Raw genomic sequence first — 57,671 nt, forward strand, 5'->3', positions numbered from 1 at the left:
CCGTGATGTCGGAGCGGGATATCCCCGAGCGTGTGAACCGGTAGACGCCCTTGGTGGTGATGATTTCCGTAACACCGACCCAGGTGTACCTGCTCCGCGTTCTCGTCGATACGTGCACGCCGCTCCGGTTCGCGAACTGCTGCTCGACAGCACTCTTGACGGAAGCGAGCGAGTGGCCGGCCCGGACGACCGGCGTGACCGATGGCACGGTTTCGACCTGTGGTAGTGAGGCGACCAGCGCCAGCGCCAGCGCCGTCTTCAATGCGATCACTACTCGATCGTCCATTGTGGTTGTCTCGGCGCGGTCACCATCATGTTGAGAAGAATGCAACGGCAGGCAACGTCCCCAGGTCGCACGCCCAATCCAAGATGAGTGGGCTTGATCCGGTTTGACGGACAGGTGAGATCAGGGGTTCGTCTCCGGAAGGGTGTCCAAGATGGAGAGCAAGGGGAAGAAGAAGAGTCCTCGCCGCCCGTTCACGCTGGAATTCAAGGCTGAAATCGTCGAGCTGTGCCAGCGCGGTGATCGCTCGATCGGCCAGGTGGCCACGAACTTCGATCTCACTGAGAACGCGGTGCGGGACTGGGTCCGCCAGGCCGAGGTCGACGCCGGAGCCCGTAAGGGGCTGACCAGCAGCGAACGGGAGGAGTTGGCCGCGTTGCGGCGGGAGAACCACCGGCTACGCGAGGACGTCGACATCCTCAAGCGGGCCACGGCCTTCTTCGCGAAGGAGACCCGGTGAGCGGGGCACCGTTCATCGAGGCGGAGAAGCAGGGCGGTCACAACGTCAAACGAGCGTGTGAACTGCTGGAAGTCTCCCGCGCCGAAGGCGAACAATGCGGACGCCGACGCGTCGCCCGGCTGATGCGCTGATCAACATCGCTACGCCGGCGCCGGCATTGCCTGGATGACGGCCACAAGCGATTCTCTGTCGAATCCGATGCGCACGCTGTCGCGATCCTGCCGGACGAAGGCGGGATGGGCTGTGTCCGGCAGCGCGCTCGCGGGGGCAGGCGTCGGGCGGAACCCTGCGTGGCGCAACCGGTCCAACCATCGCGCCGTTGGCTCGTGCCGTTCGTAGCGCTCCTCGTCGTCGGCGGTGCCGACGATGTCGGCCACCTCACGCCGGAAGAACAGCTTCATGGCGTTACGGTCGGCGGCCGAGACGTCCAGCGCGTCGATCAGCCGGAAGACGTGGTGAAAATGCTGCCAGGAGTTGCGGAACCGCTCGGGCAGAGGCACCCGGTGATGATCGGAGTCCGGCTCGCACAGCACTACGGCCTCCGGCTCCGCGTCTCGCAGCCTGGCGAAGAACGTGCTCCTTTCGTCGGCGCCGGACAAGGAGTCACGCAGGTGGTGCAGCGCGAACGCGGCGTTCATGACCAGCGGGCGAGGCGCTTCGCGCACCAGGTCCCAGTCATCGTCGGTCATGTGCTCCGCGAAGCGGGCGACGCCGTGGAAGTCCAGCGTGACGCCGGTTTCGCGGAGAGATCGTTCGGCTTGGTGGAGGCTTTCCACCGCGGGGTCCACCCCAATGACGGTCAGCCTTCCGGGCGCCATTCCGCGTTTCGCGAGCGCGGTCAGGAGCGTCGCCTCCTGGACGCCCGAACCGATGCCGATCGACAGCAGGGTGGCCGTGCGCCTCCCGGCGAGATGCTGGGCGAGGAGGGCGCCGCCGATACGACCGGCCAGATTCACCATCGGCAGGTGTTCGGCCACCAGATCGAACAATTCGATCTGCGGCCGTTCGAACCGGCGCAGGTAGAGGTTGTCGCGCCCGTCCTGATCGGTTCCGAGCCGACGGGCCAACGCGTCGTGGTAAAGCAAGTAGAGGAAGTCGTCGCCCGCGTTCTCCGGGTCGATCAGTCCGCGTAACTTGTCCAGCCAGCGCCGGGCGGTGTCGGCTCGGCCCGCATGCGTCTCTTCCACGGCCTGGCACAACATTTCGAATGCATGGGCATTCACGTCGATCCCCTATTCCTTTCATGAGGGCCGTCCGGCGGCGATTTCCTCCCGGAAAGAACGACACCGAATTCGGACGAGGATCCCTACGCAGAAAAGCTGATTTCTTTTCGCACGGCCATACTGAGACAGCGCCCTTGGGATCGACTTGTATGGCGCTTAAGAATCGGTGGTCGGCATCATCCCCCGTAGTCGCCCGCCGCGGGATCGAGTCCAGCCGACGCCTCGGGCGCCACCGCTGCGTCGTGGAGCGGACCGTCTCCTGGCCGGCCGGCTACCGCCCCCTACTTTTGCGGTGAGCGAGGACGCTACCCGTCGCCGCTATGTGCTGGACGTGCGCGGCCTGTTGCCGTCACTGGAGATCAAAAACGCCCCGACCGTGAGCGGCTCGGGACGTTTGGGCTGTTCGAGGGTGGTGGTCAGGGGCAGGGTCGAACCGCCGACCTTCGCTTTCAGGCGGACCAATCACCCTGCCCGGGTAGCGGAGAGCGTGGTCAGAGGGTGGTGGACGGTGGCCGAAGTGGGCCCGTGTATGGGGACGCTGCTGTCAGGACTGCTGTCACCTCAGCCATAGCTGGAAGATCCGAGAGATCGCCACCGTACGGATGATGTCGCCAGCGACGAGGAACTCAGGGCCGGAGCAGGATGGCGCGCCCCATTCCTCTGCGATATTGCCGGTAGGCATCCTCCGTCAGGTGGCGGGACAGGAACGAGCGCACGAACAAGACGGTCGCCACCAACGCGCCGATAGCGATCACCGCCACGCCGGCGATGTCGATCGCCCGCCCAACGGTCTCGATGACGGCCACGAGGTCCACGTTCGGGCTCCCGTAGTTCCGGCGATCTACGCCGACCGCGTCGGGTTCTTCCTACAAGTGGATCAGTTCGACACCGCGTACGAGCGTATGGTCGCCGCCGGAGTCGAGTTCGTGACCTCGCCCCGTACCGAGCCCTATGGGCGCGTCGCCGTGTTCCTGGACATCGCGGGCAACCGATGGGACCTGCTTGATCCAGCGTGACGCCCAGTTCAGCTCAAGGGGCGGGGGTGCGGCCCAGCCGGTCGGGCCTCGCCGGCGTAGATCGCTATGACCTGGTTGCGTGATCGCCTCGCCGCCCACCACGCGGCGGTCGGCACCGCCACCGTTGGGGCCGGGCGGTCGCTCCCCCATTTGTCAATACACCGGGGGTTCGAGCAGCGCACCCGCTCGGAGTCCTGTACGGACGGCCTGGGCCCCACGACCAACTGGTGAGCCGCGTTCATTTCGTCGCCGACCATCAGCGTCAAGGCGCAGGGGCTGCATGACACCCGTCACCGCACCGACTCAGGCTTTACCGTCCCCTGCTCGCCGTAACCGAGACCCGCACTCTGGCGGTCCTCGGTCAGGTCGAGGTCGACGGCAAGAGCACCAGGTGATCGTGTTCGCGCCACCGCTCCAGCCTCTGGATCCGAGCGGGGCGGCAACTGACGCGCTGCACCAGCGCGGACACGTCGCCGTCATGGTCGAAGGCGACGACGCGCACTACATCCTCACTGTGAAGCGCAACAAGCCGTCCTGAACAAGCAGCTCACGACGCTGCCCTACCCTGCCGCTCCGTGACCGTCACGAAGCATTGAGGAGATTGAGCACCATCTCGACCTCCTCACGCCAGCGCCCCAGCTCGCTGGGCGTGGGCGACAGCTCGTAGGCGTGATAGTGGCACGCCTGGCTCAGCCCCGACCACAGGGTGGCGCACTGCCGGGCCAACCCGGGACCGGCGTACGCCTCGAGGCAGAGCATCCGTTCCAGCATGGTGCATGTGTTGAGCTCGGGCCGTACGCGCTGGAAGTACTCCCGCAGACCCTGCTCCAGCGACAACCGCAAGAGCAATGCCGCAGGCCTTGGCCACACGCCTACCGTCCGGCTCAGCAGCTGATCGGCCGAACTCAGCAGCGCCTCCGCGTTCATGACGACCTCACCAGCTTGGCCAGCCGCGCCGTCTGGCCCACCAGCTCGTCGACATCGCCGATCGGGACCGCCTGGTGCGCGGCCTTGTTGCACAACACCACCAGATCCCCCGCCCAGTGGCCGTAGCGCAGGTTCAGCTCCCCCAGCACCTGACTCCACTTTGAGGCGTCCCCGTACAACGCGAGGGCGGCCAGCTCGGTCAGCTTGTGCGCGTCGCCGATCTGCCGCTCCACCAGCCCGTGATCCTGTCCGGCGGTCAGCAGCCGATGCCACGCCACCTCGAGGAACGCCGCCTCCAGCGCGGTACGGCACAGCCCGGGCAGCACCTGCCGGACCACATCGTCAGGCACCCTGCCCGACTTGGCCAGCGCCCGCGCGTCCCGCAGCGCCCGCGCCACAGGATCGTCGGACTCCTTCAGCTCCACCACGGACCGTTCCCTACGGACGACCTCGATGATGGTCGCCGGCAGTCGGAGATACTTCAGCGCCTGCGGCAGCCGCGTGTCATGGGTGAACACGACGACCTGCCGCGTCTCGCCGATCATCGCCAGCACTCGGGCCAGCCCATCGACCTTTGCCGGGTCCATGGACTGCACCGGATCGTCGATCACTAGAAAGCTGAACGGACTCTGCCGCGACGCCGCCCGCGGCAGGAACAACGCCAACGCCAAGGCTTGCAGCTCCCCCTGGCTCATCACGCCCAATGCGGGCGCCTCGATGTCGTCGACCGACACGTCCATCACCACCCGCCGCTGGGTGGCCGAACCGGCAAGCTGAATCGGGCCGAGTGTGACGTTGCTCTGCTGTCGCAGCAACTCCCAGATCATCTGGGAGGACTCACCCAGAGGCGCCATCCGCTCCGCCCGCAGCTCATCGTGGACGTCACGAAGCCACTTCCGCGCCGCCTTCACCTGTTTCAGCTCGGGTCTGGCAGCCTCCGCCCGCCGAGCTGTCACCAGCCACGCCGCGAGCGCCGCCGCGGTCTCCTTCCATCGCCCATCCAGATCGGCCAGGCGCTTGACCGCCTGCTCTTGCGCGTCCCGGCAGGCTGCCGCCAGTGCCGTGGCTGCCCGGGGCGCCTCCTGCGCCAGCACGACCGGATCGGCGAGCGTGCGGCAGGCCGTCCACGCCGCCCCCACCTCGGGCGGCACCCCTGCGGGCGGATTCTCGACCAGCTCCTGTACGGCTTGGGTCGCAACCCGCAACTCCCGACGCGCGTCATCGGCGGCGACGGCCTCCCCGCGGAGCCTGGCGACCTCGTCCCGAGCCTGACCGGCCCATATGTCATCCAGCTGCGCACCCCCACAAACAGGGCAAGCCTGGCCGCAGAAATGCGTCAACGCCCGCTCCAGCAGCTCGGCCCGCTGCCGCGCGTCCTCTGCCGACGTCCCGCGTACCTGCTCGGCCGCGGCAAGAGCCGCGCGCAGCCGCACCACCCGCTCCTCGACCGCGGCCACGTCCGGCCCAGACAGTTCCGCCTGGCGCCGCAGCCGGACCATCTCGGCGTCGTCGGCCGTGTGGTCACCCGCGACCAGCTCAGCCAGCCGGTCGAGGTCCGGCTTCCTGCTCTGCAGTACGGCTTCCGCCGCCTGAGCCCGAGGGTCACCGGTGTCCGCCAGTCCGGGCAGTTCGGCCTCGGCCTGCTTGATCACCTTTTCCAGGCCCGAAGCCCGGTCGCGCAAGTACTTGTCGGCGGTAGCCAGCAGTTCCAGGCCGAGGATCGTCGCGACCGCGTCGTACATCTCGCTCGGCCTGCCGCTGATCATCTGACCGAGCTCGGAGTAGGACAGGAACGGCCGGTACAGCGCCAGGTCCGGCCCCCATCCCAGCTCCGCCAGCGGCACCGGATCGCCGCCCGGGCGCTCCACCTCGGCGCGGGACTCGCCCACGTCGTCGCCGGTCCACTCACGTATCACGGTGCTCGGCTCGGTGTCGCCTTCTATGAGCAGCTCCACCGCCACCTGCGGGGTCGCGGACTCGTGCAGATTACGCCAGCTCCGCCGCCAGATGTCCGACCTCGAGCTCCAGCGGGCGTTGTCTCCGGTGAGCGCGATCTCCACGGCCTCGGCGAAGCTGGACTTGCCGCTGCCGTTCCGGCCCACCACCAGGGTCAGCCCTGGCCGGGGCACGAGCGGGAGCCGCGCGGTACGACCGATGCCACGGAAGCCGCTGACCGTCACCGACCGCAGATACGCCCGTCGGATTGGACGCCCCAGGCCCGTCTCGTCCTCGCCCAGCGCCTCCAGCAAGATCCGCTGCACGGCGGGGTCGAGCATGGAGCCGGCCAGCCGGGCCGCCACCAGGTCACGCAGGGTCTCGGACACGAAACCCCTCGAAGTTGGCTCTAGGGGATATCAAGGGGGCCGCTCTCGGTGTTACCGGACCCCGGCCTGCGCAGTCGTTTCCATTCGTCTGGGACCTCGATGTCTTCGTCATTCGCGGCGTCGACGGGCTCCCAAGGCCTTCAATCGCAAGACCATGGCGGCCTCGGATGGTTCAGAGGGTGATCGGCCCCAGACGGATTGCGAACTCCAGCGGCTCCCGAACGATGGAAGGCACCGGGCGCTCTCGCTCCAGATGAACCCGGCGACCGGGCCTCGAAGGGAGCGACGCGCTTCATTCGCCGGCCGGAACGACCATCCCGGGTTTCAACCGTGGTGGGCCGTACGGAGTCGCCCTACCGGCTACTGCTTGGTACAGGTCAGCACGATCATGCTGCCGACTTTGATCCTTCTGCCCGGCCGGTGCGACTGCTTGGTCACCGTCCAGTTCTCCGGCAGCAGCACGATCGTGTCGTTGGGGTCCTGCGAACCTAGCTTGATGTTCGTGAACTCGTCCCAGCCCTGGTCGACCAGCCACTGCTTGGCGACGGCCGCGTTCTGCCCCTTGAAGTCGGGGAGCTTGACGTACTTGGGCTTGGCCTTCTCCGGCTTGTGCAGCCGGGTGTCCTCGGGCTGGGCACGAACCGTCCCGGTGCCGGCCGAGGAGGGCTTTGCCGTGTTCGAAGAAGCAGCGCTGCCCACGGCGACGCCGCCGAGGCAGCCCGCGCCCAGGGCGAGAACCGCGATGAGAGCGACCGCCGCGCCGGAGAAGCCGCGGCGCACAGGCGGCATGGGGGGCTGGTGATTCATGAAAGTCCTTGAGGGATTCAAGCAGCCAAGGCCGCGTTCAGATAGGTGATGTCGCCGGTCGCCGCGTACAGGCGCCAGCTGAGCCCGCGGGGACGGGTCACCACGGTGACGTGCACTCCGGCGGCGGCGAGCCAGGAGGCCAGATGGGCGAAGTAGCCGTCCCCCGAGCCGATGACGACCCGCTCGAAGCGCAGGTCCACCCGGTCGGCGACGGCCATCTCGGCCAGCACGCTGTCGGCGCCATCCGGGCCGGAGCGGGTGAGGAACCGGGCCCCGCTGATCACGCGGCCCACCTCGACCAGCGAGCGCGGGTTGACCCCGACAACGAACTGGTCCATCGGGCCGACCGGCACGTGCTGCCGGTATTCGATCATCGTCCGCACGACCTCCGCCATCGTCGGCAGGGGTGACGCGGTCAGGTTCTCGATGTCCAGTAAGTGAATGGCCCGTCCTCGCCGCAGAGACCGCATCGGTCACTCTCCTCACTCGAGTACATGCCACCGGACAATAATGGTGGAACTTAGTGGAAGCAAGTGGAATTACTTGGCGAACCGTGGGACGCCTGTTAAGCTGCGGGATCGTGCACGACCCGTTGGACGCACTGGAAGAACGGATCGCCGAACTCCGCACTCAGATGCGTGAGGCGAAGGCGGCCGGCGACCAGGCGCGGCTCAAACTGCTCCGCGCTCAGTTGGCCGAGACCGAACGCGCCTGGAACGCGGCGCTGGAGCAGGCGCCCGCGCCTCCGCCCAGCCCGCCGCTTCTCCCGCTGCGCGAGCAGGTCCACCAAGCCCTGACCCTGCTGGGCGTGCCCACCCCCGGCAAGCTGATCGTGAACGTCAACGAGGCCCTCTTCGCCGGTCACCTCAGCAGTTCCCAGCTGACCAGCCTCCGCCGGGACGAGGAACGGTCCTTCCGCACCACGCCCTACTCGCGGCCCTATTACCTGTGCGCCGCGCTGACCGCCGACCTGCTCGCCCCGGCACGCGGCCTGCTGGCCGTCAGCACCTGGCCGCTGGACGCGCGGATCGTCGGCCCGCTCAGCTCCCGCACCGACTTCCTCACCTCGGCTGTCCGTATCGCCGAGCACATCGCCCGCCTCGAGAGGCCCGGCGGAAGCGCTCACCGCCTGCTCACCCGGATGGCGCAGAACATCCCCGGCGCGGTCGACGGTTTCGACCAGGCTGTCCCAGCACGTGTCATCGCCGCCGCCGAAGCCGAACTCGCTGTCCACCGGGAAGCCGACCAGGCTCAGCGAGCCGCGGCCGCCGTACGAGCCTCCAAGCAGCTCGACGCGGTCAGTCAGTTCTTCGGTGCGGGTCTGAAGTCGGCCGCGAGGACCGCGTGAGCAGACTGGACACCCTGCGCGGCCCGGTCCCGCCCCGCGACCACAACGCCCGCACGATCGCCGCACTGGCCGCCAACCCCGGCTGCAATCGCCGAGCCGTCATGGACGCGGCCGGCATCGACAAGGACCAGACAGCCCGTCACTTGGGCTACCCCGTTACCGTCGGCCAGTCCGTCTTCGCGATCACCCGTGCCCGCGCCTTCGAAGAGCAGGTCAAGGCCAACGGCTGCGCCCAACTGCTGACGCTGCTGCGCGACAAACTGGAACTTTCGCTGCCTGAAGTCGCCTATGACGATGTCGAGAACGTCGGCGGCGACCGGAACCTCCGCCACTCTCGCACCAAGACCCTTCTCCGGCAGGCGGCGGAAGCCCGGGGCGGCGGCACCCTGTTCGATCACCCAATGCTGAGGCTGAACATCGCAGGAAAATCGGTCTATCTGGAACCGGCTCTCATCGCCTTCCAGCTCAAGGGCCGCTTTCATGTGGTGGAGATCAAATCCTTCGCGGTGATCGACGGCCAGGCGGACGCCGGTCAGGTCGCCGCCGCGGCCCGCCAGTCGGCGGTCTACGTCCACGCGCTGCGCGAGCTCTTCGCCGATCTCGGCCTGGACCCTGGGCTGATCTCCCACGACGTGATCCTGGTCTGCCCGGAGAACTTCGCCAACGCGCCGACCGCCACCCTGGTGGACGTAAGGCAGCAGCTCACGGTGCTCAAGCGGCAGCTTTCCCGGCTCACCCGGATCGATACGATCACGAACGAGCTGCCCATGGGGCTCACCTTCGACCTGATGCCCGACGAGGACGGTGCTCCCACCCGCTCCCGCGACGAGTTATTGAAAGCCGTCTCCGAGGTGGAAGCCCGGTACGCACCCGAATGCCTCGCCAGCTGTGAGATGGCCTTCTTCTGCCGTGACGAAGCACGCTCCTGCGGCTCCACGGACGCTCTCGGCCGTACGGTGCGTGACCAACTCGGCGGCCTGGAATCGGTCGCGACCGTACTCGGCCTGGCCGACGGCACCCTGCTCGCCGGCCAGGACCAGGCCGAGATCGCCTCCCAGCTCAGGCTGGTCCGTCAGTTCAGGCTGGAGGCCACCGCGTGAGCATCATGACCGCCTATGCCCGGGCGGAAGCCGTACAGGCCGGGCGAGCCCAGCCGATCGCCTCCGTGCGGCACGCGCACCTGTCCACACGGCCGCTGGTGTTCGTCCCGCTCAAACTGGCCGGCGAAGCCGCCGCACCGCTCGGGGCGATGGCCGGCACCCACCGCGACGACCCCCACCTCCTGGTCGTGCCGCAGCCGCGCAACCGCGACCTGCGCTTCGCGTTCGTCACCGAACTCGCCGAAATCATGCTCCCGTACATCGAGAGCTTCCAGCAGGCCAGCGAGACGGTCGGGACTAAGGAACCATACGAACGCTTCCTGGACGCACCGCAGATTCTGGTCCCCAACCCGGGTGGGATCGGCTTCACTCGTCTGCTGGGCCGCTCCACCAGATTCCGCCAGACCGACGGCCCCTACCCCGTGGACCCATCTGTTCCAGTCCTGGGGCGCTGGCTGACCTTCCTCGCGGAGCGGACCGAGTTCGCCGGGGCGTCCACGCTGCTGGCCATGACCGAGATGCTGGCGCTGCACTGGGCCACCGGGCAGAGCGGTACCGAGGACGGCAACCTGGCCGCGCTCCTCGCCTGGATCGCTCCGCCCGAGGGCATGACCTCGCCGAAGGCCGCGTCCCGGGCCGAGAACCCGCTGCTCACGCCACCGGCCGGACCGGCCACCGACCCTGGCTTCGACGCCGTAGTGCTGGAGCCCGCCATCCAGGCCTACGACACCACCGGCTCCCCCGCACAGGTGCGCAGCGCGATCAAGTCCCAGCTCGAGCCCACTTGGCAGCTCATGTGGCAGGCCGTCGACGTCCTGCGTGCCCTGCCCGAAGGCGCCAGCGTCGCCGACCGCTGGGCCAGGGACCGCGACGAGTTCACCCGGTACACCGCTCACCTGACCGGCGGTGGCCCGCCGCAGGCCCGCCTCGACAGCGCGGTCGCCGCCGCGATGCGCCTGGAACGGCTCGAAGACGCACAGGCCCGCTACGACGCGCAGAGGGCTTTCGACGACCCGCTGGTGCTTGCCGAGCATCGGCTGACCGGCACGACCTTCGCCGGACAGGTGATCGCCGCCGACCCCACCCGCATCGTCGCAGGCGGGCGTCGCATGCTCCGTCCGCTGATCACCGTCCATACCTCCGACCCGATACGGCTCGCGCCCGGTCAGGTGCTCCGCTCCCCCGCCCGGCCCGGGCAGAAGGCCGAGATCATCGAGCTTGACGCAGGGCGAATCACGCTGGAACTCAGCGGCGGAATGGGCAACTCACTCACTCCTCGGGCGGGCAGCGTGCCGGAGATCGGCGAGCGGCTCACCTACACCGACCTCGAAGTACCGAGCCCGCGCAGGCGCCCGCCCTTCCCCAGCCGAGAGAACACCCCGTGGACCCACGGCGGCCCGCCACCGGAGTACGTCCCCACCGACGAGGACGCCCAGGAGGCATGGTCATGACCCCCGGAGAGGCCGCCGAAGACGTCATCACCCGCGTGCTGGCCGACTACACCAGCGGTGAACAGCGGGCCGTCGTCGTCGACTCCCCACCCGGAGCAGGCAAATCCACCCTGGTGGTGCGGGCAGCCCGTCTCATCGCCGACACGGGCGAGCCGCTGATGATCGTCGCCCAGACCAACGAGCAGGTCAGCGATTTGGTGGACCGGCTCGCCACCGCCGATCCGGGGCTGGCGCTCGGCCGCCTGTCGGCCGCCGGGTTCGTCCCGCCTCCCCAGCTCACCCGGCACCCCAGCATCCGGATCGCTACCCGGCTGACCGACCTCGGCGAAGCCCAGGTCGTCGTATCCACCGCCGACAAGTGGGCCTACGAAACCGACCACGTCTGGCCGTGGGCCATCGTGGACGAGGCTTACCAGATGCGCTCGGACAAACTGCTGCGCATCGCCGCCCAATTCGAGCGGGCCCTCTTCGTCGGCGACCCCGGCCAGCTCGACCCCTTCTCCACCATCGACGGCGAACGCTGGGCCGGCCTGTCATGGGACCCGATGCAGAGCGCGGTCGCCGTCCTGCTACGGCTCAACCCCGGCATCGTGCCGCATCGGCTGCCGGTCTCCTGGCGCCTGCCCGCCTCCGCGGCGTCCCTGGTCTCCGAGGCGTTCTACCCCTTCACCGGGTTCCGCTCCGGTACGACGGAGGGCGAGCGGCGACTGGAGCTCACAACAGCCGGGTTTCCCGGGCCGCTGGACGCGACTCTGCAGGAGGCGGCGGCCACCGGATGGGCGTTACATGAGCTCCCCAGCCGCCACACGATACGCACCGACGCGGAGGCCGTAAAGGCATGTGCCGATCTGGCGACCCGGCTGTTGCAGCGGGGACCGGTCGCGCACGACGAGAAGGGCAGCCACCCCGTTGCCGCGGACCGAATCGCCATCGGCTGCGCCCACCGCGACCAGGCCGCCGCGATCCGGGGCGCGCTCCGCGTTCCCGGAGTCACCGTCGACAACGCCAACAAGCTGCAAGGACGGGAGTACGACATCACCATCGTCCTCCACCCGCTGTCCGGCCGCCGAGACGCGACCGAGTTCCATCTGGAGGCCGGGCGACTGTGCGTGCTCACCTCCCGGCACCGGCACGCCTGTATCGTCGTCGCCCGCGCCGGGATTGCGGAACTGCTTGACAAACATCCCTCGACCGGAGGAGTTCAACTCAACGTGCCGGTAAGGTTCCCCGACGGCTGGGAGGCCAACCAAGCCGTCCTCGCTCACCTTTCCGAACACCGAATCGTCGCGTGAGCTTAGTGCGCGATCCCAGCCTAGGACGGCGCGCGACGCCCCTGCGTCCGCTGCTACCGATCTGACCGGAAATGATCCAACTCAGCCAGGGCGCGGCAGCATACCCCGGCCAGTGACGACCGAGCAGCCCGCCCAGTCGCGACGGGAGTCCGGTAACAGCTCGGCGCGTGCGAGTGCTCTCGAGGTCCGACCGCATCGACCTTCTGGCAAGGATGATCAAGGAGGAGCACAATTGCCCCGTGCAGGCGTACATCCGGGGCGCCTGACGCGAGCTGGTAGTGCTTTCTGGCCCCGCGCTCGGACCTCGCAGAGGTCAACTTCTGGCGGCCCTCCAGCAGCCGGGAGTTCCGGCTGATCGACCACGGCGAGCCGATCTTCTTTGCACGCACATCCACACAATCGCGTGGTCGGCGGGGGCTTCTTCAGCGGGTTCGCGCCCCTTCGCGTCTCCGAGTCCTGGGAGTTCTTCAGCCAAGGGAACGGCGCCGCCGACCTGCTCGAACTGCGCCACCAGGTCGGCAGATACCACAGTCAGCCAATGTCCCTCGGCGAGGACCCGGTCATCGGCTGCGTCATCATCCGCGACGTCTTCTTCTATCCCGACGACCGCATCACCGGCCCCCGGCTTCGCCTCCAACATCGTCCAGGGCAAGAGTCACGACCTGGCCACCCATCCGGCCGCCGCCTACTTCCAGGATCTGTTGAGCCGGGCCGGGATCGGCGGAGACATCCGAGCCGTGGCACCGCGCCAAGCCCTGCTTCAGCGACCCCCGACTGGCACCCGCGAGTTCTACGGGCGGGCCGAGCAGGGGTTAATGTCCCGGATCGACCGCGGGATCGGCCGATGAGAGGCCCTCGAATGGCGCCTCGACGAGGTCTTCCTCCGCGGGTGAGGCCGCGGCCAACCGCGCCCCGTACCCGCACACCCTCCCTGAGGCCGACTGCGTCCCCCTCGGGTCTCGCACTCCCTGTAAAACCGCTTGAAATGATGCGCCGAGCTGCTTTTCGCGGAGGCCCGTCAACAGTTCAACAAGTACCTCGGGAAGCATGGGTTGCAGGCGGCCGATCCTGGGCGAGATAGCCCGGCAGGTTCACCGACAGACCTCCCGACAGCGATGCGAGCCGTTCCCACAGCAAGGCGGCATCCTTTGCCGAGAGTCGCAATAGTGCACGGCGCAGCATGATGCTCCACGCCGCCGGGTTGGGGAACGCGTCGAGCCGCGCCACGAGTGGCTGCAGCTCGACGCCACTCCCCCACGGCACCAGCTGGTCGACGCGCAGATTGCACCCGGTCGGGTACTCGCGCCCGGCGATGCGGACTGGCTCGTCGAGAGGCCGCACGTCCGACGTCACCACCGCGCGGCCGATGACCCGGCCGCGGTCGCGCGTCGGGTTTCGGTAGGCGCCGCGCGTCGTGTAGATCAGGAGCTCGTCGCCCGGCCGCACCTGGGCGATCTCGGACCGCGAGGTCGGCGGGAAGGCCATCCGCTGCTCACGCAGCACCCAGGCGATGGCCTGGCGGTCACCGAGGATCAGCAGGTATGACGAGGGCTCCTTCACGATCCACACGTTAACGCCACGGCCGGGTCAGGCGGACGCGCTGGCCCACCCGAACTGCGCGAGACGGTGCCGGGCGACCTCGATCTCGGCGGACGTGAACAGCTCCGTGAACTGAGGCCGCACGACCAGGGCCTCTACCGTGAGGTCCAGCCGGCCGCGTTCCCAGAGCGCCGCAAAGCCGTCCGACACCGCGGGTGAGTGCAGGAGCTTGCGGGCCGTGGCCAGGCTGCCGTGTTCGGCCAGCATGCTCAGGAAGTAGGAGGCGTGGTAGTTCGCCTCGCTGCGCGCCCTGTCGTAGATCGACCGCATCGCTGAGTCGAACTCGGCGAACGTCGGACCGGCGGGCGCGGTGAGTTCCTGCGGAGCCTGCTCGTCTCCCGCCGCCGTCTCGTTGCGGCGCGTCGCATAGCCGAGCAAGGCGTCAACCGAAGTGAAGACCTCATACCCCAGCTCCTCGAGCCTCGGCAGGTCCGCCACCTCGGGGTCCAGCTCCAGGACGACCGGCTTGCCCTGACCCGGCTGCAGCCCGTCCGGCCAGAACGCCTCTGCCATGGCGAGGGCCCGCCCGGTGGCCGGGTCGGCGATCTCGCTGTCCAGCGCCGGCTCGGCGTAACCCAGCCGTGCCAGCTCCTCGACCATCGCCTTAATCTGGGCGCCGCGTACGTCATCCTGCTCGTCCGCGAGGACGGCCACGGGGCGCAGCTCCTCGTCGGCCACAGGCGCGGCTCCGTCGCGCAGCCCCGCGAGGAAGGACTGAGCAGCCTGCGCCAGCAGCTCGCGCCGGGCCTCGAGGAAATCGAGATACCGGTCCACCCGCCACAGGTCCCGGTCCATGGGGATCCACTGCGAGGCGAGAACGCCGGGGTGCTTATCCTCGGCCTCGGGGAAGTATTCCTCCGGATCGCGCTTGCCGATGACCAGGTTCGTGTTCTGCGTCAGGAAGCAGAAGTTGGCGACGGCGTTGACGTGGACGCGGTCGTAGCCGGCCTTGTAGAGCAGCGCCTTGGGAAAGATGTGGTGGACCTGGAGCGAGGTCAGCTTGCCGAGCATCTCGGCGTGCAACTGCAACCCGCTGCCGAAGTCCCGGGCGCCGTGCACGCGAGTGAGCATATAGAGCAGGGGGTAGAACCGAGACCCGCGGGTCGAGCCCTCGAAGTCGTGCGGCCTGACGTCCAGGTTGCCACCGCGCCACCGTTCAAGGGACGCAATGAGACCGTCGATGCCGGAACGTTCCACCATGTCGTAGTCCTGCGCGAGCACGGTCTCGGTGGAGCCGGCGAAGCGGCCCCATAGCGCCGCATGCACATACCAGAACAGCACCTTGTCGCGGTGCGCGCCGTCGAGAAAACCTCCGCCCGGGGTGAGGTGGAGCAGGCGGGAGACGACGGGGATCGCGTACCGGCCCATGAGGACCTGGTCGTGGTCGAGGCCCAGCCGCCCGGACACCGCGCCGAGCAGGGTGTTCACGCAGCCGACCGACTTGGCGAGCGCCGTCTCGAACTCCTTGTCCGTCACCGAGTCGAGTGCGGTGAAGACGGCGCGCCCGGTGGCGACGGCGGTGATGTTGCGCAGCAGCCAGTCGAGCGAGAAGTCGAAGCCCTTCGCGTGCCACTGCTGGAGGTGGTCGCGCATGACCTGCCGGGCGGGCGACCACTGCGCACAGATCTTGGCGAGGGCAAGATCTCCCTTGGAGAGCGCGGTTCCCCCAGAGTTGACCCGGTTGAAGATATCGACCACGACGTCGACGTTCTTGTCCGGGCCCGTGATCTTCTCCTCGTGGAACTCCCGGTTCTCCAGGTTCTTCAGCCGGTTCAGGCGTGCGAGGTAGGTCGAGAACTTGTCCGGGTACTGGCCGAAGGCGTGGATGAAGGGCTCCAGCCCCTCGATGAACAGCCGGGTCACGTCCACCCAGCGCGGGTCGTCGCGCATCTTCGCCGGGCCGTAGAACTCGAACGTCTCGTCTTCGACGTTGAAGCGCAGGTTGCTGAACGCTGAGGAATCACCTTCGAAGAAGGCCGGGGGCTTGCCGCGCATGATCCCGTACAGCGAGGTGATCCGCTGCTGGCCGTCCAGCAGCAGAAGTCGCACGCCGCCATCGGTCGCGCCGCCGCGGACGGACGCCATCTCGGGCTCGGTCTCCCACAGCAGCAGACCGCCGACCGGATACCCCTTGTACAGCGAGCGCATGAGCCCGCGGACCTGGTCGCGGTTCCACACGTACCCTCGCTGAAACTCGGGGAGGAGCACGGTGCCGTGGTCGATCTGGTGGAGAAGCACAGAGAGTGTGGCCAACTGTCCGCCCCTTGGTGAAGCTTTGATGATCTCCGACGCTTCACTGTAGGCCGCACTTTTCGGAGTTTCAGGCGGTCAGGTAACGATCCAGGCCGTACCTGTCACCTCGCACCGGCCAGATCGTCGAGAAGCTCTCGGACCTTGCTGACGTTGGGGTGCCGCGGACCGTACCGGCGTTCCAGGTCGGGCAGCAGATCGCGCAGGGTCCTGCCCGCCTGCGTGCGGTCGCCGGCGCCGAGCTCCAGCAGCCCGATACGGCGGCGCAGCTCGAGGATCCGATCCTCGTCGACCCCGAACCGCTCCTCGTCCTCCAGCAACCGCCGAAGCTGGGTGAGCGCAAGCGCCGTGTCGCCCAGCGCGGCGTGGCAGTTGGCCTCCATCAGGCGGAACCGCAGGACGAGATGGTCGTCCTCACTCCTGCGCTCGGCCAGGTCAGCCGCCAGGCGCTGGAACTCGGGGGCGGCGCGTCGGTAGTCTCCGCCGAGAAACAGCACGTCGGCCAGCTCGATCCGCAGCTCAAGCGCCTTGTCATCCGCCGGCCCGAGGGAGCGCGCGGCCGCCTCGACGGCCCCCGCTAGTATCTCGGCAGCCTGCCGGAAGCGGGACTCGGCCTTGAGCGCGCCGGCGTCCTTCCGCACCCGCTCAATGTCGTCCCGGCGAAAACCCCGCGATGAGGGCCGCGATGGTTCGACCACGGGAGCCTTGGCGTTCGTCGCGGCCACCTGCCCGACGACGGCTGCATACATGCGCACGGGGTCCGCGCCGTCACCGTCCACGAAGCCCGGCAGCGCCGGCAGGTCACGGCAGAACGGCAGCAGCCGCTCGTAGACGAGGGCCGCGTCGGACGGCCGCTCCTCAGGCCTCTTGGCAAGCAGCCAGAGAATCAGCCGTTCGAGCCCCTCAGGGACGTCCGCCCGCAGCTCCCGCACCGGCCGCGGCGGCTTGTCCACATGATTGCGCATGGCGGCCAGCGGGGTCTCGGCGGCGAACTGGTTCTTCCCGGTGAGCAGCTCGTGCAGGACCACGCCGAGGGAGTAGAGGTCGGTCTGCGGGCTCGTGGTGCCGCTCATCGTCTGCTCTGGCGCCATGTACTCCGCCGTGCCCATGACCACACCGGTTGCGGTTAGTTTGGTCGCCGACAGGGAGAGCGCCGCGGCCACTCCAAAATCGAGCACCTTGACCGTCCCGTCAGGGCAGAGCATGAGATTGCCGGGCTTGAGGTCTCGGTGCACCAGCGAGTTGGCGTGGGCGACGGCCAGGACCGAGCACGTCTGGGCTGCGACCGCCGCGGCCCAGCCCACTGGCACCTCCTCGACCTCCCCGATCACGTCGGTCAGCGGGTTGCCCTTGATGAGCTGTAGGACCAGGTAGAGGTCGTCGCCGTCGGTGCCGCAGTCGTAGACCGCGGGCACGCCGGGGTGCTCCAACCGGGCCGTGATCCGGGACTCGCGGACGAAGCGCTTGGTCAGCTCGTCGTCGGGTCTGCCGTCCGCTAGGCGGTCCACCCGGATGAACTTGATCGCGATCGGCCGGTCCAGCCGCTTGTCGTAGCCGAACCAGACCTCCCCCATCCCGCCGATGCGGCGCGAGTTCGGGTCGAGTTCGTATCGGCCCCCGATGATCTTTCCCCTTGCCACGACATCCTCGCCTCCGCGGAAGAATCTTGCGCGCAACCTACCGGGCTCGAACCTCGTCCTGTCCAGTGCGTCTCGACTCGGCGTCTCTACTGAAGACGCCGCAGCACTCCTCGCGCGCGTAGGCGCGCCACGTGCTGGGCGGCCCGCTCCGGGGCCGTCCCCCCGCGGACGAGCAGGCCCGCCTCCAGGTTCCGGGACACCCCTGACTGGGTCAGGTTGGCGCTCGAGACCAGTAGCACCCGTTGGTCGGCCACGGCGAGCTTCGCGTGCATCTTCGCGCCCTGCTCCGTGCGCACGTCCACCGGCCAGTGCCACACCTGTACGCCCTCCACCCCGGTGAACGCATGGGCGGGCTCCGGGCCGTTCAGTGCCGAGCCCGCCCCCTGCAGCGTCTCGACCACCACCATCACCGTCACACTGCGCCCCACCGCCTCGCTCAGGGCCTTGAGCAGCGGCTCGTACGGTGCGGCCGAATACGTCATGAGGATGAGTTCGTACGACGCCTCAGCCACCAGGTCGACCAGCACCTGCGCCGTGGAGCGAACGGGCACGGCATGGGTCGCCGGTCCGGTCCACACCGACTCCACTGTGGTCGTCGCGCGATGCCGCTCGTAACCCGCCGCGACACCGCGCAAGTAGACGGCCACCTCTTCGTCCGGCATGCCCATGGAGAGTTGTACGGACAGGACACGGCGGGCGACCTCGGGAAAGTCCGGCAGAGGCACCGCGTTGACGATCCCAATCGTGGGGCCGCCTCCGGCGATCCGGTCGGCCAGGGTCCGTAAGTGCACCGGCCCGATGCGCTCGACCGCGTCCGCCGCCTCCTTCTCGAAGCGGGTGTGGACGCTGCTCATGGCAGCTCGGGATAGACGGCCAGGGTTGGATCGTCGATCGGCACCACGAACCGCCGGTCGAGGAACCGGTTGCCGCGCTCGCACGTGGTTTCGGAGACGAACAGGCACACGTGGCAGGCCGCGCCGTGCAGGAAGTCCTCCGGCGTACGCGGGAGCCGTTCGGAGCACAGCGGGTCGGACGAGCAGCTCATCGCCCCGGTGAGCGCCCGCCTGGTCAGCCGCACCAGTTCGTCGGGCTGGGCGAGCGAGACCAGGCCGCCGAGCGTGCCCTCCGCGTCCGGCACCGCGGTGTAGATCAGAATTCCGGAGCGCTTGTCATCTTCCGAAGTCCCCGCGTAGATCCGCTCGGCGAGGCTGGCGGAGTTGTAGCCGCATTCGAGAGCGATCGTGCGGATCAGCAGGTGCGACAGCGTGTGCAGGACGTAGTAGCGCGGGAGGGGCCAGTAGTCGTACCTGGTCGACTCGTCGAACGGCTGGCCGGTCCGGGCCGAGTAGCGGTATTCGCGGAAGCGGCCGTACGCCTCCTTGTGCAGCCGCAGGGCCTCGGACTTCTCCACCTGCTTCTCCCACCGGGACAACAGGTCCTCGGGCAGCCGCAGGAAGATACCCTCACCCCTCACCTCGCTCGCCGGCACCCAGGTCGGCTTGGAACGGGAGAGCGGCACCCGCTTGACGAGCGTCGGGTCCTCGGGATCGGGAGCGTCGAGCCGGGTGAAGCCGATCATGGCCCGCACCTCGCGCAGCCGCTCGACCTGGACGACGTCGGAGTAGAAGCCCTTGAGCAGCGGCGGAACGGGCCCGTCCTGGTCCCGGTGGGCGGTGAAGTCGTCACTCGGCGGCGGCAGCACAGGGCTGGAGAAGATCTCCCACTCCGGGGTGAGCAGGTCGGGGTAGCTCTCGGGCCCCTGGTCCTGCTCGGTGGCCCCCTCGCCACGGCGCCTTTCGATGGCCGCCCACAGCTCCTCGTCGCCCCACTTCTCGAACTCGAACGACAGCGGCGGCATCGACCGCATGAACGGCAGCATGTCGATGCTCTTGATGAGCTGGAGGTTGGCCCAGAACTTCGCCACCTGCGCGTCGAGCTCGCTCCCTCCCGCCTTCGGCACCGCCAGGGCTGACAGGGTCTGCGCGAACCACTGGTTCGACGCGCCGACCACGAGCACGTACGGCTTCTCCCCGCATGCGGAGAACGTGCCGAGGTGGGGGTGGCGGCCCCGGCAGTTCGGCAGCTGGTCCCGGCCGCGCTTGCCCATCGCCTGCCGGATGTTGCGCTCGGCCCCGCAACGCTGGCACTTGATGCGCACGTTGGCGCCGATGTTGCCGCCGCGGTCCTCCATCAGCAGGTTCGGCTTGGCCGCCTTCTCACAGGGACTGCCCTCATGGACGAACTCCAGGTAGGGGAAGTCGTCCAGGTGCCCGTCGGTGCAGGCCAGCACGAAGCGGGCGCCGACGACGAGGCGCTTCTTGTTGCCCTTGCCGCACTCGTGGAAGAACCGCGCCTCGTGCGGCTTGGTCGGCTTGTCGTTCTCGAAGCCGAACGCCCGGGAGTCGACGCGCGCAAGCAGGTTGCACGCGGTGCAGCGCATCCACCCCGGGAACGGCACGACCGGCACACCGGTCCTGGCCGCCTCACCGTTGGGGTTCGTGTCGGTGCCCGGAATCCAGGGCGCGGGACGCAGTTCCCGCACGGTCTTGCTCAGCAACGACTGGACGGCCGACAGGAGCCGGGGCTCGGTGATGAGCGCGGGGTTGTTCTCCGGGTCCTCGGGGGCCCTGTACTGCCAGTCGTCGAGCCCCTTCACCAGCACCGAAAAGTTCGGCAGGTCGACGAGCGACCCGACCCCCGAGGTGAACATCAGATGGCTGGGCCGCACCGCGCCGACCCGGCGCCGATAGGTGGAGTACGCCGCCATCACTTGCCCTTTCCGTCCAGGGTGGTCACGCCCATCTCGTCGCCCACCGGCTCGTCGTCGCCGTCGTCGGCACTCCCCAGGAAACCCCACTCCGGTGCGCCGACCGGCCCATAGAAGATCTCATCGTTTCCCGGCAGGAGCAGGTTGATCTCGTTCTCCGTCTCCCGCATGGAGTTGCCGACCGTACGGGCGTCCCAACGGCCGTTGCCCGCCCGATACAGCAGGCCGTCCACGATCTCCTTCGCGTGGCCCTTCTTCCGCTCGTAGCCGAGCCGGGCCGCGCCCTGCTTCGCCGCGTTCCACAGGTCGGTGAGCGTCTTCAGCCGCTCATCCAGGGCCTGCCTGCCGCGCGGGCTGCCCGCGACCTCGGCCCTGGTGAGGAAGCGTTCGACGAAGCGGGTCACAGCGCCACCGTTGAGATCCACGTCCTCCGCGTCGCGGTTGCGCGAGTGCGCCTCCTCGACGTTGCGCACGGCCGCCACGAACGCCGCGGTCGTGCCGCGGTCCAGCGCCCGCGCGGTGTACGGAGTGACCGACAAGGCCTCCACCTGGCGGTAGAACGTGGCGTGGTAGTGCTCGAAGTCCTCGTAGTGCGCGAGGTCGCGCGGCCGGGACCAGTTGTAAAGCGTGATCACCAGCCCGGGGCGCGCGGCGTCGCGGCCCACCCGGGAGGACGCCTGGATGTACTCGGCCGTGTTCTTGGGCTGGCCGGTCATCACCATGAGCCCGAACCGCGACACGTCGACGCCGACCTGGAGCATCGACGTCGCGAGCACGACGTCGACGGGTGGCCGTGCGGACCGCAGGCTCCGCAGCGCCCGGTAGCGGTCGGCGAGCGGGTGCGCTCGCCGCCGCTTCGCCTCATCCTTCTCCCTCATGACCTCGGCGATCTCCTCGCGGCACTCTCGTATCCGCCGCGAGGTGTCCAGCTCCGGGTCGAATCCGATCTCCAGTTGCTTCAGCACCTCGCTGATGTCGCCCGAGGAGATGCGCGAGGTCAGCTCGACGACGGTCAGCAGGTCTGTACGGCTCAGCAGCCGGTTCGACAGCTTCTTGCGCCTGCCGTGCATGCGGATCCTGGTGGTCACGTCGTCGTCCAGGTAACGCCGCATGCCCGCCAGCTCACGGGTGGCGTTGAAGTAGCCGACCAGCGTCATGTACGGATCGGCGGGCTCGCCGAACTGGTCGAAGAGCGTCTGCCCGGCCAGCAGCAGGATCTCGGCGAGCCGGATCTCGGCCTGCTTGAGGCGCACGCCGTGCGCGCACACACCGAGATAGCGCCGCCCGGGGTTGCCGGGGGTGACCGGGACCTGCCGGGAAAAGAACGTGTCGGCGACGTCGATCACCTGCGGCGGGAACACGGCGAGCTCGCGGCCGAAGATGCCGAGCACCTGCCGGTCGGCCCGCTTGGTCGTCGCGGTCGACGCGATGATCTTCGGCCCGGTGTCCGCGCCGTTCACCGGCCACGTGCACAGCTCGTCCACGGCCGCCTCGAACAGGCCGACCACGGTGCCGAGCGCGCCCGAGATGAGGTGCAACTCGTCCTGAATGATCAGGTCCGGTGGCCGGAGCCGGATGACGGGGCGGCTCTCGACCTTGGGCAGCCGGCCCTTGGCGTTGTGCCTGCCGCCGCAGCCGATCCGGTCGTCCATGTCATCGTGCCGGTAGCCATGCCGGGGGCAGCGCCGGCTCACCCGGCCGAACAGGTGCCCGGCGAACCCCCGCCACGGAAGCTGCGCCAGCTTGTCGACGGTCGCGATGACCAGGCTGGGCGTCAGCCGGTAGATCTCCTCGTCCACGGTGAGGATCGGCAGGCCCTCCCGCCGCGCGTACGCCTCGTCCTCACTCGTGACGGACGGCAAGGCCCGCAGCATGCGGTCCTCCCCCAGCCGGGAGAACGGGCACGGGTCGGCGTCGCCCTCGCTGCCGCGCCCGCAGTAGAGCAGCACCCGCCGGCGGTCCTCGTCCAGGTCGAGGTTGACGCCGGCGATCAGCTTCTCCCCGCACCACGGGCACGACAGCGTCTGCAGGACGTTGGTCTTGCGGCTGTCGGGGGCCTCCCTTGCCTCCTGGATCTGGTCCCTGGCGTCACCGAACCAGTTCGGCGAGACAGCGCTTCCCACCCACAACCCGATGCGGAACGGCTCCTCGCCCCACGTCTCCGGGTCGTCGCGCCGTAACACCTCACAGGCGCACACCAGCGCGGCGGCCCGCTGGAACTGCTGAGCGGTAAGCAGCCGCAGCGTGTAACGCATCAGCACCGCCACGCCGTCCAGGCCGCTGCGCGCCTCCGTCCCCGACCCGACGACCTTCTGCAGCCGCCGGATCGCGAACGTGTACGCGGTGAGGCCGAGGTACGCCTCGGTCTTGCCGCCGCCGGTGGGGAAGAAGAGCAGGTCGACGGTGGCCTTGTGGTCGGCGGCCCGCTCCGGATGCTCGGGATCGGTCAGCGAGGGCAGGTTGAGCAGCATGAACGCGAGCTGGAACGGCCGCCACGACGCGGCCTTCGCTCCCTGCTCGTCCACCTCGGCCATGGCCTGCTCGTAGCTCAGCCCCTGCTCGTCGCGGAGCTTCGCCACCGCCGTGCGGCGCCGCTGCAGCGCCATCGCCTCGTTGGCGAATTTGAACGCCGCGAGGGCCTGCTCGTGCCGGTCAACCGTGCTTCGGGTGAGCAACGCGATCCCGCCCCGGATGCGGTCGGCGGCCCGCCGCGCCTTGCGTACGGCGACCTCGGCGGCCTCGCGCAGCGGCTCGGGCAGCTCGGGGATCTTGAGGTATTGCTTATCGAGCCAGGCTGCGTAGCCGTCCGCCAGCGGCGTCAGCCCGGCGGCGAGCGCCTCGGGCGAGGCCCCCGCGAGGGCGTCCATCGACAGCTCCACATCGGCGAGGGGCGTGCCCTCCCCGACCGGGGCGACCGTCGCGGGCACGTCGTGGTACGGCAGCCAGGTGGTGCGCAGCTTCGTCGCCCGCCGATCGCCAGGGGACACTGTCGCGTGTACGGCGATGTTGCGGCCGACCGCGTACCTGCGCTCGTTCCTGTACAGCAGCCGCAGGTGCTTGTCCTCCAGATCCTCCTGACCGTCGTCCTCCCGGCCGTCGTCGAGAGGGTCGTCGATCGGGAGGAAGACGTCCGCGGGTCCATCGGTCGGGGCGGCGACGACGAGTTCGGCCTGGAACAGCCACGCGGTGTCGGCGCTCGTGTCCGGCTCGATCTGCTGGTTGACCAGCGTCAGCTCGACGACGCGCCGGTGGTCGGGACGGGGCCGTACGGCGACCGCGAGCAGGACGCCGGGCTCATCGGCACGTTCCATCGTGAGGGGGATCTTCTGGGTGAGCTCGTCGAGCCGGATCGTCATAGGGTGCTCGACCGGCCTGCGCCCCCAGACGCGTTCGGTTCGCGGCTTGCCCTGGACGTCCCCGACCTGGGTCTCCACCTTCGTGTACTCACCCCAGCGAACGGTCGCCGCGAGCGTGTCGAGGTCGGCGGGCACCGCGAACGACATGCCCATGGACGACGCCCACAGACGCCCGAGGTTCTGCGGCGTCAGCACGTCGGGCAACTCGCCCTCGGCTCCGTCACCCTCCGCGCCGATCTCGATGTCCGGCAGCTCGTCGGCGTCTTCGGCGACCCGCTTCGGCGACGGCTTGGGACCGAGCATGCCGACCAGGTAGCGCTCGCGCGGGCCCATCGACCGCGGCGGCAGTTCCTCGAAGTCGCCGTCGTACGGCCCGAGCAGGTCACGCTCGACCAGCTGCTGAAAAGCGTCCCTGACCTCGAATGACGTGATCGGCGGAAAGTCCTGCGGTGTGTCCAGAGGATGCCGCGCCCCCTCTGCGGGCTTCTCCGCCTCCGCCTCGTCTCCCGAGCCGAACAGGTCGCCCTGGTCAGCTCCCGCAGCGAACAGCTTCTCCTGCCGATCGAACACGTGGGGGGTGTCCTTCCTCGCCTGATCTCTGACGCAACGTTAGTTGCTCTTGATAAGCATCTGAATGACGCGTGGCCGGATCGTAAGGTTGCGCTCAACCGCCGGTTGAGACTCCTGCTATCCAGAGGAAGACAACGACCCCCAGCACGGGACACACCCTCGGCGTCCTAGCGGTTACTCCATGTAACCTTCTGGCCATGACGACGATCAATCGGGGGACGCTCCTGGAGTTGGTCCGCAACCGCCCCCTGCTCGCGGCGGAGCTCCTCGGGGACGCCCTGGCCGCCGGCGACGAAGAGCCGATCGACCGGGGAGCATTCCTGCGGCGGTTCCCCCGCCTGGAACTCACCGGCAGAGACGAGTCCACTCTCGCCGCCCGCTACCGCGAGATCGTGGCCGACGCGCGCCGGGCTCGCGCGCATCAGGCACAAGTCGTGTCCGAGGGACTGATCGCGTTCCTGCGTGCCCGCATCGCCGAGAGTCTGGACCAGGGGCACGGGGCCGTGGACACCGGGGAGCCTGACGCCCACAAAGCGGAGCGGGACCTGACCGCGAAACGGGACCGCGTGCGCTTCCTGGAGTCCGTGCTCGTCAACGAGCTATACCTGGCGATCGAGGAGCACGCCCAGGCGGAGCACCTGCTGAGGCTGGAGGCTTCGGCGTACGACTGGCACGACGACTACCAGGACCTTTGGCAGCCCTGAGCGGAGAGCCCGCCCATTCCGACACGTCGGCGGTGTCCCGCCTTCGTCGCCGCACTCGGAGCCAAGGGCGGGATCGCCGAGAAGCTCAGAGCCGGGATGGACAACCCGGAGAAGGTGATCGACGTGGTGAGCCGGGCGTTCGGCACGGCGGTCCGAGAAGGGTTGCACGGCGCAGGGCTCGCCTGCCGTCATGAGGGCGTCCGGCAGGCGGGCGGCTCAACGGGCGGGGCAGCGGTGGGCGGCGTCCCGGTTCGGGGAGCAGCAGATGACGGCGCAGGTGACGAATCGGCCGCCGCGCAGCCAGATGCCCCACTGCACGTCCACCCCGGCGGTCAGGGCCTCCCCCGCGTTGTCCAGGCGCAAGCCGAGCCCGATGCGTGCCTCGTCGTCCGGCCGGAGGAACTGCGGCTCGGCCGCGCGGTAGCGCGCGGTCAGCCACTCCAATGCCTCCCCTACCGACCCCGGCGAGACGTCGATGCGGATGCGCGGCTTCAATAGCCAGTCGCACGTCCGCATCGGCGGCAGCGGCGAGGCCAGAAACGGCCCGGGGTCGCCGGTCGGCGGGGGGTCGCCGGTCGGCGGGGGCGGGCGGCGCTCGGCCTCGTTGCGCCGGTCGTCACCGACTCCCGTCCAGGAGTAGCAGTGCAGATGCATCAGGCCTCTCGGGCATGGTCGTTACAGTGGGGTGCGGTCCCTGCCTGCTATCACCGGGCAGGGGCCGCACCCGGCCTCGACGAGGCGGCTACAGGAGGGCGGTCATTCCGGCGGCGCGGAGCTCGTCGCCGGTGAAGCGGAGCGTCCCGGCGTCCGGGTTCTTGCTGTCGCGCAGGGCGAAAGCGTCCGCCGCGCCCGGGATCGGGGCGATCTCGACGCAGGTCTCCTGCTCCTCCTCCTGCTGGTTGCCGCCGCACAGCCGGCGGAAGCGCGCCCCGGTCAGGTCGCGCTCGTACAGGTCGGTCATCTCGTCCCTCTTCCTCTGTCGATCCGTCTCCGCCTCGTGCGGGCGGGTTCCTGTGCAGCGGGCGGCCTGCCGCGAAAGCCCCCTCAGGCGTACGGCAGGCCGCCCGGACCCCGCCGACCCTCGCTCTTCACGGAGTCGGCGGGGAGCTTCATCGGGCCTGGCCGGCTAGCAGGCGGCGCCACCACGCGTACGCCTCCTCGCGCCGCCACCACCGGGCCGTCCAGGACACCGGCGGCACGTCGCGGCGGGCGAGGGCGCGGCGGCGGAACTGGTAGACGCCGCCGCAGCGGACCAGTTCGTAGGAAGTCATCTGGCAGGCGCAGGTGTGGGCGACGACCCGGCCGCGCCCGAGGCTCTGCTCGATCCACCACAGCTCCGTATGGCCGGGGCGCGGCACGGCCGGATGCGGCGACACGCCCGGACAGTCCTCGTCGTCCTCTTCTGCGGCGGCGACGTCGAGCACCGCGGCAGGCGCGGTCACCGGGCCGTCCCCTCGGCGATGCCCTCCTGAACGGCGATCGCCTGGCACAGCTCCACCAGGTCGTCGGCGTCGACCGTCCGGTGCGCGCCCGCCTCCTCCACGGCCGAGGGGAACGGCCGCTCGCGCGTCGCCCACATCCGCCCGGCGTCGCTCCGCATGATCCGCCACCCGGCGAACACCGGACGGGCGGCGGCGACAGCCCTATCGTGTGTCATGGGTCAGGACCACCATCCTGATCAAGGGGTCCGTACGGCGGTCGCAACGCCTGCGGACCCCGCTTGTTCGCGTCGTCACCTCCAAGTACAACAGTGCGTAACCCCTCCATCACAGATGTTGGCAGGGGACACTAAGGGCGGTCAGGACACCCCCCGGTCTGACGAGAAGGTGCACGCGATGGACACCGAGCTCCCCCCATGGGCCGTACGGCTACGCGCCGAGCGGCGCAGCCGACTGTGGAGTCAGAAGGAGATGGCCCGCCGTCTCGTCGAGGCCGCTGACAACGAGACACGCAAGTGCCTTCCTGCCCGAGAGACGATCGTGCGCAGGATCAAGGCGTACGAAGCCGGCCACAACCAGCCGCGTGATCCGTACCGGCTGCTGTACACGCGAGCCTTCGGAGTGAGCGAGGAAGACCTCTTCGGCGAGCGAATATCGCCCAGCAACGATCAGGAGGCACGGGAGAGCCTGCCTGACGAGCGACTGAACTACGTGATCGAGCGTCCGGGTAGCGTCGACCTGGTTGCGGTCGCACACTTACGCGAGCGTATTCACGCCTTGGCTGCGCGGTACGACAAGGTCTCGGCGGCATCATTGCTGGTGGAGGCCGGGCGGTACTTCGGCCAGGTGGCCTTCCTCCGAACGCACGCCTCTTCCAGCCTCGTACAGCGCGAGCTATGCACCGTAGAGGTCGAGGCCGCAACACTCATGGGGCAACTTGTCTGGGATGCATCCCAACGACGCGATCACGCGACCACCCGCACTTACCTTGCTCAGGCAATAGCGGCAGCAAGGCAGATTCGGGATGGGGCCGCCGAAGGGCATGCGCTCCTGCGTATGAGCTTCGTCGCGCTCTACACGGAGAAGAAACCGCAAGTCGCGCTCGACCTGGCACTGCAGGCGGCCGAGCGCGCCGGACACACCAGCCTGGTGCTGCGGGGCCTTGGACTACTCCACGTCGCTGAGGCATACGCGATGCTTGGACGGCGATCGGACTGCGAACAGGCTTTGGGCGAAGCCGAGACATGCTTCGAGCAGATCAGCCCGGTAGACGCGGCGATCGAGATGTTCTCGCCTGCCCAGCATGGCCGGCTTGCCGGCTCGTGCTACCTGCTCCTCAACGACGCTAAGCGGGCGGAATCGATGCTCGAAAGCGCTGCCCAGTCCCTCCGGGATCGTCCGAAGTCCCAAGCGATCGTGCTCGGCAACCTGGCTCTTGCTCGCCTTCGTCAAGGGGACCTTGAAATGGCGGCAGCGTCGCTCCATGCCGCCATCGACCTCGTAGAAACGACACGGGGCGGCGGTGGGCTGAACATCGTGTTCAGCGCGGGCCGCGAGCTTCAGCCATGGCGGGAAATGCCGATTGTTCGAAATGTGTACGACCGGCTGTTTGCGCTCGTCGCTGCCTGAGAGGTGATATCCATGGAGAAAGACCAGGCCAAGCAAGAAGTTCGGGAACGTGTGTGGGCACTGTTGGAACAGGAGCAAGTCGTTCCGCCCGGCGTTCGCGGTCGCATCCCGACATTCGTCGGAGCCGAGGCCGCCGCCGATCTGCTCGCGGAGCTTTCGGTCTGGCAGGAGGCGACGGTTATCAAGGCCGTCCCGGACAAGGCGCAGCTTCCCGTACGGGCACGCGCGCTGGCCGAAGGAAAGCTCGTCTACATGGCCGTACCCAAACTGGCCGAGGCGCAGCCGTTCTACCTCCTCGACCCAGTGACGTTGACCGTGCCTCCGATCGAGGCCGCATCCAGCAAGATCGCCGCAAATATGGCACGTAAAGTCGACGTAGAGGAGATGCAGCCGGTCGATCTGATCGTGTGCGGCAGCGTTGCCGTGAACCGGGAAGGCGTACGGCTCGGTAAGGGTGCCGGCTACTCCGACATCGAGGTAGCGCTGTTACAAGAGGCCGGGTTGGTCAGCCCAGACACGAGGATCGTGACTACAGTGCATTCCTTGCAAGTCGTCGCTGGAAACCTACCAGAGGCCGAGCATGATTTCCGCGTCGATTTCATCGTGACGCCCGACGAAGTCATCGAGTGCGGGCCCCCTCGCAGACCTCGTGGTCTCTACTGGGACAGCTTGCCAGAAGAGATGATTACCGCAATCCCAGCGCTGGCCGATCGCCGTCAACGTAATCGGCCAGCCGCCCAGGCCGAGAGCCGACGCGGATTTCTGTGAGGGCCGCACCCAGGTTTTCGACTGCATGAACGACCTGTTCGCTGGACCGGTTTAGGGGTCACGTTGACCAGAATCTCGCGATCAGCCCTGGGCCGGTGGGCGTAAGGATGAGATGGGTGCCTTGTTTACAGATGCCGAAGCGCACACCTACTATTCGGAAGTGGCTGGCGTGAAGGTGTCCAGTGCTTGCAGAAGAGAGGTTGCCGCTTCAAGCAACTCAGAAAACGCTTGCACCAACCCCTTACCATCCAGGTCGAAATGCTGTGCTGCCCTCTGATAATCCTTGCCTTTTACGTGAGCTGGCCCACTTCGCAGACCGTTCAGATTACGCAGCAACGCAATAAATCTCCCCCTATCCGGGAATCCGATCACATCCAGATATTTCTCAAACTTCGTAATACCCTTGTCCGAATCTTCCACCTTTATATATTTGGCGACTTCGCGCTCATTTAGCCGTTCAATGAGCAGCTTGGCAAGAGCCATCACCTGGTCGTCGAACTCTTTCTGATTTTCGCCTACAGGAACATGTAGTGTTCCCCAGTAGTGCTGGTCCTCAGACTTGAGTGGCTTGAAGAGATCCCAGCCAAACCGCTCACGCCAATGGACTCGAAAGCGTTCATACATAGCCTTGAAAGCAAGTGCCGGCTCATCAGGGCTAAGCCATTGGCCCAGGATTCCCCGGCGGAACGCTACGTCGCTCACACCCCCATCAGGAACAACGTTGAAGCTCTTCCAATAGAGTTGCTCCTTATGCGAGAGCTTGCCAAGATCGCCAAGATAGACAACCACGTAGTCCCGATGGTTGTTGTCTAGCCGCAGACTCCAATAACCACTGCAGTACACGATCCCATCTTCAACCCGATATTTAGAAGGATCGTTGTAATATTTTGTCATGACGGTCTTACGAAAGAAGACAGGCGTCAGATAGTGCGGCGCACCGGGGTTCTTGCCGAAGTAGTTGGACAGTTTCTCTTCATCACTCGTGTGATGAACCTCGTTGCCGTCCTCATCGACACCGATGATGAAGTCTTCATACTTTTGACTCTTGCAGTGCCAGTCGAGCGAGGGGCGATAGTTTTCAGTACCCTTGATTATCTTCTTGCCCAGGAGGCGTGCATAAACCTTAGTAGTCGGATCTGTCACGCCCGACAGAACATCAATATATCGAACGAACCTGTAGGCCTCTTCCCGCAGGTCCTGGTACTGCTTATCCAGGCCAAGCTCATCGAGGTTCTTCGGACTCCAACGATCAAATTCAAAGAACAGGAGCATGTGCATACCCCGGGCCGCGAGATAGTCTTTCAGGAACTTAGATCGTATCTGCACCTTCTCTTGAGTCAGCCGTACAACTTCAACATCATCTCCGCTATCGTCAAATGCTATGAAGGTGCCGTTTCTCCGGTCCTCGTACAGGTTATGGAAGTATCTAAACTCCTCTGAGAGCTCAAGATATTCCGGCTTCAGTCCGTAGAAGTCGCGGCTGACAATTAAGGGTTCGATGCCTTCGCCGCAATCGAATCGGAAGTATCGTCGGGTGCCATCCGGATACCAGTTGAAACCAGGCATCCCCTGTCCGATCAGCACGTCCCATGACGTGTTATCAAGGCATCTATCTAAAGCATCCGGCGCAGCGAGCGCGCAGTGATACCCAATCTTCTCTCGATCCTTCTTCGTATACTCATACACGGTTATCCAGCTTTCACTGCCGAGGGGGCCGGCAACGAGCTCTTGGAGGTCATCGAACCGAAGAAACGATTGCTCATCCATTGAAATCCTAATGCGTAAGATAGTAGCGACTGAATGGGCGGAGAAATTCTCTCAGCCCTATTCGAGAGGGAAAGGTAACGTGGGGGTAGTGGGGTTGAAGGTATTTGCAGGGCGGGTGGGCTTAGCTTTGGCGGACTTCTTCTTGTCGTGGAGGCCCTTGGCGGCCTCTTCGGCGTAGCGGGCGTGGTTGAGTTCGAGCAAGCGGTCCACGAACTCACGCTGCGCGTAGGGGCCGACTGTGTAGCGGGTCTCCCTGCCGCCAACCACGTGGTAGCCGTGGTCGAGTTGGTCGAGCATGTCGTCCCAGCCGTAGGCCCGGCAGACCGCCGCATCGATGTCCCGGTGGATCTGGCGCAGCTCGACTATGTCCTCGTCCTGGCACGCCGGGTCGTTGACCAGGTTGTACGTCGCGGTCAGGCCGGCTTGGCGTGCGAGCATAAGCTCCCGCCGGTACGTGTCGAGCCGATCGCCAAGCTCCCGCATCTCCTCGGTCAACTCAGGCAGCGGCAGCGTCTCGAACACGTCCGAGGGGGTGTAGCGCAGATCCGCCTTCATGGACGACGCGCGCGCCCGCGCCCACCAGTAATGCGGCGCGCTCGAAAGCAACGCCAACATCGCCGTGTCGTCCATAGCAAACACGCCCAGCATGTGCGAGAAGACCTGCCCAGTCGGCACCATCACGGGCATCACGACCTTGCTCACCAGCGTGATTACAATTACCCGTTCCAGCTTAGCGAGCGCCGCTTGAAGCCCTGGCGCAAGCTTCTCGTACTGCCACCAACGCTCTCTTGTGGCCTTCTTACTCTCGGGGAGCTTATCCCGGTCCGGCTTAACGAGCTGTCTGACCCTGGCAACGCAGAGTGGATACTGCTCTGCACGATCCAGTGGCCAGTTGCGGAAATTGATGATCCAGCGACTTGCGGACGAGTCTATCCGGGAATTCAGGTCCTGACCGTTCAGATAGGGAAACAAAACATCTTCGTTCCGCGCATCGGTGGCTAGCAGGGCCCGCGCCTCGCCATCCGACATCACAAATCCAATGCCGTTGACGAAGTTTCCGATGTAAGCAATTTCTCTGCTGTTTGCTAGCCGGCATGGGTTGCCTATGACACGCGACTCCGCATCAAGCGCGGAGGTGATTCCTGTTACGGCCGCGTCATCCGCAAATCGTCCGGCCTCCTGGCCCAAAACAGCGCGGCTGGTCCACACCGCACAAAACTCGAGAATTGCCGATCTTGATGGCCATGGTCTGGACTTGACTGCCCGCCGAATACTCACTTCCCTGGCCACGAGTTGATCGAGACCTACTTCACGCGTGTCGCCCTGGGCAAGGGTATTAGTGGCAATCAGGCCCGTCTGGCCGGCAGAGTTGAGAATGGCGTGGGCGTGTAGCACGAAATAGGCCACCAGGTCGGCGTTGCCCTTTGCACCATCTGCGAGAGCGGTGACAAGGTACTCGCGATACGCCGAGCCTGAGCTTCCGCTGATTTTTTTTCCGCCGAGGAAGGGTGGGTTGCCGATGATGGCGTCGAAACCCGCACCGGCCGAGCGGACCGCGACGTCGCCGTGCTCGGCCGCACCGCCGCCCGGCTTCTCTTCGAAGACCTCGGGGAACACGAGCGGCCAGTGGACGGGGCGGCGGTCGAAGGTGCCGAGGACCTGGTCGGTGGCGAGCCACTCCTTCCGAGCCTCTTCGGCCGCCGGCCAACTGCCGGGCTCACCGTGGACGACGGCACTTGCGAGATGCGCCGCCTGCAGCGACGCGCGGTCGAAGCCGCGGAGCTTGCCGATCTCCGGGTCCGCCTCACGGTCGCTGATCTTGCCCTGCTCGACGGCGTACTTCAGCGACGCCCCCACCAACAGGTCGGCGAAGAGCCGATGCTGGCGGGTCTCGCTGTCGATCTCGAACAGGATGCTGCGCTTCTTGTTCAGCGCGTCGATCCCGTTCTCCTCCACCGAGATGTCGACGAGGCGCCGCCGCTTGTCGGCGGTGCCGCGCACCATGCGCTGCACGTCCGCAGTGAAGTCAAGCGCCGCGTCCTTGAACAGCTTGCGCCCGCGCGACGGCACGAGGTGCATGTATTCGAGCTGCTCCAGTGACGTGATGCCGAGCAGCGCGTCGCCGACCACGAGACGGTCGTCCACGAAGGTGAACGGCCGGGAGGAGTCCATCGACACCAGCCACAGCGACAGTTTGGCCATCTCGACGGCCATCGGGTTGATGTCCACGCCATACAGGCAGTGCTCGATGACCTGCCGCCGGGCCTCGATGACGACCGGGTCCGCGTCGGCGTCGGCCGTACGGTCCTCCGCGCTCTCCAGGTAGGTGGCGGCCTCCTCGCGGCCCTCCTGCGACCACGCCTCGACCAGCCGCTCCCCCAGGTAACGCGCGGCGGCCACCAGGAACGCCGCCGAGCCCATGGCGATGTCGGCGATCTTCAGGCCGCGGTGGCCGTCGCCGCCGACGATCTCGGCAGAGCTCCGCAGCTTCCACTGCGCACGGTCGGCCGTCTGCAGCGGGCCTGGCGAGTAGACCAGCGGCTCCAGGGCGTTCTTGACCACGTCCTCGGCCAGGAACTTCGGCGTGTAGTGCGTGCCGGTGTTCTTGCGCAGCGCCGACTCCGTCACATACAACGCGCCGGGCAGGATGACCACGGGCAGGCCGCGCAGGTCGTCGCGCAGCAGCCCGGCGTACGGCAACAGCCGCCGCGCCAGATCCGCGTCGCCGCCGGTGACGGCGAGCAACCTGCGGGTGGCCTCCAGCGAGCCCGCCTCGTCCAGCGGCGCGAGCCGCTTGCCCAGCGCGGCCGGGCTGCCGATGCCGGAGTCCTTGTACTTCTCCGCCAGCTTCTCGGCCAGGGCGTCACCGGAAGCGTTACGGGCCAGCGCCTCCAGGTCGTGGAGCTCAACCTCCTCCTCCCGGCCGGGCTTGCCGACCAGGCCCACCACGACATCGGCCGCGCGGAAGCCGTCGAACGACAGCAGGCCCTCGTACACGTAGCCGATCTGCTCGACGTCGAGCATGCGGAAGCTCAGCCTGCGGCGCTCGCGGTTCTTGCCGCTGCCGACCTCGACGTACTGCACGGCGCGCAGCATGTGCATGACCGTGCGGTCGTCGATCGTGAGCGGCATCCAGGCGTGCGCGTCGGGGTCGAACAGCGACCCGTCGTGGGCGTGCATGGTCAGGCGGGGGTGCTCGACTCCGCTGTGCACGGCGCGGAACAACGCGAGCAGGCGGTGCCAGGCGGCGTGGCTGTTTTCCAGCTCCTCCTCGCTGCCTTCGATCGCGCGCTGCTCCAGCTCGGCGCACAGGCGCCCGGCCGAGTACGCCGTGGCGTACACCGTGTTGTCGGACGGCAGCAGGCCGCGTTCCTCGGCGAACAGCAGGAAGACGACGCGCATCATGACCGAGACCGCGCCGCGGTAGACCTCGTGCGCGGTGACGTCGTCGGGCACGCCGGCCCGGCCGATGGCGGCGACGAGCAACTCGACGGCCTGGCGCACCTGCACGCCGAGGGCCTCGGTGATGTCCTCCTGGCTGTCGAGGCTGGCCTTGAGCAGCGCCGGCAGCCGCTGGGAGTCGGGGAACGAGAAGAACCGGTCGAAGCCCAGCAGTGAGACGAACGCGCGCAGCACGTCACGCTCGGCCGCCTCCGGCCACGGGATCGCGTCGAAGGTCGCCGTCGTCGTCACGCCGCCGCGCGGCGCCCACACCAGCGTCCACCAGCGGCCGTCTGTGACCAGGCCGAGCTCCACGCCGTGGTTGCGGCACAGCTGCGCCATCCGGTCGGCGGGGGTGGCGGCCCACTTGGCGTGCTTCATGCGGGCCGTCGGGTGCCCACTGGTGATCATGCCGAGCAGCCGTACGGTGTCGGGCTTGGGCTGGTGGCCCGGCACGGCCAGCGCGAAGGCCGGTGTGATCGTGGTGTCGTGCTCGGGCACGTCGACGGCCAGGTGGTCGAGCCCGCCGAGGTGGACGGCTTCGTCCCAGCCCAGCAGGCCGCGCAGGACGTGCTCGATCCAGGCGCGGCGGTCGCCGCCCTGCTGCCAGGCGGTGTGGGCGAGGCGGAGCCGGTCCCGCCGCTGCTTGTCGACGGCGTCGAGGGCCGGCCAGGTGGCGCGCAGCACCGGAAGGCTGAGGAACGGCCCGCTCACCTCGACCAGCGCGAGCCACCCCTGGTGGTCGACGTCCTTGGTCCTGAACCTGCTCATCGGACTGCCTCCCGCCTCGGCACGACGAAGACCACGGCCACCGGGAACCGGTGCGGCCGGGGGTCGCGGTAGCGCGCCGCGATCTCGTCCAGTTCCCGGTCACGTTCGCGGCCGAGCCCGGCCAGGCGTTCCTCCCAGGATCTGCGGTCTCTGCGGTATTGGTCGCGCTCCTCCTTGGACACCGCCTCGTGGCGGCTGAACAACGCGTCGCCCTCCTGGTCGCCCTCGGCGAGCTTGGCCCGCAGGGTGGCCTCGAACCGCTCCAGGTTGGCCCTGACGCGGGCCTGCTCGGCCTCCATCCGCTGGGCGAGCTTGCGTTCGAGCTGGTCGCGCTTCTGCTCGGTGCGCCAGTCGATCGACTGCAGCAGCGGGCTCGCCACGCGCGGCCACGCCTCGGCCAGGCGGTGCCGTACGGGAGCGGAGGCGGGGGTGCCCTGCGACAGGGCGCGATCGAGGATGCCGCCGAGCACGGTCAGGTTCTCCAGCCGGCGGAACCGGCCGCTGTCGGACGGCACCCAGCCGCCCGCGTACAGCACCTCCTCGTGCAGCCGCACGCCGTCGCCGCCGACCAGCACGAACCGGGAGAACGCCCCGGCCAGGGTGGCCTCCAGCGCGGGGTCGTCGCTGACGACGGCGGTCACGCGGTGCAGGCCGATCTCGGCGTTGGAGACGGCGGCGCGCAGCAGCCGGGTGGACATGGCGACGAGCGGGTGACCCAGGTGGGCGAGCACGACATCGTCGCGCACCCGGCCCTCCGGGTCGAAGGTGCCCCCGGGGTCGAAGGTCACCGGCCGCTGGCGCGGCGTCTCGTCCTTGCGCGTCGTCTTGGCCAGCAGCCCCGCTCCCGCGCGTTCCCACGAGCCGGTCAGCGGCGGCACGCCGTACAGCCCCTCGGCGAGGTGCTTCTCGTCGAGATGCGGTGTGAGCGGCTGCTGGCGGGCCAGCGACAGAGCGGTGTCGACGACCCGCTTGACGTTCGCCGGGGTGATGCCCAGCTCGGCGACGGTCTCGTCCAGATTGGCGCGGAGCTTGCGCACCTGGTCGCGGACGTTCGTCTCGGCCGGGACGGCGCTTGCCGGGTCGCCGGCCTGCTCGACGTCGTAGTCGGCGATGTCGCCGAGCATGCGCCGCTGAACGGCCCGGGCGAGCACGGCGTTGACCGAGCCGAGGTCCTCCTCCATCTGGGCGACCTTGTTGGCCACCCGGGACAGGAACTCCAGGTCGGCCTCGTAGGAGTCGACGGCCGTGTCCCAGCCGGTGCCGACGAAGTGGCGGATGTCGGGCGTGCGCTTCTGGCCCCAGCGGTCGACGCGGCCGATGCGCTGCTCCAGCTTGTTGGGGTTGAACGGGATGTCGTAGTTCACCAGCCGGTGGCAGTGGTTCTGCAGGTCGATGCCCTCGCTGGCAGCGTCGGTGGCGACCAGGATGCGTACGGGGTGCTCACTCGGGTCCTTCTGGAACGCGACCCGCAGCTGCTCGCGCTCGTCGGCCGCCATGCCGCCGTGGAGCACGGCGAGGTGCTCGTCGCCGAGGTCCTCCTGCCGCAGGAGGTCGACCAGCCACTTCTGGGTGTCGCGATATTCGGTGAACACCACGACCCGTTCGTTCGACCAGTGCTCGTCGGGTCGGCAGACGGACCGCAGGTAGTCGATCAGCTCGCGCGCCTTGGTGTCCGGCGAGGACTCGTAGTCGCGGGCCCAGGCGCGCATCCGTTGGAGCAGCTCGATCTCCTCGTCGCCGGCGACGCCCTGCAGCGGCGCGGCGAGCGACAACGCGTCGTCCTCGGCCTCCGCGAGCGGCTCGTCGTCGAGGGTGGCGGTCTCCTCCCAGAAGTCGTCCATCCACTCCTCGACGTCGGCGTCGTCGTCCTGCCGGACCTGCTGCTGGATCTGGACGGGCTCACGTAGGCCGTCGAGGTAGACGTCGAGGGTGTGGGCGAAGGCGGCAGGGCTGGAGAACAGGCGCTTCTTGAGCAGCAGCGTCACGAGGTCGGCGGCCTTGCGGCCCTTGACGTTCTTGTTCAGCCGGGCCCGGCGCACCTGCGCGAACCGCTTGAGCAGGTCGTGCACCTCGCGCTCGCCGGGCGGGTACACGACCGGGATCGCGCTCGCCTCCCGTTCGACGAACCGCTTGGTGCCGTCGGCGTTGACGATGTGGCGCTTGAGCCGGCGGATGACCGTTTCCTCGACGGCGGCCTGGTCGGGGTCGACGCCGCGGGCGAACCGCTGGTCGTCGAGGATCTCCAGCAGCGCGGTGAACGACGCCTGGTAGCCGTTGTGCGGCGTCGCCGACAGGAACAGCCGGTGGGTGAAGTGCGGAGCGAGGCGGCGGATGAGCTTGGTCTGCTGGGAGTCCACCGCGTACACCTGCTTGGGCGCGGCGGGCGCCACGTGGTGGGCCTCGTCGAGGATGAGCAGGTCGAAGCGACGCTCCATGGCGCTCGGGTCGAGCACCTCGTCGAGCAGCCGCTGCGCCTTCTGCCCGCGCAGCCAGGGCAGGCTCACGATGCTCAGCGGATAGACCGTGAACGGGTTGGCCGCGCTTCCGTGAGTACGGCGGACCTGGGCGCAGCGCTCGGTGTCGATGATCGTGAAGTCGAGGCCGAACTTGTCGGCCATCTCGTCCTTCCACTTGAGCGTGAGACCGGCCGGACACACGATCATGACGGTCCGCGCGCGGTGACGCAGCAGCAGTTCCTGGGCGACGAGACCGGCCTCGATGGTCTTGCCGAGGCCCACGTCGTCGGCGAGCAGCAGGTTGACGCGGGGCGCGTCAAGCGCGCGGGAGACCGGTTCGAGCTGGTAGTCCTCGATGGCGACCCCGGAGCGATACGGCGCCTGCAGCGTCTTGACATCGGCGCTGGTGACGGCCGACCAGCGGATGGCGTCGAGGAACGCGGCCAGGCGCTCGGGCGAGTCGAATCTGTCGGCAGTCACGTCGGGCAGCGAACCGCTCGGCAGCACGCGGCGGCCGGGCTCGATCTCCCAGACGACCTCCAGCGTGTCGCCGTACCGGCCGTCCTCGACGCTCTGCAGGGTCACCAGCGTGCTGCTCTCGCCGGGCTCGACCTCCCCGACCACCCATCGCTGCCCGCGTACCGCGACCAGCTCGCCGATAGCCGGTCTTTCCGACGTCGCGCTCGTCACCCGTTCACCCCTCGCCGACGACCCTTGCCAGCTTGCGCCGTGCTCCGCTACACCAAGACACCGTAATGCGGCTTCTGCATCATGGCCTGAAGGACCGGTCCAAAGCCGACTGCGGGAAGATCCCACCCGGAAACACGCGCCGCAATCTACGACAGATCGTCAATACCTGTCCATAGCAAGAGAGGGTTGTGATTCCGATTCACAGATGATCTACTGGCGACCCCTGGAACGTACTGGGCTTTGACAGCCCCGCACGTCGGCCGATGGGAGTCACATGGCGGATCGCCGGGAGCCGAAGCTCGTCACCGTGGTGCAGAAGGCGCTCGCCTCCGGTCCCGTGCCACGCGATGCACTGCTGGAGGCGGTCCAGCAGGCGGGCCTGCGGCGCATCGATTTCGGCCTGCTCTGGGAGACCTGCGTCACCCACGGGATCGCCGACCTTGACGGCGAGCTGTGGGTGCCCCGGGGCCGGGCCGAACCGGTCGTCGAAGGACCCTCACGGCAGGAGACCCCCGGGCGGAACCTCTTCGAGGAACATGCGGCAGCGGTCGTGCGGCGCCTGGCGGAGGCCGCCAATCTCCCCGCCGTCGAGCCCGCCCCGCCCACCGGGCCCGTCCCCTCCGGCTGGGCCGAGGTGGCCGCGGGGGCGGCCCGTGCGCTCCGCGACGAACTGAAGACCGTGACCAACCGCCGGACGCAGAGCGACGTGCCTTTGTCCGGGGGCGACGAGGCGGGTGCTGCGGGCCGCCGCACGCTGATGCGGTTCGAGGCCCAGGGCGAGCTCGGCGTGGCCGAGGGAAGCCCGGCCACCCTGATCGTCAAGGAGCTCGCGATCGAGGTCGAGGTGGTCTCGGTCTTCGGCAACGTCGTCACCCTCTCGCTGCCTCCGGGGGCTCCCGCGGCGCGGGAGGCCACCCTGCGGCTGGACCTGTCGTGGATGCTGACGGCTCAGAGTAAGCGGCTGGACGAGCTGGCCCACGGCGGCCCCGGATTCGACGCGGCCGCCGCGCTGGCCGTTGTGACGCCGGAGCGGGGCCGCGTCTCGACCGCACGCGCAAGACTGCCCGTTAAAGAGCTGGACGGTCTCAACGCCGGGCAGCGCAACGCCGTGGAGCTCGCCGTCGCGCCGACGCTCACGTGGCTGTGGGGCCCTCCGGGCACCGGCAAGACCACGACTGTCTCCGCGCTCATCGCGACGTTGAGCAGGCGCGGGAAGCGCATGCTGCTCGCCGCGCCGACGAACGCGGCGCTGGATGTGGCGGTCCAGTCACTGCTGAAGCGCATGCCGGAGCTCGCGAACGGCGCCCTGGTGCGCCTCGGCCAGCCGGCCGACCAGTCGCTGGCCGACCGGGCGGAGGGCCGCGTCCTCATCGACGAGATCGCCGCCGAACGCGGCGCCCCACTGGCGCAGCACCGCGTGGAGGTGAGCCGGCGGCTGCGCGAGCTGCGCAGGACGCTGAACGCGCTGAAGCCGGGCCAGGGGCAGCTCACGCCGAGGCAGGAGACCACCCGGCTGCGCGCCGAGACGGAGATCGCCGAGCTGCAGGCGGTCGTACGCGAACTGGACCGGAGCCTGCGTGACGTGCGGCGGCAGATTTGCCGGGAGGCGACCGTGGTCGCCGCCACCGCTCACCAGGTCGTCCTGGAGACGCTCAAGGAGATCCCCTTCGACGTGGTCGTCCTCGACGAGGCCAGCATGACCAGCGCCGCTCTCGCCATGCTCGTCGCCGGGGCCGGACGCGGGCACACGGTGATCGCCGGGGACTTCCGTCAGCTGCCGCCGGTCGCCGTCTCGGACACCCCCGCCGCCCAGGAGTGGCTGCGGCGCAGCCCTTTCGAGAAGGCGGGGATCGCGAGCGCCGTGTCCGAGGGCCGAATGCCCACCCGCCTGGCCGCCCTCACCGAGCAGTACCGGATGCGTAAGCACATCGGCCACATCGTCAGCACGGCCTTCTATCCCGAGAGCCCGCTCGTCACGGCCCCGAGCGTCGCGGGCAGAGCGATACGAAGCCGGGCGCCATGGGCGAACGCCCAACTGGTGGTCGTCGACACCTCCGGCATGAAAGCGCGCACCGCCCGCAGGCAGGGGGTCTTCTCGCGTTACAACCTCATGCACGCACAGCTGGCGGCCGCACTGGTGGCCGGGACGAGCGAACAGACCAGGGACCTTGCTCTGATCAGTCCGTTCGCGCCTCAGGCCCGCCTGCTGGAGTCGCTCCTGCCCGAGGCGCACCGTGACGAGTGGGCGGCCTCCACCGTGCACCGTTTCCAGGGTGGTGAGCGCTACATCGTCGTGTATGACACCGTCGACAGCGGTCGTGGCGTGTCGCGGCTCCACCCGTGGTTCACAGAGGGCGGCACCGGGAGCGAGGGAGCGCGTCTGCTCAACGTGGCGGCCAGCCGCGCCCGCGATCATCTCGTGGTCATCGGCGCCCTCGATCGCCTTCATCCGCTCGGGTCCCGCCGAGACCCCGTCTGGACGTTCTTCGCCCACCTGCTCGATCGGGCCACGCGCCTGCCCTGGGACCACCTGCCCGCCTTCTCCCACGGTGTCACCGAACGTGTCACGAGCGGGATCGTCGACCGGTTGCGCGACGACGTCCGCGGAGCGGCCTCGGTCGACATGTGGCTGCCGGGCGCACCCGTACGGGACTGATCGAGCTCCTCCCCGCGCTGCGGTCGATCCACGACGACGACCCCGAGTCGGAGGCGGTGAACGTCTGGGTCGAGCCGGAGGCCGACGGCCACCTGCCCACCGAGGCCCTGTACGCCCGGCGCGAAGGCGTCAATGTCCGTCCCTGCCTGCCCGTGCTGGAGTCGTGTGCCGTTATCGGCGACGTGGTGTGGTCCGCCGGCAAATCGCTGCTCGGCCCCGGCACCGGTGTCGTGCTGCGGACCGAGCACCATGCGTTCGCCGAGGCCGTACGACGCATGCAGCGGCGGCGCTCGGGATCGGCACCCGGGAGCGGCCGTCCCGGCGACGACTGTGGACGCTGCCGGCGCATGCTCGTCCGCTACGAGCAGGGCCGCGCGGGACAACCAGACCTTCGCTACGAGTGCCCGTCGTGTGATCGAGCGATGGTGGGGAGCAACGCGAGGCGGCGGCGCCGCTCATGAAGAGGTGACAGGCGTCCTGTTCACCGACCGCGAATCCGCCCGAATCACGCATTCGCTCTATTGTGCGAGTTTTGATCCAAGGAACGTCGTCAACAATAACGACGGACCGAATGCCAGGTGAAACACCTGAACAAAATTCAGAATGGCGAGAAGTGCTTCGGAGAATGATTTAGCATCGACTATCGGATAAACATCGCCGAATCGACAGGGCATTCGGCGAGATGGGGTGTCGCTGGCGCGGAGGGGCCGCTTGGGATGGCGTGATGAGGTGGTCACGGCACTGGACCAATGGATCGCGTCGGAAGGAGGAGGCGGGCGATCCCCGCAATGGCGACGGGTCGGCGCCGCGCGGTCCACTCCCGAGCCCGGAGTCTTCGTGGTCGACATCCGGGGTTCGGATCTGAGCGCCGATCAGCTGAACGAATTACGGTTGGCAGGCGCGGAGCCGGACAGCGTGAGGGCCGGCTTTCCGGCTATGGACGCGACGGTGGAAGGACGCCTGCTGCGAGTACGGGTGGCAGAGTTCGCCGACCCAGCCGACCCGCACGTCTGGGTCCTGCGGCACCCGTCAGCTTTCCTCCTCACCGCGTTGCGCGACGGCATCGCCGGGCTCGCCGACGGCGGTCTCGCCAACCTGCTCGCCCGCGGCGAAATCGGCGGAACCCTGGCGGCGGCTCCGGCGCCCCCAGGGCTCCTGCCTGCCCAGCAACTGGCATACCGAGCCTGCCTCGGTGCGGGCGTCTGGCTGGTATGGGGACCTCCGGGGACCGGAAAGACGCGGTTGCTGCAGTCCGCGATCGGCGACCTGATGGCGGCCGGCAAGCGCATCCTGCTGGTCTCCAGCACCAACATCGCCGTTGACAACGCCCTGAAGGGGGTGCTGAAAGAGCAGCGTCATCGGCCGGGCGAGATCGTCCGGGTGGGGCCGCCGCAGCTTCGAGAGGTCGCCGAAGATCCGGACGTCTGCCTCCCTCTGATGGTGCGCACGCGGCTGGCCGAGGTCGAAGAGCGACGCCGGGCCGTGGCGGAGCAGCTTCTGGAGATGCGTCGCGACGAAGACCGGTTGCGCCATCTCGATGCCCGGCTCAACGGCTTCGACGCCGCGGCATACGAAAAGGCGCGGACCCGGCTGCGTACGCCCGGCCTCGGCACCGAGTCACTGGCGAAAGCTCTTACGGCATGCGAAAGGGCCGCGGAGAACGGCGCACGGGCTGTGGCAGACGCGCAGCGGCAATGCGACGCCGCCGAGCGGGCGGCCGCCGAGGCGCTCCCCGCACGGCGTGAGTGGCAACGGGTCGACGAGAAACGCCGGGAAGTGGCGAAGGTCGAGGAGGCCGCCACACAGGCCGAGGCTCGCGCCCTGCTCGCGGAGAACGACTGCGCGCGGATCGAAGGCGAGATCAGGAAGCTGCGACGCCCTTCGGGCAAGGTCAGATGGCGAGATCGAGGCAGGCTGGCGGAGCACGAGCGCGCGCTTGCGGACGCGATGTCCCTCCGTGACGAGCTGCGCTTACACGCTGCGGCGGCTGGCCGTACGGCGGAGCGCTTCCGCGAGGACACCGAAGCGGCGCTCGCGCAGGTCGTCGCCCGCATCTCGTTCGGGCCTGACGAGATCACACGCCGCGAGGATGCCGCGCGCCGGGCGGCCTCCGACCTCAGCGGTCTGCAGACAAATCAGATGGAGACGCTGGATCGCCTCGAAAATTTACGGCAGGCCCAGGCGATGTCGCGGGCCGCGGAGGTGCTGGCGGCCGAGTGCGAGCGGCATGAATGGCCCGCTCACCATGCGGAGGCCGAGGCACTGCGCAGGAAGGCGACTCGGGCAGCCGCTCGCCGCACCAAGCTGGAAAAGCGGCACGGCGAGCTACAGGAGGAGTACGACCGGCTTGCCCGTGATGCTCAGGGAGAGATCATCAAAGCGGCGCGGCTGGTGGCCACGACGCTTGCCAGATTTCGCACCACCAAGGCCGTCCTCGCGGGTCCCTACGACGTCGTGCTGATCGACGAGGTCGGGGCCGCGACGCTGCCGGAGGTCCTCCTGGCCACGGCCAAGGCCTCGGGTTGCGCCGTCCTGCTGGGCGACTTCATGCAGCTCGGCGCGGTGCTGCCCAATCCGATCAAAGACAGCGAGCGGCCCGACATTAGCCGCTGGCTGCTTCCCGATGTCTACGAGCACTGCCGCGTCGCCTCGCCGGAAGCCGCCGCCGACAACCCGGGCTGCCTGGTCATGGACACCCAGCACCGCTTCGGTCCACACGTCATGGGTTTGGCCAACCGCCTTGCCTACGGCGGTGTCCTCAAGGCGGGCAGTGAAATGAGGCCCCGGGCCGTCGACGACCCGGAGATCGTCTTCATCGACACGGACGGCCTGCACGAGCTTGCCCAGGTGCACCGTACGGGCCGCAAGAGCGGCTGGTGGCCGGCGGGAATCCTGCTCTCCCGCGCCCTCATCGACCTCCATCAGGACGACGGCGAAACAGCGGGAATTGTGACCCCTTACGGCGCGCAGGCTGAGGCCACTCTGGAGGCGCTACGCGACATCGAGCAAAGTGATCGGCAGTTGGTCGAGGTCGGCACAGCCCATCGCTTCCAAGGCCGGGAGTTTCCCGTCGTCGTCTTCGACACGGTGGAAGGGGCTTACGGAGACGGTATGTGGATGGCCCAGGCATCCGCACTCCCTGGTGCCGGACGCTGGGAGCGCGAAGGGCTGCGCCTGTTCAACGTCGCCGTCACGCGAGTCCAGACCCGGCTTTACGTCATCGGAAGCGGCGAACGGGTCTTTCGCGCGCGCGCCGGAACCGCGCTCGGGCACCTTGCCGCCATGCGCAGGGAGCGGAAGATCCGCCGGTTGGAGGCGACGAAGCTGATCTCGCCGCCAGTCGACGCTGCCGCCGATCTCGGCCCCTTCGGCGCCCGGCTGGCCGACGTCCTCGGGCGCCACGTGGAGATCACCGCGGTCGACGACGAGCGCTCGTTCTATGAGACCTTCGCCGCCCGCCTCGGCGAAGCACGCCACTCCGTCTGGCTGTGGTCTCCCTGGGTTGCCACGCGGGTAAGGACCATCCTCCCCGCGCTGAAGGAGGCGGTGGCCCGCGGTGTCCGCGTCACGGTCTTCGTCCGGGATCCCAGCGACTCTATGCAGCAGAAGCAGAGCTTCGCAGATTGCCTGGCCGAACTCCGCGCGATCGTCCCGGCTGTCATCGAAGTCAACGTGATGCACCAGAAGATCGTCGTCATCGACGAGCGCCTCGTCATGCTGGGCAGCCTCAACGTGCTCTCCCAGAGCTGGACACGGGAAGTGATGGTGACCATGCGCGGCGGCCACTTCGCTCGCAAAATCTTGCAGCACGAGCACGCAGAGGACTTCAGCCGGCCCCCACGTTGCGATCGCTGCCGGCAGCGGCAGGTCGATCTGCGACGCCGTCAGAATGGGCGTTGGTATTGGCGCTGCTACAACAAAGCCTGCCCGGGAGGGTCAGGTAGAAATGCGTGGACGGCCGACGTCGTCTTACGCGGCACCCGCGCCAATCGCGCCGGCTGAGATCGGACTCGACGCCCTGACGAACTCCTCAGGCCGGAGGAGTGAGCTCGCCCGTGCCGAAGCCTTTGACGATGGCGGCGGCGGTGGCACGGCCGGCGATGTCGAGGTTCCGGAGTTCGTCTTCGAACTCGAAGACTTTCCGGAATGCCTCGCCGTACCGTCGCTGCTCCTCGATGGGCATACGCGGGACCAGCACCCGGCGTGGGTCGAATCGGCTGAAGCCCGATTGGGTGCCGCCGCCCGAGACGGTCGATGTGGCTCTGAGGAAACCCGCAAGGAAGTACGCGTCGACCCGTTGGGGGTCCGGCCGTAGGAGGGTCAGTCGTGGGCCAAGCACAATCCCCTTCTCTGTGATGACTCTTACCGCGAGCTCCCCTGCTCTGGCGGCCACGACGACGTCGCCGGGCTCGATGAGGATGCGATCGTCGGCTTCGGTCCGAGCTTGCGCAATGGCCCCAGAGAAGAGGTCCTGGTCGGTGATCACAGGGTCGCCCGATCCGGATATGTCGAATCGCCCTGAGCTGAGCACCCTGATCGCGCCGACCCGCTCCACCTCGGACAAATCGACCGAGGACATGGTCCTGGCGGAAGCGGGAACGGCGTCGGGGATCATTGCCGACAAACGCTCTATACGATGGAGTAGCTGCTGACGCACTGCTGGGAACTGCTCCGCCGCGGCCTGGTCCTCCACGCTCACGTGCCGGCCGGGGGTGAGGTCGACGTTCTCGTCCATCAACTCGATGATGGGAATCGCACGTGCCGGCCCTGCTCGTTCCGCCCCCCGCTCGGCGCCCGCGCGGAACTCCCGCCAACGTTCTGCGATCTCGTCGAAGGTCTCCGGCTCGGCCTCCGCCATCAGGACATGGGACGGGATCGGGTCACCGTCGACCGGCTTACGCAGGACCCACAGGTGAAGGGGAAGGCCCGTGCCCACGCCCATCCTCGACGGCAGGCCGATGACTGCCTGCAGCGTCCCCTGCCGGAGGAGATTGCTCCTGATCCTTCGGCCGGAGCGGCGATTGGCGGCCACGGCCGGCATCAGCATGACGGCGACGCCGCCGGGTTTCAGGTGCCACAGGCCGTGTTGCACCCAAGCGAGCTCCGACTCGGCCTTCGGCGGCAGCCCGTACTCCCAGCGGGGGTCGCTGCCCAAGTCGTCGTATCCCCAGTTGCGCTCGTTGAAAGGCGGGTGGCAGAGGACCGCGTCGACGGTGAGATCGGGCCAGAAGTCGTCGCGCAGGGAGTCTCCTGTCCCGACCGAGCCGTCAATTCCCTCGAGGGCTAGACGTGTCCGGGCGAGCCGCGCGATGGTGTCGTCCGCCTCCTGACCGTACGCATGGTCGACGTGGCGGTTCGTCGTCAGGAGTGTCCCGAGCCCACATGCGGGATCGAGGACTGATCGGACGTCCGGACCGGCCAATCTCGCCATGAAATCCGAAATCTCCGGCGGGGTCTCGAATAGCCGACGGGAGTGCACATCGGCGTAGCGGTCGAGAAGGAATCGCGCGGCATCAGCGCTCCCCTGTTCGTCGGCGAGCTCTTGAAGGAGCCGCCAGGCCAGGGCGGGGACGAGACGGCGTTTTCCCTGGCCCAGCAGCCGCTCGGTCGCCTCCGCGACCACCGCTCCCAGATGCAGGTCGTCGGCGGCGTTCCTGATCTGCTGCCAGACGCGTTCCCTGAGCGGAACCTCCTCGACCTTGCCCTGATGGAGAAGCCACTCCTCCACTGCCGTGAGCGAAAAGGTCGGGCTGGTCGCGGTGCCGCCGACCGGTGCCGGGAAGTCCTCATAGCGACGCCGCCAGTTGCTCACGGCCGCCCGGCCGACTCCCACCATTCGGGCAATATCGGCCGCGGTGACGGTCGCTTCATCCCCCGCCATCATCGGCCTCCTTGTCTTCCCCGTCTCGCACATGTCTCGCTACGTCGAGGTACCAGCGTGTACGGCGTTCACAGCTTACCCTCATGCCTGCTTTTCCTGGGTGTCGACCGGTGCGATGTCCAGCCTTCTCCAGGGCGGGGACAACCGCTCGCAGATCCCGCAATCGAGTCATAGCACATATATGGCACAGACCGTACACGTGGTTTATGGTTTGTGTATCTGGTTCACATTGATAGCTCGCCTCGCTAACCACGAAGAGGTCGGCCAGACCCTCCTGCAACCGGAGAGGCTGGTCCGACGTCCATGAGGTACGTGTGACTCCACGTTCGGGCGGGCGTGGACCGCACCTTCCCCCGCAGAAAGGACTCGCCATGCCCACAAGCCAGCTGTACCGAGCAGTGCTCCGGGATCCGGACCGGCCGATTTGGGTTCGGCTGCACCGCACGTTCTCGGGATGGGTCCAAAGCAAGGGCTTCCCGGCTCCCGACACCGCACGGACACGGCACGAACACGATGTGGCCGGGGCCCGCCTGGTGATGGAACGGCGTAACGGCTGCGGACGGTACGTGCTGGACGAACCTTTCAATAGCGGGACGCTGCGCACGAAGGTGGTCTTCCTCGACGGGACACCGGGATGGGCGCTGGTCACGGTCGAGCAGGAGGGTGGGGTGCAGCGGGACGCGCAGGCCCCCGGGTTCGTCCCGGCCTACCTGCGCACCGCGCGCATCACCGACGGCGCCATCCACCTGGTGGACGGAGCGGAGGTGGTGGCCGAGGACGGGGTGCACCACTTCCTGCGCACTCTGACCGAGCCACGCCGCCGTGTGCCGATCGCCGTAGTCAGTCCCGATCCCGGTGGTGACAGCGCCGCCCGAGCCGACTGGCTGGCCGACGCGACCGCCGGCGCCGGGGTCGTCGTACGGCTGGCCGACAAACGCACCGAGGATCTGTTCAACCGGCTGGTCGGCCGGGATCTGGGAGTCTACGGCGGCGCCATTCGCACCTACGCCGCCCCTTTCGACCCCGGCACGGAGCGCAACTCCTACAGGCACCCGCCGATGCGCCCGGCCAAGCTCAAAGAGGAAGGCGCACTTGCCACCATCGCCGACGGGCTGATCGGTCGCTCCTCCTCGCCAGACCTGCCCGCGGACGTCAGGCAGTCCCTGCCGATCGTGCTTCGCGTACTGGCCCGGCGTAGCGATCCCGGCGAGCTGTCCACCGCGATGGCCCCACGCCCCACGCCGATGGACCCGGCTCGCGAAGAGCTGCGACGCAGGATGATGGCCAAGACCGTCCGTCCCGTCCCGGTCACCGAAACGCAGCCCAAGGCGGAGCCAGAGCCGATCCCGGTGGCTGCCGCACCGGAGGCGGACGACGAGAAGGCTCCGGAGCCCGATCTCGCGCACGAGGTGGCCGAGCTGGTGGTCAAGGAGATGCGCCAGGACCTGGACACCGCTCTCGGTCTGGCCGCCGGCGCTGACTTCAGCGACCAGCTGCTGCGCGAGGTCCGCACTCTCGGCCTCCATATTGCCGGGCTGCGCGACCTGCTCGCCCCGGCCTCGTCCGGTCAGGCCGAGGATCTGCGGACCGCACACGAGCTGCTCCAGGAGGAGTACGCCGAGGCCGTCACCGCCACCCGAGCCCTGGCCGAGCGGGTCCGCTGGCTGGAACGCACCCTCGCCGAGTCGGGCCATCCGGTGTACGGCCAGGCCACGCCGGAGGAACTGTTCCAGCCCGGCAGCCTCGCCGAGACGTTGGTCGAGGCCCGCTCCCGGCTGACCCATCTGCACATCGGCGACACCGAGGTCCATGCCGTACGGCTCGACCATGCATACCCGGCGCTGAGCCGTACATGGGCCGGGAAGGCCTGGGACGCCATGCGGGCTCTGGACGACTTCGCCCGCGCCCGCTCGTCCGGCGAGTTCGCCGGCGGCTTCCACGACTGGTGCATCCACGGCGAACCGGGCCGCCGGGTCATCCCGCTCGGCATGCTCGCCATGCGTGAGTCGACATCGGTGAGCAACAATGCCAAGTTCAGCGAGCCGCGAACCTTTCCCGTCCCCCACGAGGTGAACCCCAGCGGAAAGATCTTCATGGAGGCCCACGTCAAGTTGCGCGCTGTGGGTTATCCGGCCCCGCGCCTGTACTTCCACGACGACTCCGGCGGCGCCACCGGCAAGGTATGGATCGGCTACCTCGGCGACCACCTGCCCAACACCCGGACGAACTGAGACCACCAACAGGGCTCGGGTCCTCAACGCTTCACAATTGCACGAACTCGGAGTCTCTCCTGGCGCACGACGATGTCCGGTACCGGCTCGCTAACGTCGGTGTGGGCCGGCAGAAGAGCTGTACGCGAAGTCATGCCCGTACGAGACGTACGCGACGGCTCACGCGACAGGATTTGGCTGCTCGCGTCGAAGGAGGTACTCGCCACGCGGCGCCTCCCGGCGTTCGCGACCGCCCGCGTCGTCGACGTCGGCGTCCAGGGCGATCTTGCTTACATAGTGAGCGAGTGCGTGCACGGTCCGTCCCTTGAGCGTCGAGTGCGGGAGCAGGGCCCGCGCGACGCCGACAGCCTCATCAGGCTGTCCATCGCGACAGTGGCGGCGCTGGGCGGAATCCACAGCGCCGGCATCGTTCACTGGGACTTCAGGCCAGGGAACGTGCTCCTTGGCGCCGACGGGCCGCGCGTGATCGACGAGAACCCGCGGGAACGCCCCTCGGCAGCCGACCTGATGCTTGCGCTCTCCCTTTGATCACGTGCGCTTTCCCCCACACTCCCCACCGGAGATCACATGGCGAGGCGAGGCTGGTGATGCGGGGGTCACAGCGGCGCGGCGTGCTTGTAGCCCAGGAGGCTGACCGAGGCGGCGATCCGCCGGTAGGCCTTCGTGTCCTCGGGACGGGCGCTCAGTACGAAGAGCGAAACCTTGGACAGCGGAAGATGCCAGATCTTCATGGTGTAGCTCCCATAGTCCGCGCACCACACCAGCCACTCGCGGTAAGCGGCCTTCCTGCCGTCCGCCATCCTCACCAGGCTGGAACGCAGGCGGCTGCCGTCGTACGCGGCGACATAGAAGCCGTACTGCCCGTAGTCGTTGCCGTAGGTTCCGCTCCAGTCCCGCCAGATATGGCCGTCCCGCAGACACGGCATCGGGCTGCCGACCTGCCAGCCATAGTAGGGATCATCGATCGAGGAGCCAGGCCAGCGGCTGTTATCCCATCCGGTCCTGAGGACCAGCGCATCTGGTTTGCAGGCCAACTCCCAGGGGCCGCTCTGGCCCTGCGTATGGGGCGACTCGATGCACGCCAGGTCCGTACGGACGCGCCGGATCTGCCAGTTCTCGGGGAGGGTGAGCTTGATGCCCTTGAACGACACCTTCTTGCCCTTGGACCGGGGCTTCTTTGTCTCGTTGGAGGCGGGTGTCCCAGTAGCGGTCACCGTGACGACCGGGACAGGGGTGGTCGCGGCTGGCACCTGGGTGCGCGGCGCCTCTGCGGCGAGGGGGGTGGAGGGCTCCGAGGAGGACGCGGCGATGATGGCGGTCACCGCGATCAGGGTGACCGCGGCCGCGGTTGCCACGTAGGCATGGATCCATGACGCTCCGGATCGCCGGCCTACGACCGTCGCGGGAGCATTCCCAGCCCCGGAAGCCGCCCTGGGACCTGTGGAATCCACAGCGGGCTCGACCGTTGCCGGACCGGTCGTCGGCTCCTCTGACGGCAGAAGCGTGGTCGGCGGGGCAGGAGCGACACCGGGCTCGGGCCAGTCGGGGACCTCGTGCGAAGCGAGCACCCAGGTGCGCTGGATGAGCGACGTGACATCGGCCTGTTCGTCCTCGACATCCTCCCCTCGCCATGTCTCCGTCACCCGCGCGAGGACGTCCGCGGCCGTGGGACGCCCTGCCGGGTCCTTGGCCAGCGCCCGATTCACGAGGTCACGCAGGCCCTCGGGTACGGTCTGGATGTCCGGGTCCTCTTCGCGCACCCGGTAGGCCAGCACCTCGGGACGGCCGGTGCCGTACGGCGCCTCGGCGGTGGTCGCGTACAGCACCAGCAGCGCCCAGCCGTAGATGTCGGCGGGGGTGCCGGCGTGCCCGTCGCCGTACTCCTCCGGGCTGATCCAGCCGGGCGAGCCGATCAGGGTGCCGGTGTGCGTCATCGAGGTGGAGTCGAGGACCTTGGCGATGCCGAAGTCGATGAGCCGGGGCCCCTGCGGCGAGAGGATCACGTTCGGCGGCTTGAGATCGCGGTGCACGACACCGGCGGCGTGCAGGGCGACGAGCGCCTCCGCCAGCCCGGCGGCCAGGCCGTACAGGGCGTCGCCGGTGAGCGGTCCCTCGGCCTGGACGTGCTGTTCCAGCGTGGGACCAAGGATGAACTCCGTGGCCAGCCACGGGCGTTCGGTGCCGGGGTCGGAGTCGAGCACCCGGGCGAGGCAGGCCCCCTCGACTCCGGCGAGTACGGACGTCTCCCTGCTGAAGCGGCGTCGGAACTCGAGGTCGACCGACAGGGCTTCATGGACGAGCTTGACCGCGACGCGCCGGCCGACGTCGTCCACGGCCGCGTAGACGACGCCCATGCCGCCAGCCCCGAGGCGGCCGACCAGGCGGTAGGGGCCGATCTGCTGGGGATCGCCCGCAAAGAGCGGCTGCACACACCCTCCGAGGTGATGTCAGGTGGCGCGCGAGTTCGAGTGGGGGATCGGTCGCGCCGCAAGAAACATGACACAGCGCGCACCCTTAGGCAACCCGAAAATAAGTTGTGTCATCGATTCACAGTATGCTCTACTGACGGTGCCGCCAACCGCTTCCTCCGTCGCGGGACCCCTCACAGGCGACGACGAAAGAAGGCCGTTCTCATGAATGCAAACCCTCCCCAGCCGCCGCCGCACGGCTACCCGGCGCCCTACCCGCAGACCGTTGTCGTGCAGAAGAAGGGCGGCGGCTGCCTTAAGGCCATGCTGATCGGCGTCGCCGTGCTGGTCGGCCTGGTCGTTCTCGGCGCGGTGCTCAAGCCCGGTGGCGGCGACGACACACCCGTGAACCTGACGCAGACACGTGAGCGGACGACTCACGTCGCCAAGCCCAGCAAGCCGCGGGCACCCGGCCTGGGAGACGTGGTCAAGGACGGCAAGTTCGCCTTCAAGGTCACCAAGGTCGAGAAGGGACTGTCGCAGGTCGGCGAAGGCTTCACGGTCTCCAAGGCCCAGGGTCAGTACGTGCTGATCCACCTGACGGTGAAGAACATCGGAGACGAGGCCCAGATGTTCACCGACTCGGCGCAGAAGCTCATCGACATCAAGGGCCGCCAGTTCGACGCCGACTCGGGAGCCGCCGCGCTCGGCCTGTCCGGCTCCAACGCGTTCCTCAACAACATCAACCCCGGCAACAGCGTCAAGGGGATCCTGCTCTTCGACGTGCCGAAGAACCTGACCCTCAAGGCCGTCGAACTGCACGACTCGGTCTTCTCCGGCGGCGTCACGGTCTCATTGGATCGGTGAGGCATGGGGTACTACTCCCGCGTCATGGGCTGCATGCTCGGCGGCGCCATCGGAGACGCCCTGGGCAACCCGTTCGAGTTCATGTCCTTGTCCCAGATCCGTGCCGCTCACGGGCCGGACGGACTGCGTGACATGGTCTCGACCGAGGTCACCGACGACACGCAGATGACCCTGTTCACGGCGGAGGGGCTGATCCGCGCACGCCTCCACGGCAGCGACCCCGTCGCCGCCGTCTGGGGCGCCTACCTGCGCTGGCTCGACACCCAGCAGTTCCCCGGGCCGCCCGCCCCGGACGACCGCGCGCGCAACGGCTGGCTCCGGCAGGAGAACTGGTTGTACGCGCGGCGGGCGCCGGGCACCGCCTGCCTGTCAGGGGTCTCCGCCGGCGGGCGGCACCTGGAGGTGCCCGCCCCCGGCTCCATCGGTGCAATCAATCCGATGTCCAAGGGCTGCGGGTCGGTCATGCGCTCCGCGCCGTTCGGACTCACGGGGGTCGACCCGTTCGAGACGGCAGCCCGGTGCTCCTACCTCACTCACGGCCATCCGACGGCCTCTCTGTCCGCCGGCGCGTTCGCCGCGATTATCCACGACCTGGTCCGCGGCGGCTCCCTGAGGCACGCCGTAGAGCAGGCACTCGGCCGGCTCACCGGCTGCCCCGCGCACCAGGAGACCGTGGGCGCACTGCGCGCCGCCGTCCATCTGGCTTCCGGTTCGAAGCCGACCGCCGAAGCGGTCGAATCCCTCGGCGCCGGATGGATCGCGGAGGAGGCCCTCGCGATGGCCGTCTACTGCGCGCTGGCCGAACCCGACCCCCGGGAGGCCCTCCTCCTGGCGGTCAACCACTCCGGCGACTCCGACTCCACCGGGGCCATCTGCGGCAACATCCTGGGCGCCCAGCAGGGGCTCAGAGCCCTGCCCGCCGACTGGCTCAACGGCGTAGAGGGCCGACAGACCATCGTCGAGATCACCTACGACCTCCTGGCAGAACCCACCTCACACAGCTACTGGACCGACCGCTACCCCTCCTGAGGAGAACGCCATGATCCGCCGCATGCTCGCCGTACTGACGCTGGCCGCCGCCGCACTCACGTTGCCGGCGACCGCGCATGCCGACACCAAGTTCCGCGGCGAGGGCGACGACGTCGTCCGCCTCCACGCCACCAAGAAGCCCGGCCTCATCCACTTCACCCACGATGGCGAGTCCAACTTCATCGTCCACACGATCGACCTCCGCGGAGGGACCGGAGAGTACCTGGTCAACGAGATCGGCCCGTACGACGGCACGGTGCTCTACAACGACTACGGCACCAAGGGCACGAGAGGGCTCGAGATCAAGGCCGACGGCGCCTGGACGGCGACGTTCCAACCTCTGAACAGGGCCCGCTGCTGGTGCGCCGCCACCATCCGCGGTACCGGCGACCAGGTGCTCAAGCTCTCCCCCACCCGCGGCCTGCACACCATGCGCGCGACGCACAACGGCGAATCCAACTTCATCCTGCACAGCTACGCCCGCCTCAGCAGCTTTCCCGACTACCTCATCAACGAGATCGGCCACTACCGGGGCAAGGTCCTGCTCCCTGCAGGCACCCGTCTTGTCACCGTCCACGCCGACGGCGCCTGGGCCCTCACCCGGAACTGAAGGCCTTGATCCGCCTTCGCCCCACTGGTCGCATAGGCATTTCTAACCATTTGAACGTGCAATGGTTGACACTTGCACCACGAAATCGGGAAGATCGCGCCGATTTCTCGCGTCTGGACCGGTCCACCCGGAATCCCGTTTGACGCTGAACCGATTCTGACGAGAGGACGTCGGACTTCCGTGACGGACCAGGATCTTGCCGCCGAACTCCGCGTGCTCTCCAAGCACCCGGGCCTGAAGCCCCGAGCCGAACAGCTTCGCGAGCTGGCAGAGGCCGTCGTCACGCCCGATCAGGCCGAGCGGTGGTGCGAGGTGGACCTGTTCGCTGCGTTCCCGCCTGCCGAGTCGGTCCGCTCGGTCGCATCTGTTACGAGCATCGGGCAGAAGGCGCTCAAGATCGTCGATGTGGTCCAGCCTGTACTCGTCTTCCTCCCCATCGTCACCACCTGGTTCGGGCTCAAGACGGCCACGACGGCGTACGGCGAGACCCTTACGGCCGAAGGCGTCGAGGCGGCGCGCCGGCCGTTCCTGGAGATGTGGCAGCAGGGCTTCGATGGGAGGCTGTCGGGCTGGCTGCGGTTCGACAGGGTCGCCTTCATGACGCTGGGGGTGATCGGCGTGCTCATCGTCGTCACTCTCGGCGAGCGGCTCCTGCGCCGCACGATCGAGCAGCGGGCCGAAGAAGAGGCCGACGCCCTTCGCTCCCGTCTGCTGGCCGCGCTTACCCGGGCGACCTTGCTACTCGGACAGGTACGGTTGGCCTCCCCGGCCCGGTTCCAGGCCGAGCTGACCAAGAGCGCGAGCGAGCTGAACAAGGTCGGCAGGACCATGAGCAAGGTCCACACGCAGGTCGTGGAGGAGCTCGAGAAGGCGCTGGAGGCCACCGGCCAGGCCACGGACGCGCTGACGGCGGGCGTCGCCCAGGTGCGGGACTCGATCGACACGCTCGACAAGCACATGTCCGCCGTAACATCCGCAGCCGAGACCCTGCTCCAGTCGGTCGAACGGACCGCCTACGCCATCGACTCAGTGGGTGAGAAGACCGATGAGGCGGTGGACCGCGTCGGTGACCGGCTCGGCACCGTGATCCTCGACTCGACCACCGGCGTGCGGAATTCGCTCGATGAACTGGCAACCCTGACGGGACAGGCCGTACGGGATATGACTGCATCCACGGGGCAGGTCGTCCGCGACCTGGCGGCCTCGACCGGGCAGGCCGTTCGCGACACGGCGGCGAGCCTGAACGCGCGGGTCGGCGAGCTGGTAAGCACCACGGCCGGTATCGGTACGGCCGTTGCCCGCGTGGAGACCGCCGCTACCGAGAGCGGAGACCGGATAAGTCATGCCCTCACCAACGGCAGCGGCACCCTCGCCGCTGTCTTCGGCGGCGCCGGAGCCGATATCAGGGAGGCGCTCGACAACTGGGCCGGGACCGCAAGCGCGCATGCCGCGAGGATCGAGATGGTCTCGGACTCCGCGGGTCGCACCGTTCGATTGCTTGAGGAGACGCGGGACGCCCTGGACCGGCTGCCCTCGGACCTGGCTCAAGCCCTCCAGACGGTTCCGACGGCCGTCCGTGAGGTGACCGCCCCCGATATCGCCGCACTGCAGGCCGCCATCGGTCGGCTCGACGAGGCGGTACGGCAGGCCGCCGCAGCCGTCACGGCAGGCCTCGCTGTCGATGCCGGGGACCGCTCCAGCACCGACGCCACAGCCATCCCGGCCCGAGCTACGAATGAACCGCACGTTCCCGCCCCCCTCGACGCGGGCGGCGCCTCAGGCACCGCAGGGAACAGCGGCGAGCGGGCCGAGGGATGGCACCCGTGATCGGCCGTCGCACTTCTGCCCCATCGCTGCTCCTCGCCGGCTGGCTGTTCGCCGACCTCATGCTGGGGCTCACGATCATCATGCTGGGCGCGCAGGCGCCGCCACCCATCCCGGCCAAGCCTCTCGCGGGCAAGGGAACCGCGTCGCCCTCGCCGAGCCCTTCTCCGTCACCCTGCGCGACCCGAGTCGCCGGGGTGGCCGCCAAACCCACCAAGGTCTCCTTCCGCGTGAACCCTGTGGCCTCTGACGAGGAGCTGCTCGCCGAGGTGAAGCGGGAATTGCGCAAGCACAAGAAACGCCTGGCCGGACGGCACGCCGGCATGGTGCTGACCTTCGGCGCCAACGGCGGCACGGGAGACGGGGTGCGTTTGGCGACCCGGGTCAACGTCGCCGCGGGCGAGGCGTTCCCCTCCATCTTCCAGACCGCCGCCACCCGTAACTTCCATGACCTCGCCGCGCCGAGCGGGTCGATCTCCATGGAGATCTACTTCGTCACCGGCGGCTGCTCCCCCACCACTGAGAGCTGAGGACCACCTGATGAGCGAACAGGTACTCCCCTTCTACCTGGTCTGCGACGAGTCGTACTCCATGCAGGGACCGCCCCTCGATGCCATCAACCAGGAGCTTCCCCTGATCTACCAGGAGATCGCCAGCAACCCGGTCGTGGCGGACCGGGCCAGGCTCGGCATCATCGGGTTCAGCAGCACCGCCGAGGTGCTGCTCCCGCTGGCCGACCTCAACGACGTGCACTCCATCCCACAGCTGTCCCCGCGCGGCGCGACGAGTTATGGCGCCGCGTTCTCCCTGCTGAAGCGCACGATCGAGCAGGACATCGCGGGGCTGAAGCAGGCCGGGCATGCGCCGTACCGGCCCACGGTGTTCTTCCTCACCGACGGACTCCCGACGGACGACTGGCACGTGGAGCACAAGAACCTGGTCAGCCGCGACTTCAGGGCTCACCCGACCATCCTGGCGTTCGGCTTCGGAGACGTGGATCCGGCGACCCTGCAGCAGGTGGCCACGTTCCGGGCGTTCGTCGCCAACGGCGGCATGTCACCGACACAGGCTCTCCGCGAGTTCGCGCGGCAGTTGCTCAACTCCGTGGTCCAGTCGGCCGTCGCGTCGTCCTCCAACCCCTCGGGCACGGCCCAGCTCATCATCCCCGACCAGGTGCCGGGCTACACGGTCCTCGCCCCCGACCCGCTCTGACCGCGAACAGTAGCCGGAAGAGGAACCGCACATGGAACAGGTCCAGGAGTACGAGGCACCCTCGACGGCGGAGACTGTGCCCGGATTTCCCCAGCCGCTCGTCATCGGCCGTGAGCCGCGGGTGATCTCACAGCCGGGTCCGCTGCCGACGGTACGGCAGCCGGACACCGAAATCGACGGCGCCGCGCTGCCCGGGCTGGAGGTACGTGCCGCATCAATTCGAGGGGACGCGCACCGCTACTACGGCACCGTACGTCAGGACGCGATGGGGCTCTGGCACGACGGCGACCGCACGATGCTGGCCTGCGTGGCGGACGGACTGGGCAGCAAGGAGAGCTCACATGTCGGAGCGGCCACGGCCTGCGAGGTCGCGCAGGCGTATCTTTCCACGCTGCCGATCGACCCTGACCACGTGACGGACGCCCGGGACTTCGTCGGCGGCGTCGCCGGCGAGATCCGCAACCGGGCGGACGAACGGGGGATGCCGCCGGACGAGTTGTCCACGACGTTCCTCGCCGCCAGGGTCCAGGAGGGGCCCGAGGCGTCCGTGCATCGCGCTGTGCTGGTCCGGGTTGGCGACTGCGTGGCGTGGCACCTGCGCAGGGGCGTCTGGACGTCGTGCTTCGGCGATGACGATGCCGACACTGGGGTCGCGACCTCGGCGACCCACGCGCTGCCTCACGACATCGAGCATGTCGAAGTCGGCTATGCCGACTTGTACCCGGGCGACATGCTGCTGCTGTGCACGGACGGCCTGGCCAAGCCGATGCGCGGACCGCAGGTGAGCACCCAGTTGGCGAGCTGGTGGAGCCGGCCGCCGACACTGCCCGAGTTCTTCTGGCAGATGAGTTTCCGCGCGAAGACGCACGACGACG

The 57,671-nt window shown here is 68.1% G+C and carries 44 protein-coding genes and 2 pseudogenes (1 of these 46 running past the window's edge); 24 read left to right on the forward strand and 22 right to left on the reverse strand.

Features of this window, described 5'->3' with window-relative positions; genetic code table 11:
- A partial coding sequence (locus tag MPTA5024_RS41930) for a hypothetical protein (protein ID WP_198167000.1) occupies positions 1-271 on the reverse strand: 271 nt, incomplete at its 3' end.
- Positions 272-437: 166 nt separating this feature from the next.
- On the opposite strand from MPTA5024_RS41930, the pseudogene MPTA5024_RS07450 reads away from it, so the two are divergent.
- Positions 438-734 (forward strand): annotated as a pseudogene (locus MPTA5024_RS07450) (transposase); the annotation flags it as partial.
- A gap of 5 nt (positions 735-739) precedes the next feature.
- The gene (locus MPTA5024_RS44185; protein ID WP_269750552.1) at positions 740-874 is read left to right on the forward strand and encodes a hypothetical protein; all 135 of its coding nucleotides are present in this window, start codon (positions 740-742) and stop codon (positions 872-874) included.
- 9 nt (positions 875-883) lie between these two features.
- On the opposite strand, the gene MPTA5024_RS07455 is transcribed toward MPTA5024_RS44185, so the two are convergent.
- On the reverse strand, positions 884-1,945 hold the full coding sequence (locus tag MPTA5024_RS07455; RefSeq protein WP_051457815.1) for a GRAS family protein: 1,062 nt from the start codon (positions 1,943-1,945) through the stop codon (positions 884-886).
- Positions 1,946-2,154: 209 nt separating this feature from the next.
- On the opposite strand from MPTA5024_RS07455, the pseudogene MPTA5024_RS43280 reads away from it, so the two are divergent.
- Positions 2,155-2,259: pseudogene (locus tag MPTA5024_RS43280) on the forward strand (IS5/IS1182 family transposase); the annotation flags it as partial.
- A 333-nt stretch (positions 2,260-2,592) separates the two neighbouring features.
- On the opposite strand, the gene MPTA5024_RS41935 reads toward MPTA5024_RS43280, so the two are convergent.
- A complete protein-coding gene (locus tag MPTA5024_RS41935) occupies positions 2,593-2,781 on the reverse strand; it encodes a hypothetical protein (protein ID WP_198167131.1) in 189 nt (62 codons plus the stop codon).
- A gap of 24 nt (positions 2,782-2,805) precedes the next feature.
- Here MPTA5024_RS41935 and MPTA5024_RS07460 point away from each other — a divergent pair, with 24 nt between their 5' ends.
- Both MPTA5024_RS07460 and MPTA5024_RS40685 read left to right on the forward strand, forming a co-directional pair.
- Positions 2,806-2,982, forward strand: coding sequence for a VOC family protein (locus tag MPTA5024_RS07460; RefSeq protein WP_198167096.1), 177 nt, complete (start codon positions 2,806-2,808; stop codon positions 2,980-2,982).
- A gap of 391 nt (positions 2,983-3,373) precedes the next feature.
- Positions 3,374-3,520: a hypothetical protein gene (locus tag MPTA5024_RS40685; protein WP_157099324.1), complete on the forward strand. Its 147-nt coding sequence runs from the start codon at positions 3,374-3,376 to the stop codon at positions 3,518-3,520.
- 44 nt (positions 3,521-3,564) lie between these two features.
- On the opposite strand, the gene MPTA5024_RS07465 is transcribed toward MPTA5024_RS40685, so the two are convergent.
- From MPTA5024_RS07465 to MPTA5024_RS07480, 4 genes are all read right to left on the reverse strand, one after another.
- The gene (locus MPTA5024_RS07465; RefSeq protein ID WP_198167002.1) at positions 3,565-3,831 is read right to left on the reverse strand and encodes a hypothetical protein; all 267 of its coding nucleotides are present in this window, start codon (positions 3,829-3,831) and stop codon (positions 3,565-3,567) included.
- Between the two features lie 74 nt (positions 3,832-3,905).
- Positions 3,906-6,233 (reverse strand): AAA family ATPase, encoded by a 2,328-nt coding sequence (locus MPTA5024_RS07470; RefSeq protein ID WP_036321030.1) that lies wholly within the window; start codon positions 6,231-6,233, stop codon positions 3,906-3,908.
- 360 nt (positions 6,234-6,593) lie between these two features.
- Positions 6,594-7,040, reverse strand: coding sequence for a PASTA domain-containing protein (locus MPTA5024_RS07475; protein ID WP_084369483.1), 447 nt, complete (start codon positions 7,038-7,040; stop codon positions 6,594-6,596).
- 17 nt (positions 7,041-7,057) lie between these two features.
- Positions 7,058-7,510, reverse strand: coding sequence for an NYN domain-containing protein (locus MPTA5024_RS07480; RefSeq protein WP_036321034.1), 453 nt, complete (start codon positions 7,508-7,510; stop codon positions 7,058-7,060).
- A gap of 110 nt (positions 7,511-7,620) precedes the next feature.
- On the opposite strand from MPTA5024_RS07480, the gene MPTA5024_RS07485 reads away from it, so the two are divergent.
- The 4 genes from MPTA5024_RS07485 to MPTA5024_RS07500 are packed head-to-tail and all read left to right on the forward strand — an operon-like array spanning position 7,621 to position 12,231.
- Complete coding sequence (locus MPTA5024_RS07485; RefSeq protein ID WP_036321036.1) at positions 7,621-8,388, forward strand: hypothetical protein; 768 nt, start codon at positions 7,621-7,623, stop codon at positions 8,386-8,388.
- Positions 8,385-9,488, forward strand: coding sequence for a hypothetical protein (locus MPTA5024_RS07490; RefSeq protein ID WP_036321038.1), 1,104 nt, complete (start codon positions 8,385-8,387; stop codon positions 9,486-9,488). Before MPTA5024_RS07485 ends, MPTA5024_RS07490 begins: the two co-directional genes overlap by 4 nt.
- 5 nt (positions 9,489-9,493) lie before the next feature.
- Complete coding sequence (locus MPTA5024_RS07495; RefSeq protein ID WP_232326429.1) at positions 9,494-10,939, forward strand: hypothetical protein; 1,446 nt, start codon at positions 9,494-9,496, stop codon at positions 10,937-10,939.
- 35 nt (positions 10,940-10,974) lie between these two features.
- Entirely contained in the window at positions 10,975-12,231 is a 1,257-nt protein-coding gene (locus tag MPTA5024_RS07500) for an AAA family ATPase (RefSeq protein WP_232326277.1), read from the forward strand.
- 1,026 nt (positions 12,232-13,257) lie between these two features.
- Here the strand turns inward: MPTA5024_RS07500 and MPTA5024_RS07505 are convergent.
- The 6 genes from MPTA5024_RS07505 to drmA form a co-directional block, all read right to left on the reverse strand.
- Positions 13,258-13,791: a hypothetical protein gene (locus MPTA5024_RS07505; RefSeq protein ID WP_036323531.1), complete on the reverse strand. Its 534-nt coding sequence runs from the start codon at positions 13,789-13,791 to the stop codon at positions 13,258-13,260.
- 27 nt (positions 13,792-13,818) lie between these two features.
- On the reverse strand, positions 13,819-16,083 hold the full coding sequence (locus MPTA5024_RS07510) for a GmrSD restriction endonuclease domain-containing protein (protein ID WP_036321044.1): 2,265 nt from the start codon (positions 16,081-16,083) through the stop codon (positions 13,819-13,821).
- 101 nt (positions 16,084-16,184) lie between these two features.
- On the reverse strand, positions 16,185-17,720 hold the full coding sequence (locus MPTA5024_RS07515) for a serine/threonine-protein kinase (protein ID WP_036321047.1): 1,536 nt from the start codon (positions 17,718-17,720) through the stop codon (positions 16,185-16,187).
- Between the two features lie 86 nt (positions 17,721-17,806).
- Positions 17,807-18,574 (reverse strand): DISARM system phospholipase D-like protein DrmC, encoded by a 768-nt coding sequence (drmC, locus tag MPTA5024_RS07520; protein ID WP_036321050.1) that lies wholly within the window; start codon positions 18,572-18,574, stop codon positions 17,807-17,809.
- A complete protein-coding gene (drmB, locus tag MPTA5024_RS07525; RefSeq protein ID WP_036321053.1) occupies positions 18,571-20,487 on the reverse strand; it encodes a DUF1998 domain-containing protein in 1,917 nt (638 codons plus the stop codon). The genes drmC and drmB overlap by 4 nt, the downstream gene beginning before the upstream one ends.
- A complete protein-coding gene (gene drmA, locus MPTA5024_RS07530) occupies positions 20,487-24,413 on the reverse strand; it encodes a DISARM system helicase DrmA (protein ID WP_036321056.1) in 3,927 nt (1,308 codons plus the stop codon). The genes drmB and drmA overlap by 1 nt, the downstream gene beginning before the upstream one ends.
- Positions 24,414-24,610: 197 nt before the next feature.
- Here drmA and MPTA5024_RS07535 point away from each other — a divergent pair, with 197 nt between their 5' ends.
- Positions 24,611-25,117 (forward strand): hypothetical protein, encoded by a 507-nt coding sequence (locus MPTA5024_RS07535; RefSeq protein ID WP_036321059.1) that lies wholly within the window; start codon positions 24,611-24,613, stop codon positions 25,115-25,117.
- 216 nt (positions 25,118-25,333) lie between these two features.
- On the opposite strand, the gene MPTA5024_RS07540 is transcribed toward MPTA5024_RS07535, so the two are convergent.
- From MPTA5024_RS07540 to MPTA5024_RS07555, 4 genes are all read right to left on the reverse strand, one after another.
- A complete protein-coding gene (locus MPTA5024_RS07540; protein ID WP_036321062.1) occupies positions 25,334-25,771 on the reverse strand; it encodes a hypothetical protein in 438 nt (145 codons plus the stop codon).
- Between the two features lie 88 nt (positions 25,772-25,859).
- Positions 25,860-26,078: a DUF397 domain-containing protein gene (locus tag MPTA5024_RS07545; RefSeq protein WP_036321065.1), complete on the reverse strand. Its 219-nt coding sequence runs from the start codon at positions 26,076-26,078 to the stop codon at positions 25,860-25,862.
- Positions 26,079-26,226: 148 nt separating this feature from the next.
- On the reverse strand, positions 26,227-26,559 hold the full coding sequence (locus tag MPTA5024_RS07550; RefSeq protein WP_051457816.1) for a hypothetical protein: 333 nt from the start codon (positions 26,557-26,559) through the stop codon (positions 26,227-26,229).
- A complete protein-coding gene (locus MPTA5024_RS07555) occupies positions 26,556-26,774 on the reverse strand; it encodes a hypothetical protein (RefSeq protein ID WP_084369484.1) in 219 nt (72 codons plus the stop codon). The genes MPTA5024_RS07550 and MPTA5024_RS07555 overlap by 4 nt, the downstream gene beginning before the upstream one ends.
- Positions 26,775-26,952: 178 nt before the next feature.
- Here MPTA5024_RS07555 and MPTA5024_RS07560 point away from each other — a divergent pair, with 178 nt between their 5' ends.
- Positions 26,953-28,185 carry a hypothetical protein gene (locus tag MPTA5024_RS07560; RefSeq protein ID WP_036321069.1) on the forward strand — a complete coding sequence of 411 codons (1,233 nt, stop codon included), beginning with the start codon at positions 26,953-26,955 and terminating at the stop codon, positions 28,183-28,185.
- 12 nt (positions 28,186-28,197) lie between these two features.
- Complete coding sequence (locus MPTA5024_RS07565) at positions 28,198-28,953, forward strand: 5-formyltetrahydrofolate cyclo-ligase (protein ID WP_051457818.1); 756 nt, start codon at positions 28,198-28,200, stop codon at positions 28,951-28,953.
- A 150-nt stretch (positions 28,954-29,103) separates the two neighbouring features.
- On the opposite strand, the gene MPTA5024_RS40690 is transcribed toward MPTA5024_RS07565, so the two are convergent.
- The 3 genes from MPTA5024_RS40690 to drmD are packed head-to-tail and all read right to left on the reverse strand — an operon-like array spanning position 29,104 to position 38,078.
- A complete protein-coding gene (locus tag MPTA5024_RS40690; RefSeq protein ID WP_157099325.1) occupies positions 29,104-30,720 on the reverse strand; it encodes a hypothetical protein in 1,617 nt (538 codons plus the stop codon).
- A gap of 57 nt (positions 30,721-30,777) precedes the next feature.
- Positions 30,778-34,932, reverse strand: coding sequence for an Eco57I restriction-modification methylase domain-containing protein (locus MPTA5024_RS07570; RefSeq protein ID WP_036321072.1), 4,155 nt, complete (start codon positions 34,930-34,932; stop codon positions 30,778-30,780).
- Positions 34,929-38,078, reverse strand: coding sequence for a DISARM system SNF2-like helicase DrmD (gene drmD, locus MPTA5024_RS07575; protein ID WP_036321074.1), 3,150 nt, complete (start codon positions 38,076-38,078; stop codon positions 34,929-34,931). The genes MPTA5024_RS07570 and drmD overlap by 4 nt, the downstream gene beginning before the upstream one ends.
- A 274-nt stretch (positions 38,079-38,352) precedes the next feature.
- Between drmD and MPTA5024_RS07580 the strand changes: the two genes are divergently transcribed.
- The 3 genes from MPTA5024_RS07580 to MPTA5024_RS07590 all read left to right on the forward strand — a co-directional run bounded on the left by MPTA5024_RS07580 (position 38,353) and on the right by MPTA5024_RS07590 (position 44,736).
- Positions 38,353-40,734: a DEAD/DEAH box helicase gene (locus MPTA5024_RS07580; protein WP_051457819.1), complete on the forward strand. Its 2,382-nt coding sequence runs from the start codon at positions 38,353-38,355 to the stop codon at positions 40,732-40,734.
- On the forward strand, positions 40,704-41,195 hold the full coding sequence (locus MPTA5024_RS07585) for a hypothetical protein (protein ID WP_036321076.1): 492 nt from the start codon (positions 40,704-40,706) through the stop codon (positions 41,193-41,195). Before MPTA5024_RS07580 ends, MPTA5024_RS07585 begins: the two co-directional genes overlap by 31 nt.
- A 376-nt stretch (positions 41,196-41,571) precedes the next feature.
- Complete coding sequence (locus MPTA5024_RS07590) at positions 41,572-44,736, forward strand: AAA domain-containing protein (RefSeq protein ID WP_198167003.1); 3,165 nt, start codon at positions 41,572-41,574, stop codon at positions 44,734-44,736.
- A gap of 28 nt (positions 44,737-44,764) precedes the next feature.
- Here MPTA5024_RS07590 and MPTA5024_RS07595 read toward each other — a convergent pair whose 3' ends face one another.
- Positions 44,765-46,615, reverse strand: a complete 1,851-nt coding sequence (locus tag MPTA5024_RS07595; protein WP_036323538.1) for an N-6 DNA methylase — start codon at positions 46,613-46,615, stop codon at positions 44,765-44,767.
- A 566-nt stretch (positions 46,616-47,181) separates the two neighbouring features.
- Here MPTA5024_RS07595 and MPTA5024_RS07600 point away from each other — a divergent pair.
- Both MPTA5024_RS07600 and MPTA5024_RS07605 read left to right on the forward strand, forming a co-directional pair.
- Positions 47,182-48,846, forward strand: coding sequence for a hypothetical protein (locus MPTA5024_RS07600; protein ID WP_157099326.1), 1,665 nt, complete (start codon positions 47,182-47,184; stop codon positions 48,844-48,846).
- 72 nt (positions 48,847-48,918) lie between these two features.
- Positions 48,919-49,374, forward strand: a complete 456-nt coding sequence (locus MPTA5024_RS07605) for a protein kinase domain-containing protein (RefSeq protein WP_084369487.1) — start codon at positions 48,919-48,921, stop codon at positions 49,372-49,374.
- A 68-nt stretch (positions 49,375-49,442) separates the two neighbouring features.
- On the opposite strand, the gene MPTA5024_RS07610 is transcribed toward MPTA5024_RS07605, so the two are convergent.
- Entirely contained in the window at positions 49,443-51,275 is a 1,833-nt protein-coding gene (locus MPTA5024_RS07610; protein WP_051457821.1) for a serine/threonine protein kinase, read from the reverse strand.
- A 204-nt stretch (positions 51,276-51,479) separates the two neighbouring features.
- On the opposite strand from MPTA5024_RS07610, the gene MPTA5024_RS39390 reads away from it, so the two are divergent.
- From MPTA5024_RS39390 to MPTA5024_RS07645, 7 genes are all read left to right on the forward strand, one after another.
- Positions 51,480-52,121: a DUF4352 domain-containing protein gene (locus tag MPTA5024_RS39390; protein ID WP_198167004.1), complete on the forward strand. Its 642-nt coding sequence runs from the start codon at positions 51,480-51,482 to the stop codon at positions 52,119-52,121.
- A 3-nt stretch (positions 52,122-52,124) separates the two neighbouring features.
- Complete coding sequence (locus MPTA5024_RS07620; RefSeq protein WP_036321084.1) at positions 52,125-53,150, forward strand: ADP-ribosylglycohydrolase family protein; 1,026 nt, start codon at positions 52,125-52,127, stop codon at positions 53,148-53,150.
- A 10-nt stretch (positions 53,151-53,160) separates the two neighbouring features.
- Positions 53,161-53,760, forward strand: coding sequence for a hypothetical protein (locus tag MPTA5024_RS07625; RefSeq protein ID WP_051457823.1), 600 nt, complete (start codon positions 53,161-53,163; stop codon positions 53,758-53,760).
- Between the two features lie 180 nt (positions 53,761-53,940).
- Complete coding sequence (locus tag MPTA5024_RS07630) at positions 53,941-55,587, forward strand: methyl-accepting chemotaxis protein (RefSeq protein ID WP_051457824.1); 1,647 nt, start codon at positions 53,941-53,943, stop codon at positions 55,585-55,587.
- A complete protein-coding gene (locus tag MPTA5024_RS07635) occupies positions 55,575-56,114 on the forward strand; it encodes a hypothetical protein (RefSeq protein ID WP_051457825.1) in 540 nt (179 codons plus the stop codon). Before MPTA5024_RS07630 ends, MPTA5024_RS07635 begins: the two co-directional genes overlap by 13 nt.
- A 10-nt stretch (positions 56,115-56,124) precedes the next feature.
- Positions 56,125-56,796, forward strand: coding sequence for a vWA domain-containing protein (locus MPTA5024_RS07640; protein ID WP_036321088.1), 672 nt, complete (start codon positions 56,125-56,127; stop codon positions 56,794-56,796).
- 31 nt (positions 56,797-56,827) lie between these two features.
- Positions 56,828-57,671, forward strand: the 5' portion of a protein-coding gene (locus tag MPTA5024_RS07645) for a PP2C family serine/threonine-protein phosphatase (protein WP_036321090.1). It continues 32 nt past the right edge of the window; the window shows 844 of its 876 coding nt (coding positions 1-844); the start codon lies at positions 56,828-56,830; its stop codon lies beyond the right edge, outside the window.

It is taken from the genome of Microbispora sp. ATCC PTA-5024 (genome assembly GCF_000511135.2).
Classification (GTDB): domain Bacteria; phylum Actinomycetota; class Actinomycetes; order Streptosporangiales; family Streptosporangiaceae; genus Microbispora; species Microbispora corallina.

What these genes read in the sequence shown, in the direction of transcription:
- MPTA5024_RS07455 (WP_051457815.1), bottom strand. Translation starts at nt 1,945, where the DNA reads ATGTTGTGCCAGGCCGTGGAAGAGACGCATGCGGGCCGAGCCGACACC.
- MPTA5024_RS07475 (WP_084369483.1), bottom strand. Translation starts at nt 7,040, where the DNA reads ATGAATCACCAGCCCCCCATGCCGCCTGTGCGCCGCGGCTTCTCCGGC.
- MPTA5024_RS07480 (WP_036321034.1), bottom strand. Translation starts at nt 7,510, where the DNA reads ATGCGGTCTCTGCGGCGAGGACGGGCCATTCACTTACTGGACATCGAG.
- MPTA5024_RS07495 (WP_232326429.1), top strand. Translation starts at nt 9,494, where the DNA reads ATGACCGCCTATGCCCGGGCGGAAGCCGTACAGGCCGGGCGAGCCCAG.
- drmC (WP_036321050.1), bottom strand. Translation starts at nt 18,574, where the DNA reads ATGAGCAGCGTCCACACCCGCTTCGAGAAGGAGGCGGCGGACGCGGTC.
- drmB (WP_036321053.1), bottom strand. Translation starts at nt 20,487, where the DNA reads ATGGCGGCGTACTCCACCTATCGGCGCCGGGTCGGCGCGGTGCGGCCC.
- MPTA5024_RS07535 (WP_036321059.1), top strand. Translation starts at nt 24,611, where the DNA reads ATGACGACGATCAATCGGGGGACGCTCCTGGAGTTGGTCCGCAACCGC.
- MPTA5024_RS07540 (WP_036321062.1), bottom strand. Translation starts at nt 25,771, where the DNA reads ATGCATCTGCACTGCTACTCCTGGACGGGAGTCGGTGACGACCGGCGC.
- MPTA5024_RS07545 (WP_036321065.1), bottom strand. Translation starts at nt 26,078, where the DNA reads ATGACCGACCTGTACGAGCGCGACCTGACCGGGGCGCGCTTCCGCCGG.
- MPTA5024_RS07555 (WP_084369484.1), bottom strand. Translation starts at nt 26,774, where the DNA reads ATGACACACGATAGGGCTGTCGCCGCCGCCCGTCCGGTGTTCGCCGGG.
- MPTA5024_RS07560 (WP_036321069.1), top strand. Translation starts at nt 26,953, where the DNA reads ATGGACACCGAGCTCCCCCCATGGGCCGTACGGCTACGCGCCGAGCGG.
- MPTA5024_RS07565 (WP_051457818.1), top strand. Translation starts at nt 28,198, where the DNA reads ATGGAGAAAGACCAGGCCAAGCAAGAAGTTCGGGAACGTGTGTGGGCA.
- MPTA5024_RS40690 (WP_157099325.1), bottom strand. Translation starts at nt 30,720, where the DNA reads ATGGATGAGCAATCGTTTCTTCGGTTCGATGACCTCCAAGAGCTCGTT.
- MPTA5024_RS07570 (WP_036321072.1), bottom strand. Translation starts at nt 34,932, where the DNA reads ATGAGCAGGTTCAGGACCAAGGACGTCGACCACCAGGGGTGGCTCGCG.
- MPTA5024_RS07580 (WP_051457819.1), top strand. Translation starts at nt 38,353, where the DNA reads ATGGCGGATCGCCGGGAGCCGAAGCTCGTCACCGTGGTGCAGAAGGCG.
- MPTA5024_RS07595 (WP_036323538.1), bottom strand. Translation starts at nt 46,615, where the DNA reads ATGGCGGGGGATGAAGCGACCGTCACCGCGGCCGATATTGCCCGAATG.
- MPTA5024_RS07605 (WP_084369487.1), top strand. Translation starts at nt 48,919, where the DNA reads ATGTCCGGTACCGGCTCGCTAACGTCGGTGTGGGCCGGCAGAAGAGCT.
- MPTA5024_RS39390 (WP_198167004.1), top strand. Translation starts at nt 51,480, where the DNA reads ATGAATGCAAACCCTCCCCAGCCGCCGCCGCACGGCTACCCGGCGCCC.
- MPTA5024_RS07620 (WP_036321084.1), top strand. Translation starts at nt 52,125, where the DNA reads ATGGGGTACTACTCCCGCGTCATGGGCTGCATGCTCGGCGGCGCCATC.
- MPTA5024_RS07625 (WP_051457823.1), top strand. Translation starts at nt 53,161, where the DNA reads ATGATCCGCCGCATGCTCGCCGTACTGACGCTGGCCGCCGCCGCACTC.
- MPTA5024_RS07635 (WP_051457825.1), top strand. Translation starts at nt 55,575, where the DNA reads ATGGCACCCGTGATCGGCCGTCGCACTTCTGCCCCATCGCTGCTCCTC.
- MPTA5024_RS07640 (WP_036321088.1), top strand. Translation starts at nt 56,125, where the DNA reads ATGAGCGAACAGGTACTCCCCTTCTACCTGGTCTGCGACGAGTCGTAC.